General features: G+C 42.3%; 42 protein-coding genes and 1 pseudogene (1 of these 43 running past the window's edge). 13 read left to right on the forward strand and 30 right to left on the reverse strand.

What is annotated here, in order from left to right; all coding sequences use genetic code 11:
* The 6 genes from Q0852_RS05460 to Q0852_RS05485 form a co-directional block, all read right to left on the reverse strand.
* The coding region (locus Q0852_RS05460; protein ID WP_299015588.1) for a PAAR-like domain-containing protein at positions 1 to 179 on the reverse strand (179 nt) is incomplete at its 3' end.
* A 151-nt stretch (positions 180 to 330) separates the two neighbouring features.
* Positions 331 to 1122, reverse strand: coding sequence for a type IVB secretion system protein IcmH/DotU (gene icmH, locus Q0852_RS05465; protein WP_299014990.1), 792 nt, complete (start codon positions 1120 to 1122; stop codon positions 331 to 333).
* Positions 1119 to 2444: a type VI secretion system baseplate subunit TssK gene (gene tssK / locus Q0852_RS05470; RefSeq protein ID WP_299014993.1), complete on the reverse strand. Its 1326-nt coding sequence runs from the start codon at positions 2442 to 2444 to the stop codon at positions 1119 to 1121. The genes icmH and tssK overlap by 4 nt, the downstream gene beginning before the upstream one ends.
* A gap of 11 nt (positions 2445 to 2455) precedes the next feature.
* Positions 2456 to 2956 (reverse strand): type VI secretion system lipoprotein TssJ, encoded by a 501-nt coding sequence (gene tssJ, locus Q0852_RS05475; RefSeq protein WP_299014997.1) that lies wholly within the window; start codon positions 2954 to 2956, stop codon positions 2456 to 2458.
* Positions 2949 to 4400, reverse strand: coding sequence for a type VI secretion system-associated FHA domain protein TagH (gene tagH / locus Q0852_RS05480; protein ID WP_299015000.1), 1452 nt, complete (start codon positions 4398 to 4400; stop codon positions 2949 to 2951). Before tagH ends, tssJ begins: the two co-directional genes overlap by 8 nt.
* A gap of 9 nt (positions 4401 to 4409) precedes the next feature.
* Positions 4410 to 5012: a hypothetical protein gene (locus Q0852_RS05485; protein WP_299015003.1), complete on the reverse strand. Its 603-nt coding sequence runs from the start codon at positions 5010 to 5012 to the stop codon at positions 4410 to 4412.
* A gap of 772 nt (positions 5013 to 5784) precedes the next feature.
* On the opposite strand from Q0852_RS05485, the gene Q0852_RS05490 reads away from it, so the two are divergent.
* The 3 genes from Q0852_RS05490 to Q0852_RS05500 are packed head-to-tail and all read left to right on the forward strand — an operon-like array spanning position 5785 to position 10999.
* Positions 5785 to 7098, forward strand: a complete 1314-nt coding sequence (locus Q0852_RS05490; RefSeq protein ID WP_299015006.1) for a type VI secretion system ImpA family N-terminal domain-containing protein — start codon at positions 5785 to 5787, stop codon at positions 7096 to 7098.
* 20 nt (positions 7099 to 7118) lie between these two features.
* Positions 7119 to 10517, forward strand: a complete 3399-nt coding sequence (tssM, locus tag Q0852_RS05495; RefSeq protein ID WP_299015009.1) for a type VI secretion system membrane subunit TssM — start codon at positions 7119 to 7121, stop codon at positions 10515 to 10517.
* A gap of 14 nt (positions 10518 to 10531) precedes the next feature.
* Positions 10532 to 10999: an Lrp/AsnC family transcriptional regulator gene (locus Q0852_RS05500; protein ID WP_299015011.1), complete on the forward strand. Its 468-nt coding sequence runs from the start codon at positions 10532 to 10534 to the stop codon at positions 10997 to 10999.
* A gap of 29 nt (positions 11000 to 11028) precedes the next feature.
* On the opposite strand, the gene tssG is transcribed toward Q0852_RS05500, so the two are convergent.
* From tssG to Q0852_RS05565, 13 genes are all read right to left on the reverse strand, one after another.
* A complete protein-coding gene (gene tssG, locus Q0852_RS05505; protein WP_299015014.1) occupies positions 11029 to 12027 on the reverse strand; it encodes a type VI secretion system baseplate subunit TssG in 999 nt (332 codons plus the stop codon).
* The gene (tssF, locus tag Q0852_RS05510) at positions 12024 to 13772 is read right to left on the reverse strand and encodes a type VI secretion system baseplate subunit TssF (RefSeq protein ID WP_299015017.1); all 1749 of its coding nucleotides are present in this window, start codon (positions 13770 to 13772) and stop codon (positions 12024 to 12026) included. The genes tssG and tssF overlap by 4 nt, the downstream gene beginning before the upstream one ends.
* A gap of 11 nt (positions 13773 to 13783) precedes the next feature.
* On the reverse strand, positions 13784 to 14194 hold the full coding sequence (gene tssE / locus Q0852_RS05515; RefSeq protein WP_299015020.1) for a type VI secretion system baseplate subunit TssE: 411 nt from the start codon (positions 14192 to 14194) through the stop codon (positions 13784 to 13786).
* 58 nt (positions 14195 to 14252) lie between these two features.
* Complete coding sequence (gene tssC / locus Q0852_RS05520) at positions 14253 to 15731, reverse strand: type VI secretion system contractile sheath large subunit (RefSeq protein WP_299015023.1); 1479 nt, start codon at positions 15729 to 15731, stop codon at positions 14253 to 14255.
* A 9-nt stretch (positions 15732 to 15740) separates the two neighbouring features.
* Positions 15741 to 16247: a type VI secretion system contractile sheath small subunit gene (gene tssB / locus Q0852_RS05525; RefSeq protein WP_299015026.1), complete on the reverse strand. Its 507-nt coding sequence runs from the start codon at positions 16245 to 16247 to the stop codon at positions 15741 to 15743.
* A 26-nt stretch (positions 16248 to 16273) separates the two neighbouring features.
* A complete protein-coding gene (gene tssA / locus Q0852_RS05530) occupies positions 16274 to 17830 on the reverse strand; it encodes a type VI secretion system protein TssA (protein WP_299015591.1) in 1557 nt (518 codons plus the stop codon).
* Between the two features lie 2 nt (positions 17831 to 17832).
* The gene (locus tag Q0852_RS05535) at positions 17833 to 19809 is read right to left on the reverse strand and encodes a protein kinase (protein WP_299015029.1); all 1977 of its coding nucleotides are present in this window, start codon (positions 19807 to 19809) and stop codon (positions 17833 to 17835) included.
* 154 nt (positions 19810 to 19963) lie between these two features.
* Positions 19964 to 20923, reverse strand: a complete 960-nt coding sequence (locus Q0852_RS05540) for a hypothetical protein (RefSeq protein WP_299015031.1) — start codon at positions 20921 to 20923, stop codon at positions 19964 to 19966.
* On the reverse strand, positions 20920 to 21906 hold the full coding sequence (locus Q0852_RS05545) for a DUF2169 domain-containing protein (protein ID WP_299015036.1): 987 nt from the start codon (positions 21904 to 21906) through the stop codon (positions 20920 to 20922). Before Q0852_RS05545 ends, Q0852_RS05540 begins: the two co-directional genes overlap by 4 nt.
* A complete protein-coding gene (locus Q0852_RS05550) occupies positions 21887 to 23212 on the reverse strand; it encodes a hypothetical protein (RefSeq protein ID WP_299015039.1) in 1326 nt (441 codons plus the stop codon). The genes Q0852_RS05545 and Q0852_RS05550 overlap by 20 nt, the downstream gene beginning before the upstream one ends.
* Positions 23213 to 23221: 9 nt before the next feature.
* The gene (locus tag Q0852_RS05555; RefSeq protein ID WP_299015041.1) at positions 23222 to 23710 is read right to left on the reverse strand and encodes a hypothetical protein; all 489 of its coding nucleotides are present in this window, start codon (positions 23708 to 23710) and stop codon (positions 23222 to 23224) included.
* Positions 23710 to 25788 (reverse strand): type VI secretion system tip protein VgrG, encoded by a 2079-nt coding sequence (gene tssI, locus Q0852_RS05560; protein ID WP_299015043.1) that lies wholly within the window; start codon positions 25786 to 25788, stop codon positions 23710 to 23712. The genes Q0852_RS05555 and tssI overlap by 1 nt, the downstream gene beginning before the upstream one ends.
* Positions 25789 to 25855: 67 nt before the next feature.
* The gene (locus Q0852_RS05565) at positions 25856 to 26374 is read right to left on the reverse strand and encodes an Hcp family type VI secretion system effector (protein WP_299015046.1); all 519 of its coding nucleotides are present in this window, start codon (positions 26372 to 26374) and stop codon (positions 25856 to 25858) included.
* Positions 26375 to 26832: 458 nt separating this feature from the next.
* On the opposite strand from Q0852_RS05565, the gene tssH reads away from it, so the two are divergent.
* A complete protein-coding gene (gene tssH / locus Q0852_RS05570) occupies positions 26833 to 29484 on the forward strand; it encodes a type VI secretion system ATPase TssH (RefSeq protein ID WP_299015049.1) in 2652 nt (883 codons plus the stop codon).
* Complete coding sequence (locus Q0852_RS05575; protein WP_299015052.1) at positions 29471 to 31090, forward strand: sigma 54-interacting transcriptional regulator; 1620 nt, start codon at positions 29471 to 29473, stop codon at positions 31088 to 31090. The genes tssH and Q0852_RS05575 overlap by 14 nt, the downstream gene beginning before the upstream one ends.
* A 62-nt stretch (positions 31091 to 31152) precedes the next feature.
* On the opposite strand, the gene Q0852_RS05580 is transcribed toward Q0852_RS05575, so the two are convergent.
* From Q0852_RS05580 to Q0852_RS05590, 3 genes are read right to left on the reverse strand one after another with little or no spacing between them, the layout of a single operon-like run.
* The gene (locus Q0852_RS05580) at positions 31153 to 35946 is read right to left on the reverse strand and encodes an OmpA family protein (protein WP_299015054.1); all 4794 of its coding nucleotides are present in this window, start codon (positions 35944 to 35946) and stop codon (positions 31153 to 31155) included.
* Positions 35939 to 37162, reverse strand: coding sequence for a hypothetical protein (locus tag Q0852_RS05585; protein ID WP_299015057.1), 1224 nt, complete (start codon positions 37160 to 37162; stop codon positions 35939 to 35941). The genes Q0852_RS05580 and Q0852_RS05585 overlap by 8 nt, the downstream gene beginning before the upstream one ends.
* A gap of 27 nt (positions 37163 to 37189) precedes the next feature.
* Positions 37190 to 38857: a hypothetical protein gene (locus Q0852_RS05590; RefSeq protein WP_299015060.1), complete on the reverse strand. Its 1668-nt coding sequence runs from the start codon at positions 38855 to 38857 to the stop codon at positions 37190 to 37192.
* A gap of 916 nt (positions 38858 to 39773) precedes the next feature.
* Here Q0852_RS05590 and Q0852_RS05595 point away from each other — a divergent pair.
* Positions 39774 to 40256: a cupin domain-containing protein gene (locus Q0852_RS05595; RefSeq protein ID WP_299015063.1), complete on the forward strand. Its 483-nt coding sequence runs from the start codon at positions 39774 to 39776 to the stop codon at positions 40254 to 40256.
* Between the two features lie 104 nt (positions 40257 to 40360).
* Positions 40361 to 40531, forward strand: a pseudogene (locus Q0852_RS05600) (IS1595 family transposase); the annotation flags it as partial.
* 45 nt (positions 40532 to 40576) lie between these two features.
* Here Q0852_RS05600 and Q0852_RS05605 read toward each other — a convergent pair.
* Together Q0852_RS05605 and Q0852_RS05610 are read right to left on the reverse strand one after the other, a co-directional pair.
* On the reverse strand, positions 40577 to 41968 hold the full coding sequence (locus tag Q0852_RS05605; RefSeq protein WP_299015067.1) for a sulfurtransferase: 1392 nt from the start codon (positions 41966 to 41968) through the stop codon (positions 40577 to 40579).
* A 337-nt stretch (positions 41969 to 42305) separates the two neighbouring features.
* Positions 42306 to 42647, reverse strand: a complete 342-nt coding sequence (locus Q0852_RS05610; RefSeq protein WP_299015070.1) for an MBL fold metallo-hydrolase — start codon at positions 42645 to 42647, stop codon at positions 42306 to 42308.
* A gap of 658 nt (positions 42648 to 43305) precedes the next feature.
* Here Q0852_RS05610 and Q0852_RS05615 point away from each other — a divergent pair.
* Together Q0852_RS05615 and Q0852_RS05620 are read left to right on the forward strand one after the other, a co-directional pair.
* Positions 43306 to 43779 (forward strand): cell division inhibitor SulA, encoded by a 474-nt coding sequence (locus tag Q0852_RS05615; RefSeq protein WP_299015073.1) that lies wholly within the window; start codon positions 43306 to 43308, stop codon positions 43777 to 43779.
* A 201-nt stretch (positions 43780 to 43980) separates the two neighbouring features.
* Entirely contained in the window at positions 43981 to 45387 is a 1407-nt protein-coding gene (locus Q0852_RS05620; RefSeq protein ID WP_299015076.1) for a basic amino acid/polyamine antiporter, read from the forward strand.
* Positions 45388 to 45450: 63 nt separating this feature from the next.
* On the opposite strand, the gene Q0852_RS05625 is transcribed toward Q0852_RS05620, so the two are convergent.
* Together Q0852_RS05625 and Q0852_RS05630 are read right to left on the reverse strand one after the other, a co-directional pair.
* Entirely contained in the window at positions 45451 to 45858 is a 408-nt protein-coding gene (locus Q0852_RS05625; protein ID WP_299015081.1) for a hypothetical protein, read from the reverse strand.
* Between the two features lie 436 nt (positions 45859 to 46294).
* Positions 46295 to 46465 (reverse strand): hypothetical protein, encoded by a 171-nt coding sequence (locus Q0852_RS05630; protein ID WP_299015084.1) that lies wholly within the window; start codon positions 46463 to 46465, stop codon positions 46295 to 46297.
* A gap of 854 nt (positions 46466 to 47319) precedes the next feature.
* On the opposite strand from Q0852_RS05630, the gene Q0852_RS05635 reads away from it, so the two are divergent.
* Complete coding sequence (locus tag Q0852_RS05635; protein WP_299015087.1) at positions 47320 to 47574, forward strand: hypothetical protein; 255 nt, start codon at positions 47320 to 47322, stop codon at positions 47572 to 47574.
* Between the two features lie 139 nt (positions 47575 to 47713).
* Here Q0852_RS05635 and Q0852_RS05640 read toward each other — a convergent pair whose 3' ends face one another.
* Positions 47714 to 49693 (reverse strand): methyl-accepting chemotaxis protein, encoded by a 1980-nt coding sequence (locus tag Q0852_RS05640; RefSeq protein ID WP_299015090.1) that lies wholly within the window; start codon positions 49691 to 49693, stop codon positions 47714 to 47716.
* Between the two features lie 682 nt (positions 49694 to 50375).
* Here Q0852_RS05640 and Q0852_RS05645 point away from each other — a divergent pair.
* Entirely contained in the window at positions 50376 to 51323 is a 948-nt protein-coding gene (locus Q0852_RS05645; protein WP_299015093.1) for a TerC family protein, read from the forward strand.
* Between the two features lie 116 nt (positions 51324 to 51439).
* On the opposite strand, the gene Q0852_RS05650 is transcribed toward Q0852_RS05645, so the two are convergent.
* Positions 51440 to 53089, reverse strand: coding sequence for a L,D-transpeptidase family protein (locus tag Q0852_RS05650; RefSeq protein ID WP_299015096.1), 1650 nt, complete (start codon positions 53087 to 53089; stop codon positions 51440 to 51442).
* A gap of 555 nt (positions 53090 to 53644) precedes the next feature.
* Here Q0852_RS05650 and Q0852_RS05655 point away from each other — a divergent pair.
* Positions 53645 to 55198, forward strand: a complete 1554-nt coding sequence (locus Q0852_RS05655) for a YjjI family glycine radical enzyme (RefSeq protein WP_299015099.1) — start codon at positions 53645 to 53647, stop codon at positions 55196 to 55198.
* Positions 55146 to 56054 carry a YjjW family glycine radical enzyme activase gene (locus tag Q0852_RS05660; RefSeq protein WP_299015102.1) on the forward strand — a complete coding sequence of 303 codons (909 nt, stop codon included), beginning with the start codon at positions 55146 to 55148 and terminating at the stop codon, positions 56052 to 56054. The genes Q0852_RS05655 and Q0852_RS05660 overlap by 53 nt, the downstream gene beginning before the upstream one ends.
* Positions 56055 to 56084: 30 nt before the next feature.
* On the opposite strand, the gene Q0852_RS05665 is transcribed toward Q0852_RS05660, so the two are convergent.
* Together Q0852_RS05665 and folE are read right to left on the reverse strand one after the other, a co-directional pair.
* On the reverse strand, positions 56085 to 57056 hold the full coding sequence (locus Q0852_RS05665) for a LysR family transcriptional regulator (RefSeq protein WP_299015105.1): 972 nt from the start codon (positions 57054 to 57056) through the stop codon (positions 56085 to 56087).
* Between the two features lie 94 nt (positions 57057 to 57150).
* Positions 57151 to 57671 carry the 3' portion of a GTP cyclohydrolase I FolE gene (folE, locus tag Q0852_RS05670; RefSeq protein ID WP_299015108.1) on the reverse strand. Its footprint extends 133 nt past the window's final position, so only the last 521 of its 654 coding nucleotides appear in the window; its start codon lies beyond the right edge, outside the window; its stop codon occupies positions 57151 to 57153.

Raw genomic sequence — 57671 nt, forward strand, 5'->3', positions numbered from 1 at the left:
ATTGATACGGTGGTGCTACCATCAGCCAAGTCAGCCGACTTAGCATTATTACCGTAAGGAATCGGAACCACTGACTTGCCCACTGTCGTCAGGCAAACATCGGGCAACGTTGCGTTTGCTTCGCCGCCAGAACCTTTGTGAACTACGCTAAGTCCATCCGCACAAACTGTTACACCCATAACCAAGCCATCTAGAAAAACATATATGAAATAATAAGAGAAACCACCTATGGCGATCTCTCTAAATAGCTAGTGAAAACGACAGTTCAGGTGGTCAAGTTCACCAACAGATTAATTTTGGGTAGCATCTCTCAAATACCACCCAAAGAACTTACTGATAGACAGAGAGTAACTGTTGATATTTCAGATCTATCAGAACATAAGTAGCAAAGTACATGACGGCAAATATTGCCGCACTCACGCCCAGTATCAATTTTGGAGGGATAACTCTTTTCAGCGGTTTCTTAAGGTATTTTGCTTTTAAGTTAACAAGAGTTACTTTCTCTTGTTCGGCTAAGCGCTCATCACGGATCAATCGATAAACAGTATTACCAATTTCTGCTAATCGCTCATTCCCTCGTTCTTCACGTCCATATTTACCCTTAAATCCAAGCTGGAGTAGCAAGTATATAAATTCAATTACATGGCGGTATTTTCGTGGATCCGCTTTTAACCTGTCTAAAATGACAAAAAACTTGTCACCACCTGAAGTCTCATTGTGAAACTCCGACAACAAGCTATTTTGGCTCCAATAGCTGTTAGCGCCCCACTCTTGTCGGCATACTGCTTCATCCATAGCGGCACACAGGCAATAGCGAATAACGAGAATAGAGGCTCGATCTACTTCCATTTCATTTAATTTACGTTCACCCTTGCGGATCTCACGCGCTACCTGCTCACGAAATGGCATCGGATCATCAAGCCAAGGAATCGATGACATACATGACAAACTCGCAATCAACCAAGAAAACTGATCCACCAAAGGGTTAACCCCTATATTGGTAATATTCAGTTCACTGACTGCAATATTGCGAGATAAGTCAGGAGCCGGCATCACCTCCATAGGCTTGCCCGGATCCGGTTGAAAGAGTACGACCGTTATATCATCATCGACATAACTCATAGCCTAACCGCCCACAACTGCAGTGATAGATTAGCGAAGTCGCCGGCCACATGTACTGCAATAGCTGCGGAATGATTCAATGCTGCCCACTCTTCGCTACTCTTATCCAGTTCAAAATAGGTGTAACCGGCATGATAAGGAAGTGCGCGCGGTACAACAGGCATAGGTTTAATACTAATGCCCGGAAGCTGAAGGTTAATCAACTCGCGAATGTTGTCGATAGAACCAATCTTAGTTTGGCTCACAAACTGAGTATGAAGAATATCTAGTGTCACATCAGCTTTCACCGCTAAGATAAAGGTTGTCGATTCAACAATACTTCTGTCCGGAATAGCCGCAATACGAATACCGTAGTTTTGCTCTTTCAGCGTTAATGGAATTGCGCGCTGCTCCGACATAACGCTTAGCGTCATCTTCACACTTTCGAGCGTGCGTGATAAACAACTAGTCAAGTCACCATGGTTATACTTGATAAATTCCTGAGGCCGGCGAGTTGTTGAGCAAAGCGTCGACAAGTCACCTTCTGCTTGTAGCAAAACCCGATACAGCGCTTCTGGGTGTACACCTTCTACATTTGAAAAATGCCAAAAAAGCGGTTCATAACGGTTTAGCGCTTGCAGCAACATAAAGTCGGATACAGTCGATACACCTTGCTGATCCACAACACCTAATCGCTGTACGATGGTTTCCGCCCTGTGACGCAACATAGAGGCAAACTCGGTAGTAAACTTCTTAAGCACCGTCGACGCCTGAATATCAATACAGGTTGGGATATAACTTTCATCTAAAACGATACTTCCGTCTGGTTTAACCTCGGAAATTTTTAGAATTGGAATCGATGTGTACGCACTCTTATCTTCATGATCATACATTAAACAGAAATTAAGCTTACCTACATGAATACTTGCCATGTCTTCGCTGTCGTAGCACGAATCCACTGCTTCCTGAGTGTGTATTGAGTAACGGGCATCATCTTTTTCTGTCCCGAATAATTCAAAACGCTCTGAAGGTAACGGACAGCAAAGATATACCACTCTATCTGCAATTGACGGGTCAACGTCTTTTACCTCTGGTAAATCGGCTTGTAAAGGTAAATCAAAAGGAGTCCGATCTTGCAGAACTCCTTCAGCGCGTGTAATACCAATCTTACCGAGCGCCAGTAGCTCCGAGTTAATTTCAATATGCTTTATTCCCCAATGCAGCGGGGAACAATAGGCATTCAACATGCCGCTAAATTTACCTTGTGAACGATCAAGCTGCTGGAAATGCTGCGGTTTCATGAACATTCCATCTTGCCAAACCACTGGGTTATATAATGACATACCTGAATTCCTTAAAAATACGTCTGCTCGATACCACGAGTATTGTCTGTTGTAAGCTCACTGTCTTCGAGTTTCAGCTTTAAGAAGTACTCACTCTTCTCTTCGATGATTTCGACTTTACGCCAAGAGGAGCCGTTAATATTTCGAAACGCAACTGAAAAACCAAGCGCTCGCGTAGCAGGGTCTAACGTTAATGTTTCATGAATTCGATTGCCAGGCTGAGGCTGGTACTCGTATCGCTTAATATATTCGTCGCCGAGTGAAGCCTTGTCGTTCTCAAAGAGTGCAAAAAAATCAAGGCTTCTAAATAACACTGGCGAGCTTAATTCATGGATACGAAGAATTACCGGTGACGATTGACCTCCTTCGCGCACATTGAGTACGTCGGAAGCTTCAATTAGCAACTCGATTGACGCCGTTTCTGGTGTAATTCCTGATGATTCCTTAAATTGTTCCCACATTGCACAACCAGAAAGCAGAGATAACAGGATTACTATCACTAAACTACGCATGTTTCACCTTCAGGTTTTTATTGTACTGCTCTTTGATTTTTCGCTGCATCGTTGCACCAGATACATCAACAAGCTCTTTGTGATGATCGCGATAAAACTGACTGTATGCATTCCAAAGCCTGCCTTTGGTGACAAATAGAGACTCCGAAGCTAACTGCTTGGCAAAACTCAGCGGATTACCAGCATTCAGTGACGTGTGAAGTGCATCATTTAGTGCCTGGTTATAATTCACACGATGTTCGTCCAGTTCATCCAACATCTGCTCGATCAATTCATTTGGAGAAAGCAATTGTTGCTGGTTCAGTGTCAACATTAATTCTGCCAGGTCAGTTGCCAACACTTCTCGATCACCGACTTGTTTCAAATCTTCGACTTCACGGAGTTCTTTTTGCAACTTATCAATGCATAATCGCAAACAAGCCCCCATTTGCTGGAAAAACATTTCATCCCCAGAAACAAGTTCTGAATCACTAATGCCCAGCCCCCGGCAAAATGCCGCAAGTGACGATGACTCATGATAACTTGGTTGACTCTCTGGTATTGTTGGCGGCGCAATCGATTCCTGCCTTACTTCAGGTACCTCCTGTTGTAAAGGCAATGTTTGAGTAACTTCCTCCCAATACTCAGGACGTGATTGCTTCTCCTTTGGTTTCGCGTAACTAGGCTTAACAACCGTTTCTTCTATTTTATTAATAGGTTCTGATTTCTGAATTGGTGCAGATTTTTTATCAAGATGCGGGACGGATGTTAAATCTAAAATTTCCGTTTCAGAGTTCCCAACATCAGCATTCATCCAGTCTTCCGGGATCAGGTTTGGAACATCAAACTCTGAGTGAACACTGAGGCTATCATCTGGGATCTGACGCTGGATTATTGGATCTTCTATAACAGGTTCATTCGGTTGCTCGTCTTGAATCAGGTAGTCGTCATCTCTCTGCATGGTGAAGTTGAGATGTGCAATAGGGTCATGGCTGTCTACTTCTTCACTTCGTGTTTCGATAAAGAGGTCTTCAATCCGGCCTGATTCCTGCTCTTCTACTTCTTCATGCCCTAAGCCTATCAGCGGATCTGTAGTATCTCGCTCTGGAGCTATATCTGCGGCAATATCAAGAGAACTAGAAAGCTGCTCAAACACAACGGTTATTTCATAACGACCAAGCACAACGCTGTCACCATCGTATAATGATACAGGTTGGTTTTTTAGAATTTTGTTACCGTTTATAAGCGTGCCATTAGTACTGACATCACTAAGGTAGTAAGTATCGCCATAAACGCTTATCAAACAGTGAGTACCTGAAATAAATCGATTATGGTCGATCAAATGCACCGAAGAACCGAGATTTCGGCCTATTGAACCACCACTTTCTGGCATTTCAATATGCTTACTTCCCGTGTATTCCTCCGGACATTTTGAGATATGGAGTACAAGTTGGTTAAGTCTCATATTCCACCGTTAAAATAAAAGTGATAGAGATAACTCTATCCCGCCAAGTCCATTATTAATAGCAGGCAGGATATAAGATAGTTGAGGGATAAATTGTAAGTGTGCATCTGGATTGCTCCCCAATTTAATAACAGTTCCAATCGTCGCTACAGCACCTAATTCAAACTGGTCTATATCTTCTAACTGCTCGCCATATTTATAGCCATCACTATCAACCACCCAGCGGTTCGAATACTGGGTATAAGCCCCCGATAAGCCAGCTCCGATGTAAGGTGTAATCCACCCCCAAGAAGCAAGCGCATATTGTGGTACTACACGAAACTCATAACTTGTAACTTCCTGATAGAGGCCATTTTTAGGCGCATCAACAGATTCTGCTAGGTAATTTAAACCAAACCACCAACGCCAGCGATTATTATTCTCATCAATTGGTCGTGTGTGTAATAGGCCATAGCGAGAAGCATTCATTTCCCCGCTTTCACCTTGTTCGTAGTCGATACTATCTATGCTCAACAAACTACTAGAAGCACCATAACGTTCACCTTTTGCCAATACTGGTGACGACAATAAACACATCAATGCGATAAGACCAAATTTGGTTGACTGAGCCATTATATTTCCCTCGAGAGAAAAGATGGAATCTATTTTGTTTACGCGCGAAGATATCAAGCTAACAGCCTTTTTCAAGACACTACACAGCCAAGCTTGAAAATAAGATAAAACGCACCCCGCAACCATCATATCAACTATAAATTTAGGTAAATTACCGCCCACACTCCACCAGAAAACTCATACTATTAATAAATCTACTGATTAAAAAACAAGCCATAAAAATGGCATTTTCCGTACTTATTATTTTTTGACCGCATAAAAGATTGGACCATCATCACATTTCATCAACGCGCACCCACAATTATTATTAATAAGCATATTTATTTTGCTAACCTTGCATTGCAATGCATACAGTGGCTTAGAAATGGCTAGCACTGAACCAAATTCTAGCAATCAAAAACTTTAACGGCCAAACCAAAAAACATAAACACAAACAAAACCACAACAATAACGCAACTTCAAAAAGGGCAGATGACACCTCCTATTTTCCACAGTTAACGTTGTTCACAAAAGAAGATAGAAAACACTGACAATTATTTAAACTGCTAAACACGAAACACATCAAGAGTAAGCACCTAGAAACACTAATTTTTACTAGTCAGTGCAATCAATTTTAATGGATTAGAATGAGGCTATCGACACTGTTTGAAATACAAAAAATTTGGATCTATAAGCAATAACACACCTATAAAACAAAACACAGTTAAAGTTATATTTATTGTAAAAACAACATAAATAAAACATAAAGCTGCTTTTTTTGGGATTAACATCTATGTATTTTGCCGATTTCGCCAGACGCCCCATTAATAATGAAACACCAAATGGAAGCAACCCTAACGACTTAGACGACTTTGTGGAAATCAAACGCCAAATCAATAATATTAATAAAGTTACAGGCCATGTCTCCTGGAAGAAGGTGCAGAGTCTGTCTAAAAACATTTTAATTCAGGAAAGCAAAGATTTCCGCTGTGCATGTTATTACACAGTAGCGGCGACTCATAATGACGGATTGAAAGGCCTGGTTGACGGGCTAAACGCTATACTCGATCTGTGTGTTATCTACTGGCATAGCGCTTATCCAGAACAAAAGAAAGCAAATGCCCGTATAGGGGCAATTGAGTGGATGGTTGAACACGCTGAACGTCATCAACGTCGAATCACTGTACATGAACAAGACCTACCTCTTGTAGAAGCTGGCCACCGTTTAACCCTTCGAATAGAAGAAGAGCTACGCCTTCACTACGATATAAAATCTCCATCATTAGGTGCGCTTAGGCGTATCTTTTCTATGTGGATTGAAGACGTTAAGCATGAAATATCAGAACGTGAAAAAGCAAAAATAGCACCGGAACTTACGAAGGCTGTTGCACCATCGGCGCCTGTAGCAGGCATAAATGTAGAAATTACTCCGCCGAAACTAAATCAAACCATTCAAACTGAACAAGAGAAAAAAACATGGTCCCCAGCCGCAGCTGTTGCCACAATAACAGGAATATTTTTAGCTGCCCTGCTTAGTCATTTTTTCTATCAGGACCATCAGGTACAACAACTCACTCTGCGCATTCAAAATGCATCGATTGCACAGCTGGCTCACCTGACAACAACAGTTGCACAAGAAACAGACAAAACAAAACAAGCAATAAAAGAGCCGTTAATTTCCCGTACAGATATATTGCTTAAAAACTGGGATTTAAACCCAATTATGGTAAGCCAAGTAAATGAGCTGGAAGAGATCACAAACAACGTAAACTCACTATACCCAGACTCTTCAACAGCAAACCAATTACAAAATTCGTTCTCACAACAAAAACAAAACTTAGAGAAAGAGTATCAACAGCTACATAACCAATTTTTACTAGCCAGAACGGTATTTGCGAATGTAAAAGAAAACTCATCAAATGCCGACAGCCAAAAAGCATACGAGTACAGCAACACCCTTTTTCCATTGCTGGGCCGCCTTGAATACACGGAGAATCATAATGCGGAAAATGAACTAACTAAATCTCAACGTTTGCTGAACATATTCCAGCACAAACTCAATCTATTAAAAGATGACATAGACACTGAATCAGATACCACAAGATAAAATTACAAAATCATAACTTTATGTTTAAAAAAAATTTGGCTAGAAACCCTGTATTTTTGTCAACTCTAGTGGCAGGGATAACGCTGGCAGCACTGCTTACCACTTACTATATTTGGTTCACGCAAACCAATCTCTGGTACCTATTAGGTCCAGTCTTTGCTACCGTATGCCTATATGTTGCCTTTAATGTAACACTATGGATTAAAAAACGCCGAAGCTACAAAGCGCAACAACTTGAAACGGAAGAAGAAGCTTTGGCGATGGTCATTCGCCCTCTCCTTGCCAACGCTGGTAAGAAACCTGTCTATCTATTGCTGGGTAATAAAGGGGCCGGAAAAAGTCAATTCCTACAAACCTCTAACGCCATCAAACCAATGGATAAAAGTCGGACAGTTAAAAACGACTTCTTCGAATGGTTTGAATCTGAATCTGCCGTTTACATCAAGCCCGACCAACGCTTAACATTCCAGGAAGTATCAAGTGCCGATGCCATACTTTGGAACACTCTTCTTGAAGAAATCATTCTTAATCGCCCTCGCAAACCATTAGCAGGTTGCATGTTTTTCATCGATTTCGAATTCCTAATCGTTCATGAAAGCGAGCAAGTTGATTACACTCTTACGACACTATTAAAGCGCCTTGAATCTATTGGTGAGGAAACCGCTTCTGCAATCCCTCTTTACCTCATCATAACGAAGCTCGACAAGCTTGAAGGATTTAAAGAATACGTACAGTTTAGTCCTCTAAAATCAAGTGTTGAGTACCTCACAATTCCACTAAAGGATGCGAAAGGTACACTGCTTGAATATTACCGTGATAGCTACCGCAACTTGGTAAAAGTGATGGAAGCCAATGCACTCGACTCATCGTCACACTCAAATGATACTGATGAAAAACAAGCGATTCTTTCTTTTCCCAAGCAGTTTGAATTGTGCCAGGAAGAAATCAATACCGTTATTGAACGTCTAAACGCGATGAATCAAGGCTGCTATCACTTAGATATTCGTGAGATTTTCTTCAGCTCAAGCCTACAAGGAGGTCGTAAATACAACCTGCTGGCAAAGAGTTGCAGTAATTATTTCAATCTACCAATTATTGCATCAGAACATACTCACTTAAGTGAAACACCATATTTCACACGATTCTTAGTCGACTCCCAAATTTTACCTGAGGCCGACTTTGCCGGTGAAAACAAAACGTATCTACGTCGTATTCAGCGTAACAGCCAATTTGCCATCACTTTCGCAGTATTAACCCTCTTCGGCGGCGGTTATTTTTTGCGCCAAGCATTAGATAGCAACCTACGAGTTATAAATCAGTTAATCGAAGTGGAAGACAGAACGAAAGAAGCCAAAAGTTCGCGTTCTTTCGATACTTACCTAACGAATGCAAGTAAATCGGTATCACCCGCTTATCAAGCATGGCTGAGTGGAAATCAAGCCATTGATGAAGAACTGGTAACAATGAAAGTAAGCCGTTTGGAAGCAACAACCAAAATTGCCTACAAAGCACTACTTCATGAAATTTCAACTCAGTTAATGCCTGTTATTGAACAAGGCTATCGTATTCAGCTTACTCAAAGCCAAGATGATGTAACTAAAGCCTTACAACTGCTCAAAGGCTATTTAATGCTTAAAGACCCAAGTAAACGGGATATTCGATTCTTACGTAAGCAGACTTTTAATGTTCTTAGCCAACAAAGTAAACACCCCGAGACGGTGAACAAGGCTATGGAATACTTAGATGCTTACTTACGAACCCCTTTTGCTCCTGTTGCCATCAATATGGATTTAGTACGAGCGACGCGTCGCTCCTTACTAGCTAAATCTAACGTTGATTTGGTATATGCTAAATTATTGCAACAAGCTAGTAATATCGATCTAGGTACCCTGGATATTCAACGTGCGGTTGGTTTTAACTTCAATAACATCTTTAACGAACAACTGAATAATGAACGACTAACTATCGATAAAATTTACACATCGACCGGTTTTAATACATTCTATCGTCCACGAGTGGACCTCATGTCTGAGTATGTTATCGCCGATAACTGGGTGTTAGGGCTATCTAATCATGTTGTCCCAACCAAAGAAGAACAGGAAGTCTTCAAAGATAAAGTACGGAAAAAATACACCGACGATTACATCAGCTATTGGCGTAATGCCCTGAGCGAACTGAAAGTAAAACGCTACAATAACATTGGTGATCTAACAAATGCCATCGATCTGATTTCCGGGCCTTCCTCTCCGATGACTACGGTGCTGAAGCAGGTTTATGCAAACACACAATTCTCACCAACAGGAGATAAAGCAGCGCTGCTTGCAAATAATTCAACCAAGCTACAAGCAGTTCTCGAAACAACTGCTGAGTTGGCAGAAGAAGCCATAAAACCAGATTACTTACTAATGTCACGTGTAGAACAGGCATTCCGTCTTCTTAACCGGTTACAAATAAGTGAAACACCAAACACACCGACCCCTTGGGAAGAAACCATTACGGCATTAAGCCGTGTGCGTACATACATAAAAGACATTGCTGATTCGCCAAATGCGCAAATGGCAGCATTAGCTGCAACGCGCTCTCGTATGAACAGTTCAGAAGCGGATCCACTAATTCGCTTAAAACAAATCGCACAAAAATCACCTGAACCTGTTCGCAGCTGGCTATTGGATGTCGTTAACCAAGCATGGTCAGTTATGATCACGGAAGCATCAAAAGGTATCCAAACTCAATGGTACAGCGAGGTATACAGTAAGTTCAGACAAATAGGCCTAGAAAAGTATCCATTTAATATTACTGCAACTGAAGAAATTTCATTGGAGGACTTTGAGCTACTATTTGCTGCTGGTGGCGTACTTGACATGTTTATTCAGAAAAATTTCTCTCCGTTTTACGACACGAACTTATGGACACCCAAACGTGTAGATGGCGAGATCATGCCTCTGTCATCTGAGTTACTTGTTCAGATGAAAAACTACAATGTGATCCGAGATACCTTAATAAACAAAAGTACAAACCGTTTTTTCATTCCATTCAGCACCAAAGTGCTTGATCTAGATTCAAGTGCAATTCGAGCAACAGTGAAAGTGGCAGATAAAAGCATCAACTACTACCACGGTCCAAGCAAAATCCAAGATCTGCAGTGGCCACCACAAAATGGAAACTTCAATGTCAGCATCACAATTCAAGATGTGACAGATGAAGGAAAACAGCATGTATTAAGTAAAAATGGCCAATGGGCGATATACCGACTGTTCGGAGATTCAACATTAACAAATGCTCATAACGGTAGCTTTGTAAGTGATATTAAAGTCTCTGGTCGTGAATTGAGCCTACGTATTACACCACTAACTCAAAGTAATCCATTTACTTTACCAGAGCTGTATAACTTTACGCTTCCAAAAAACATCGTTCTATAACCACAATAATTACAATGCTAGGGGCCAGCACAGTGTCAAATATGAATTTACAAGGATTGGATAAGTTAGATCGTAAAATTCTTTCAAATCTTCTTTCTAACGGTCGAGAAACAATTGCCAACCTATCACGCAATGTAGGCTTATCACGTACAGCAGTAGCTGAACGTATTAACCGATTAGAAAAAACGGGAGTGATTAAAGGGTACACTGCGCAGATCCGTGTAGAGAATGAAAATAGGAAAGCCGCAAGTTATTTGCTTATTTCTTGTGAAAGGGGCAAAAAAAATGAGGTTAGTGAAGCACTTAAAGAACTTCCAGAAGTACGTTTAACTAGTATCGTAGGCGGAACCTACGACATAATCTCATTAATTGAGGCACCTGATCTTCAATCTATTCATAACCTTTGTAACGAAATCGAGTCATTTAACGGTATCCACTCTCTGAACACGACAGTTGTATTACACCAACCTATCAACCGCTAACGTTGAAAACCGCCCGAAAGGGCGGTCTATTAAGCCCCACCAATAATTTTAATTCTGTTGTCTTTATTAGTTGGCATTCCTAACCACATCGTTTGTCCCAAGCTATTCCCGCTGCCCTGCCCTAGCCTATTGACAGGAATAGTCTCTGTATTAACTGAAAGCTTTAAATCCCAGGCTATAGGATCACGTAAAATAAACCTCATCAACCCAACCAATGTTCGGTGCAATTCGCGACCAGGCAAAAAATCCATGTATGTTTCAAAATTAATATCATCAATACATAAGTTAAATTTCCCAGTTACATCCGGCATACTGTGGCCGAGATGTAAATCATGCCCCAAAACACAATTTATATAATTTAGACGATTTCGCTGAACCGGAGCTATTTCGACTCGTCGGTACACCCACTCTTCAATTCGAACATCATTCAAAGAAAAATAATGCGCAACAATACCTGAAATAAGCTTAGGAGAACGCGTACGAGTAGATAACTGATTCACATACGAAAGCAACTTAGCGCGATCCAGCTCAGCGGCTTGATTTTCATCAATCTCACCAGATAATCCGACCAAGTTAAGCATTCGCCCAGAAAAAGGATCCTTAGCACCACTTTGATATTGAATATGATAGCGATATTTTTTCCAAACTCGATAAAGTAATGAAATATAGCGATTATGGAAAAAATCAAAAAAATCTTTAACAGGATTATCATCAGGATCACGACCTGCTAACTTCTCTGTATAAGATGAAGGCAAAGGTGAAGTAGAACCATGCAAACCTAAAAAATTAACTTCAACGTGTGTATAAGTGCAATTATCACGTTCCATCTGAGTAACATACTCAACATCACTTTTGGGAAAACCAAGCTTAGGCGACACACTAAATTGAATGTATTCATGCGTAAAATAGTTATTTTCTCCTACAGCACAATAATCCAAACCAGGCTGAGCCTGATAATGCTTTTCCAATAGAGAAATCGCTTGAAAAAAGCTGAATTCATGAGGCTTATCAACAATTTCATTGATCATAGAATTGTCTGCTGCCCGATTAAGCTTGACCATTGATAACACTCGCCCGTGTGTTCATCAAACACTTCAAGTTCAGTAAAGGAGTTGATGGTTGAGTACAAGCGAATGAACTCATTAAGTACACTCGCCATTAAATACATATCACCTTCATTTACAAAAAAACTTGAATTAGTCGTCAACCTGAACTGAGTGCCACGTACGGCAACCCCCCGAAACACTCTATCGATTGGTGTCATAGCCGAAGCCTTAATACCATCAAGGCGCTGTAGCGATGCGCGATGTGCTTGCCTATCTACACGGGAATGGAAATCGTAAGTCGACAGTAAAACCTTCAATACGTCAATATTTACGAGAGATAAATAGTTTAGTGACATGTTTGCGATAAGCTGCCACTGCAACTCCCCATTCACTTGAGGGCTAACGGATTGAGTCGGCTTCGTAATATTAGTAAACGTCACATAAGTTGGGGATTTGTGCGTAGGGTACGTAATATCACCAACAGACAAACGTTCAGCCAGATCAGCATTACTACATACCAACTTCATCAATACAGTTTCAGTACCGAGATCTGCGATATCATTATTATGAGTATGGAAGGAAATATAACGTTCTAATCCTCGACCATTCACGCGTTCACTTACTTTCGTCTTGTAAAAATCACACTTATCGCGCTGGTTAACCTGATGTTCGAAAGACTCAAATTCGATGAGCTTCTTACGTTTGCGCTCCTGCTTACTCCAACTATCGACCTCTTCAATAGAATAAACTTCATAATGATCTTGACTGTGGCTCTGAGGACGCACTTTGTATTCATTACGTCGGTGTTCAAGTCGAATTGGGTCCCCATCTTTAGCGAACAAATTCACGGCCGGAGTGCAATGTAAACGCAAATGTTTATCTTTCAGAACCACTTCACCAGGAAGAGCACGATTAAAAACAAATGACATTTTTACTGTCGAACGTTGTGGTATCCCCTTAAGCCACTCAAGTCCTTTCACATCAAAGAACATAAATTTCTCTGGTAGTGAAAAGTACTCTTGCAGCAGACGATATCCCGCAAAAGAGCTTTTGCCATATGGAAGAATTGCTTCATCATCTTGAAAACCAACAGGTACGACTTGCTTAGCTGGAATTCTGTGCTTATATCCCCCCCCAACATCTAACTCGACATAATCGAGATAACGAAATAACCACAGATACAAGGTCCGCGTGATAAACAAATCACCATGAATATGAAAGCGCAACGTATCAAGTTTAATACGCGACAGCTCTAAACCATGCTCAGTTGAAATAGTGACATGCACAGATGAATTAGTTCGGCTATTACTTTGTTCTATTTGACGAATACGAATTGGATGCAAAGCCACATCATAACAGGTACGAAATAGACACTGCGTACCTTCAACCTGCTCACTCGCCATCTCTGTGCCACGTTCCGCGATTGTTTTCTCAGTCACGCTCCCTGAATGCGGCTCTAACTCAGAAATACACATCGACGGAACCGAGCGCATATAATGAGGCCAAAGCAGCGTCATCAAAGATTGAGTAAGCTCAGGTAACTCATCGTCGATTTTTTCTCGTACTCTTCCTGTTAAAAACGCAAAACCTTCAAGCAAACGCTCAACATCAGGATCGAATGTTCCCTCTGATAGGAAATGTGTAAGTTTGGGATGGTACTTGGCAAACTCACTACCGGCTTCTCGCAGATAGGTCAATTCGTCCTGAAAGTATTTACTGCTACTCACAAAAGCTCCTATTAAACATTGAATTGCCCATCAACACCCATGAACACATTGATAGACATTGGCACTTTGCCTCCGTTATGTAAGACTTCGCCACTAATACCAAAGCTAAGTAGTAAAGGGTTATGATGATCTTGTCGATACTGAACTTCAACACCCTGTAGCCTTGGTTCGAATTTCTCTACTGTTGTACGGATATTCTGTTGTAAATGACGGACCAAGTTCGTGTTATTCGCCAAGACATCATTAAAATCTGGAAGCCCATATTCACCATCAATCAAAGCATTTCCAGCATGAGTATTTAACAAATCGGCAAGATGCAAATGAATCGACTCAACCAAATGCTGATGAGAGACAACTTTCTCGTAACAGTTTTTAGGTTCCCCTAACTCAATACGCTCAAGGAGACGATAACCTTTTTCCATACTGAACTCTTAAAAAAAAAAAAGCGATCAGAGTGGCCTGATCGCTCATCATAACAACTTAGTTCTGATCTAGTTTACCTACTAGAGATAGGTCAAAACTGGCCCCCATGTACTTGAAGTGAGGACGGACAGACATCGACACTTTGTACCAACCGGGATCGCCATCAACATCAGATACTTCAATCTTCGCAGCACGTAATGGACGACTACCACGAATTTCTGCAGGTGGGTTCTCTTGGTTAGATACATACTGACGAATCCACTTATTCAGTTCGATTTCTAAATCAGTGCGATCTTTCCATGAGCCGATTTGCTCACGTTGTAGCACTTTAATGTAATGTGCCAATCGGTTGATAATGAACATATAAGGCAATTGAGTGCCTAGTTTGTAGTTCATTTCCGCTTGTTTGCCTTCTGGCGTATTTGGAAACACTTTTGGCTTCTGTACTGAGTTCGCAGAGAAAAATGCTGCGTTATCAGAACCCTTACGCATCGTTAGTGCGATAAAGCCTTCTTCAGCAAGTTCGAACTCACGACGATCAGAAACTAGAATCTCAGTTGGGATCTTTGTTTCAATCTGCCCCATTGATTCATAGTTGTAAACAGGCAAGTCAAATACAGCACCGCCGCTTTGTGGACCGATAATGTTTGGACACCAACGGTACTTCGCGAACGACTCACTAATCTTGGAGGCTAAAGAATAAACAGAGTTACCCCATAGGTAATGATCGTGACTGTCCGTTACCATCTCATTGTAATCAAACGCTTTAATTGGGTTATCTTCAACCGAATATGGATTACGCAGCATAAAGCGAGATGTACATAAACCGACGTAGCGAGCATCTTCATGTTCACGGAATGAACGCCATTTCGTGTACTGAGGCCCTTCAAAAACAGACTTAAGATCTTTTAAGTTTGGTAGATCCTCATAGCTATCTAGACCAAAAAACTTAGAAGATGCAGATGTGATAAATGGTGCGTGAGACATTGCGCCCACGTTCGCCATGTATTCCATCAGTTTAATGTCTGGAGATGATGCTGATAGCTGATAATCACAAATTACTGCACCAACTGGTTTACCACCGAATTGGCCATATTCACGAGTGTAAATTTGCTTATATAAGCCTGATCTCACAACTTCAGGCGCATCTTCGAAATCATCTAGAACTTCATCTTTCTTCGCCGAAAGAAGTTCAATTTGAATATTCTCACGAAACTCTGTGTGGTCAACAAGGTACTTCAAACCACGCCAACTTGATTCGATCGCCTGAATTTCTTCACTATGAAGAATCGCATCAACCTGTTTAGAAAGCTTTTGATCAATTTCAGCAATCATTAGATCAACAAGAGACTGATCAACTTTGCTAGTCACGCTGGTACTTAGTAACTCACCGATGAACGCTTCAACGCCACGTTTCGCAATATCAAAACCTTCGTCACTTGGCTTCAAACGAGTTTCATTAAGAATACTGTCTAAAAGTGAACCCGATTCTGCAAGGGCGGCATCTTGTTCTGGAGCTTGTACTTCTGCAGTCATAGTGTCCTCTTACTCTTCTTTCGCTGTTTCGCCTTCGCCAAGCTTCAGCTCTTCTAGTAATTTCTGACGTGCTTCCTCGTCCTGAAGGACGGCAGCAATTTTCTTACGGAAAGCCGGTACATTACCCAACGGGCTTTTCAGCGCTACAAGTGCTTCACGTAGCTCTAAAAGACTGTTTAGCTCAGGTACATTTTGCGCCACTACTTCTGGCGAGAAATCCTTCATATTTTTAAAAGTTAGATCAACACTAAGTTGTGCACCGTCTTCATCAGTTAAACGATTATCAACGTTTACCTTTACGTTTGGCGCGCAACCTTCTAGCACTTCATTGAAGTTATCTTTATCGATATTAATAGGCGTACGTTCTTCGATAGGGGTATCATCTGTTCGAGCAGTAAAATCCCCAACTACCATCATACTCAACGGCAATTCGACATCATCTTTGACATCGCCTGTAGCAGGTACGTAGCGAATATTGATGCGCTCTTTAGGAGCAACCGAGCCATCACGTGACATAATTAGTTCCTTTTCCAATTGTAGTGCTAGTTATAAATAGAGGTCCACTCTTGATATTTTTCCGGCATTTGGTCCTTATTGGGATATAACGCCGTTAATGTTGCCTCTGCAAGAGAGTCCAACTGTAAACACAAGTGCGGTTCCCAACTGGCAAGATCCATCTCCGCTCGTACCGACCAAATCTTCTCGAGATATGGTAAGCACAAAGGAAAGAGTCCCACACAGTGGTAAGCTTTTATCATTTGTAAATGCAGCATAAATTGCCCGCGACCAGAGCCGTCTTTCTCAAGTCGCTGTGCGATATTTGCTACACATTCCCCTAAGGTTTCGAGAGAGACATCATCCATCGACGATAACTCATCCTCAGTCAAAACCACCGTTTGTAATGGAGTATGACTCGAAGACGAAGAAGATAATCCCGAAGACAACCAATCAAGCGTTGCTTCATCGGCAAAGGGAATAGCATTGCTAAACTGAAGTCGCTCGATTCCAGGCAGTGACTTAGTAAACTGAATCACTTCCTGCTTGACAGCTAAAGCTGCACCTTCCCGGCCGAGATTATTGAGCATCTGAAAAACAAGAAAATGCCCTGTCAGCCAAAATGGCACATCCGTCATGGTACGCTCAAGGCGCTTAATCGTATCCGCATCAGTCTCTTGTTTCGCTTTGTCGCGATAGTTTGCTTGCTGATCATTAGAAACCGCTAAAGCTAATGGCGTACGGTTATCTTGATCGTATCCTGGCAACTCATCGATATCACACCACGTCAAATAGCGGTGAATTCGATACGCCAAAGGTGCACCAATATCAGCATGTAAAATAGCTTCAGCAACATTCTTTAAGCTGCGCTTTGATGCACTTGGTGTTGAAAAATCAGTATCAACATCCAGCTCAGCTCGCACCGGCTTCACAACTGGCGGAGCTGCAGGTGATGGTATAGTTGTTACAGGTTTAGCCGCTTCTACCAAGGTGTTTTCTACAACCTGTGTTTCTGGAGACGGAGTCAGCTCTGACTCTGCAATTGGTTCCCCAACGTGAACCAACGATGCTCTCTCCATTAACGAATTAATTACAGCTCGAATTGCAAAAAAATCGACATCCGCATCAGGAAACGCATCACTATACTGACGCTGGATCTCACCTACCAAATCAGTACATCGAGACAGCTGCTCCCACGAAGTTTGCTCAAGAGCAATCTTCGGTAATGCATTTTCTAGCTGGGTCACAAACCACTCGAGTGCACCATCCCGACCACGTTTGCGCCGTGGGAATAACGCACTACTATAATTGCTAATAGCGTGAATAATTAACGTTAACCCTTGTTCTAAGCCATCAAACTTATCCAGCTCAACCATTGCCCGGCTGATATAGCAGAATGCTTTAAGATCTTTACTGTGTTGTGTCAGAACTTCTGTTGCATGTGTTTGCACTACATTCCAGTCGACAGTTTCACCGAATAAAGAACCAAATTTCTTTATTTCGGCCTCCATCATTTCATAGCAAAACTCGTATCGTGCATCGTCACCTACAGGTTCAGATTCACTAATTGGCACTAAATAGGTTTCGATGCTAATCGTGTTCATCATTACGTCCTTAAGTGACTCTCATAATCTGCCAGCACTTTCTGTACCGATAACGCGCCTTGAGCTGGTGCACCTTTGTGATAACTTTTATCAATGGAGTTTTTTGCCATTTTATTAAGAAGTACTGTCACATCTTCAAAACGCTTAGGTGCACTCTTCTCCAACTCTTCAAGTGCAGCATTTAACTTATCAAGGCCAAATTGCGATTGACCTGTAACCGTACTAAACAGAATGAATTCACTTCGAGCTACAGTCAGTTCTCTATGTTTCGATATCAACAAAACTGTTTCACCATAGAGTTCCATCGCCGCTTCAACGTCTTCAATAGCCTTGGTGTAATAATGCTTCTTCGAATTTTCATCAGCCGTCAATAAGACAGTATCGAGTACTTTCTGCGGCAAAATATGTGTGTAAAAATACGATTGAGCCTGGCTCTGACTCCATGCTCGGTGAAAGAAATCTTGCACTTCCTGCGATTCACCTTTAACAACCCACTCAGCTAAACTGTCAAGACTACGCCCTGTGTAATAAGTTAATTCCTGACTTTGTAACGCCGCAGTGTTTAGTCGGGTCATCAAATCCGTTAACTGTCTATCCGTATATTCAGACAGTCCCCCATTCCGGCGCAGCTCATCACGTAAAGAAACCAGCCTCACTCGAACATTACTAATTGTTTTTGGCAGTGAATTAGCGATGATGCGCTGTTCATCAAGTTCATCTTCACTTTCTTGATAAACATCTCTTAGCCTGTTTTGCTGAACAGCATAAGCTTCTCGATATGGCGCAAGCGTCAACACATCTTTGGAGGTATCTTCCAACGAACTCACAATTTGCCAGGGTGGCTGAGCCAAGAACGCCGCAGTTTGAGCAGGTTTTATTGCAACAGTCACTGTGCCTGCCATGTCGAATCCAAAGTCAGGTTTATTCGCCCGATACAACACAGAACCTGTAACCAAGATAACACTCGCCACTAACACTGCTTCTAAACACTTAAAGTTACCTAAGCGATGCTTGTATGCGCCCCGGCTTTGCGTTAACACCAAGTCGGCATTACGCAAACTATTGAAAATAGGAGCATCGTGACTGGTCTTAAGCGCATTAACATCAATTTTTGCCAATTCCTGAGCAAAAGAAATAGCTGTAAAACCATGCTTGCGCGGCTTAGTTATAACGCTATGTAAAAGCAGCCATACATGCTTAGGAATCGATTCTGGTCGCTTCCGTTGGCTCAGCCTCTCTTTCCAATCACTTTGTTCTGAAAAGCCTAAGAAAAGATGTCCTGTCAGCATTGCCATTGAATAAACGTCATCTTGGGGCTGTGCCTGACCGGATTCCAAGTACATCGGTGAAGCATACGACAAACTGGCCTGAGCATACTGCTGAGATTCATTAATATATTGAGCAGCGCCAAAATCAATTAACTTAACGCTGTCGTCTTCTCCAACCAATACATTTGAAGGCTTGATATCTAAATGGCAAATACCACGAGTATGCATATACTCTAATGCGCCCGCCAATTGGTAAATCAGCCAAGCAATATGATCATGACGGAAGCCTTTATTCGGATAACGGCTTAACTTTTGAGCCAATGATTCGCCCTGAATCCACTCATACATCAAATATGGGCGATCAAATTCAGTCCCCAGCTTGATAAATTCAGAAATACCTGGATGCTGAGATAATTCTAGCCGACTAGCTTCACCTATTAGCATAGAGCGCACAATTTCTGGTGCAGCTTCATTGACGACTTTGCAGCAAATCTGTTTATCTGATTCACCTTTTTTAGCAAGGCGATAGAGTGTTGTTGAGCCGCTTTTAGATTCAATGGTGTCTAAGACATCAAATTGAGAAAAAAGCACAAATTCAAGCTTGGGCTTGTTTTTTTTCGCCACATCCTGTTCGCGCTGTTTTTTCTTTTCAATGGCCTTTACAACTAGACGGTTAATAAACTCGTTAGCTGTACCCTGTTGCTCCGACACTTTATTCTCTTTTTGCCAACTAAACTAATAAGACGGCATCTTAAATATTTCCCCTTGCTTATTTCAATGGCACAAAATAAAACAAACACTATCTCTATTAATTTAGTTAAAATCACTGCACTTTTAATAAAAACAACACCCTCTTTAACTATTATTATTTAAGTGTTCCTCCACAATTTTGAAGTTGTAATAATGATCTTGAATGTAGTTGATCAAAGAGCATTAAACTCCCGGGTTGAGGGTCATCATGCAAATGCGCAAAAGTAGCCACTGTTGCAATTCCCGAAGCCCTACCCAATGTTCCCCACCATTCATTGGTAAGTATGGCATCTTGTGGTTTGGCAAAACATTCACTACGAGCACCAATGGCAAATCCATAATCTTCAATATGACTACGTTCATTGGTCATATCACTATAAATCTGTCCAAACTGCTGGGTATATTTACTGGCCTTTCGAACTAACCTCGTACAGCCCCGTCGATCGTTACTTTCCAAGTCAAAACTAGCAAAAAGAACGCTTGCCTGAGGACGAAGCTTTAAAGTCTCAACGATACTTTTCTTTGTCAGCACCATACCGGCAGCCCCCTCACTAGGAATCACTCCCCAGGGATTGCTTTTACTCATAACACAAGACTGCTCAATCAGATCGTCTATCTGTTCAAACAAGCTATCGACAGCAATACACACAAGTACATCTAACTCCTTCATGGCCTCAATACATTCGCGGACGAACCTGTTTCCACCTTGCTCACTGACCTGTATATTAGAAATTAAATGCGCATACTCACTGCTTTCTAACCACTCTTGTACCATTATCTGAGATACCGATGACGGCAGAGAAAGTAGCAATGGCAATGGTTTTAATGACGATGGCAATTTACTCAACAAGGAGTTAAGCATAATGCTGAGCAACTCATGCGTTTTACCTTGTAAGTCATCCGCGGCTAAAAAGTCAGCCCTCGCAACCGTATACAACTCCCCCGTATTCGGTGATTCATATTGAGTAAAACGCCCTAGATCTGCTTTTGCAACAGCCACGGCTAACTCAATATTCATGCCAGTCGGAACCACAACATCACTTGCCATAATATAACGTCCAAACTGCTGACTCATAACAAAACCTCAACGACAGGAAGAACTTTTGACGACACCAATGTGTGTTCTTGCCCCTGACAAGGAAATGCCGCGGTATAAGTTGCTTCAATACGCATCTTCTCTGTATTAATCCATAACGTATAAAGCTTCATATCAACCGTTCGTTCATCCTCACCAAACCTCGCGACTGCCTGGTATTGCTCACTAGGAATACGGAAAGACAACACATCATCATGTGAAAAACCGCTGACCATGACACGCTCACCGCCATTTAAAAAACTCTTACATTGCTGGTCTTTCGGGGCACATTGGTAGAACTTCACATCAAAATCAAGGGGTAGCAATGGGCGTCGCTCCTCAAACCACGTTTCGTCATACGTTCCGGCATAACTCAATCTTTCAGAAAAAAATGGAGGTAGAGGTCCAAAACCAGCCACTTCAACTTTATCCGTATTCGCCTGCCAATCTTGGCTTGAATAAAAAACTGAAGGGACAGCACAACTCAGCAACTCTTGATTACTTTGCGCAATCCCGCAACCCAGACGATTTCGATGATCTCCACCTAAGGCATGGCAATAATCAACGTCTTGGACAATAAAAGCCTGCGGTGTGGAAACCGTAATACTGCCACCGTGAGATACCCATTGACGCGGACCTATTACGTCCAAGGTCTTATCTATATGTCCATCAATTAAGAGTCGGCACTGATGATGTTTCACTGGGCGGTTAGCATAACTACGTGCCTTACCATAGATAATGACATCGGTATTTCTTTTGAGAACAGGAAAGTCGTGGTCAGCAACCATAGAGGAAAAACCAGGTTCGCCCAGGAAAAGTGGATCGTCATACACTTCCACATCATCAACTTCCACCCATTGTTTTTCCATGAACTGCCACGCACGTTTTAAGCTCAATACCCAAACTTCATGGCCATTCGCATCTCGCTGGAAGCGTCCTTTTATCGATTGATTAGGTCCAGCGTCAATATCCCACAGCTGCATACTGGTTCCTTAGATTAAATCGCTCCGTTGCGACAGGCATGTTTGCCATTTGTTGGATTAATAACTGCTGTTGAATACGTGGCATCATGGCATCCCATGGTACGTATAAACGAGATCGGATACACAGCTGACGCCATAGCCATTCACGTAACATGCTGTTTATTTCAGGACTCTTCAGGGCTCTAAGCGTATTATCGAAATTTAAAGAACGTCCTAAACGAATTGGCTGACTGCGCAGGACCTGCGTTTCTGTTGTCCAGAGACTGAGCGATACAAGGGCATCAGACCATTCAACATCAACCCCTAATTGGCTTGGCCGATATGGAAGTAAATCACCATAAACGACATATAAAGCACTCCACCACAGTTCACCATCGTCCTCGTCCAATGCCTGCATATGTTCGACAGCAGTCGTTACCCAACTTGTGTCCCCCACAAGAGCCAAATGTATAGGTGCTTCCTTTTGTCCAACATCAAACGCCATAAACTCATGAAGTTCGAGCAACTTTGCGTAAGTGGCTACAAGTCCATTTGGTAAGGTCATAAGGTCTGTACCAAAATACTGTCTAAACCATGTATTGCGATCTTCTTTAAGCAACAGACGTTCAAACAAGCTCGCATCCCCTACCTCGTTCTCTTCCAGCCACTCTATGCTTTCATCCACATTCGCTAAAGCCAAAGAAACTTGCAAAGGCTTTGCATCAAGCTTTTTACTACTAGCCCAATACTTTGTAAGTGCAACACTTTGTGTCTGCCTTAAGACAAGGTACTGGAAATAATCGAGACTACCACTAGCCTGACCTTCAATTAATTTCGCAAATAATGAGTCAAGCTCGGTGCTATTGGCATGTAATACCAACATCTTGGCCATTTCCGAAGGAAGTTTAGACAAACAGTCAATGGCAATAAGTAAATGACCTGGATGCTCTTTTTGAAGTTTCGGATTAAACAGAGCCCATACCAATACAGCAGGTGAACTATCCCCCAATTGATAAAGAAGTCCAGGATGAAGGCGATATAGAGCTAGCAGCGCATCGAAAATCCCCTCTAACTGACGCTCTACCAGCAGTAAGTAATCCAATTCAAACGCTGGAAAACCTTCTCGATGAAGACGAAAACACTGCCTCAACATAAACTCTGCCGACTCTTCTGCTAGTGCAACTTTTTCCTGTCCAAATTGAACCCATTTTTCAGGCAGTCCGGAGAGCGATCCAATTTGGAGTTTGACTAATCTCACTGCCTCAGCCAAATCGCTATCAGTCAGAGGTTTCGCGATTTGATCAACTGAAAGTCTTTGTCGAATCATGGTGTACTTCTAATTTATGGCTATTGTTGAACCCTGTATCTTTTGAGCTTTTTCTGCTTGCGATGTAACGTATTTGGCTCGAGTAGTAATACGTCCATCTCGTCCGCTATACCGCGTTTGCGTCTCACCACTTTTCACGATCAATTCCTGCTCTGCCTCTATCACCATCTGTGGAGCACGCAGAACTAACGGCTTGTCGTCATTAAGAAGAGAGAAAAAAACATCCGTTAAAACAGGCAAATTGATGTCACCATTTAAGAATTCAATTCGACAAGTCAACTTGTTCTCAATGGCCATTTCTAACTCTGACTTTCGAAATTGCCGGCCAATCTTTGCGCTGATCGGTCTGCCATAAAGATTCCCTTCAAAATCGACACGTACACTTTCAAGGTTAGTGTTAATAGCAACGACCAGCCCAAAACGGGCAAAGCAAGCCGAAGATTCGGCTTGCTGTGTCGTTTCTATGGTTTCAGTAATAAGTGAATTGGATTGTTTCATTAGTTAATTGCCACTTTGCCACCTTTCACAACTACTTTACTGCCACCTTCAATAGTGATGGAGTCTCCTGATAACTTGATACTACCATCGCTCGACATCACCAATGAGGAACTACCCGTTTTCAATACAATCTTCTCACCGCTCACAACCTGAGTCGCGCCATCAGCTTTAAACGATGTATTGCCTTTTACCGCTACCGTTAAATTACCGCCGACAGTTTGGTTATCATCAGCACTAACATCACTTGAGCGTGAAGCTCCAACAGTCAGGTTGCTGTTTTCACCGATATCTAGATCATCGTTCTTTCCGATCTTGGTGGTACGGTTATCGCCAACATCTAATTTTGTATTATTTTTCACAGATTGCGTTTCATTCGCGTTGTACTTAACCGTTACGTCCTGTTCAACCGTTTCAGAGAACGTGCTGTTAACTTGAGTTGTTTTATGGCCATCAATAGTTTCTTTATGGTCGCCATGTACCTCATTGGTTTGATGCCGGCCAACTTTCAAGAACTCATCTTGACCGATGTCACGAAAGCGATTATTTAGTACCTTCGTTGACATATCCTTTTGGGCGTGAATGTGGATCTCTTCTTGGTTAGCCTCATCCTCAAAGCTCAACTCGTTATAACCGCTGCCTTTGTGTGTTTGAGTACGGAACGTCGTACGTGTTTTATTTTCTGGTAATGAGTACGGTGGATAATGCAAGCCGTTATATACTGCGCCTGTAACTAATGGTTTGTCTGGATCACCTTCAAGGAAAGACACCACCACTTCATGACCAATTCGAGGTAGGTACACTGCACCCCACGTTGGTGCAGCCATCGATTGACTAACACGAATCCAACAGCTGGCATTTTCATCATTTTTACCATAGCGGTCCCAATGGAATTGAACCTTGATGCGTCCCAATTTATCGGTATAAATCTCTTCACCGGCTGGACCAACAACAACGGCAGTTTGTGGGCCATCAACCACTGGTGCAGAAAGCTTGGGAGCCTTGAATTCAACGCTACGAGGTATGCACACAAACTGGTTCTGATATGTCGTTGGCATACCACTCGCTTCTTCTTCATGCACCTGCGGATCATGCCCACTATGAATCACAGACAACATGGTGTAATCACGGTTAATTGAGCTTCGTGGATGCTTATCGATATTAAAGCTATAACCCGAGCTCAAGCGCATTACGCAACTAGCCCCTTCCACTTGATTGTTATCAACTGCATGCTCGTTCATCCATTCACTAGCGCGGATTTGCCCCTGTCCAGGATTGCTGTAACGAGCAGGGAAGTCGAAAAAAGCTAGATCTTGATCGAGCTCACCGTTACTCGTCATCTCTTGAGGAATACGAGGGTACTCATAATTGTAATCAGTCTGAGTTACGCAACCAGTACGGACCCGATTAATTAACTCAAGATCGAAAATATGCTCACGATCCGCGACACCACCGCCGCCCGACTGATAAACAATCGGTCCAGTATATGACGAATTTTGTGGCGTACCCTCCAGCTCAGCAATTGCATCATTACTGTCCACAATCACCATGGTGTGATTCGATTCAGAGTGCTCGAAGTAGTACCATATACCGTGCTCAGCCATAAAGCGTTGAATAAAATGACTATCTGTTTCGCGATATTGCAAAACATACTCTTTGGCAAGATACATACCCGAAAGCTCAAGTCGATAGTCCGTCACCGATGCATCATCAAGTACTTTAGAGATAATATCCGGAACCGACTGCTGCTGAAAAATCCGACAGTCTTGACGCTGGGTAAGAAACCAAAGTTGCGGAACCAATACCACCTGGTAGCGACTGAAACGTCGACCTTGCCCAAGATAACGAACTTCATTCACTACACCGTGAAAATAACGAGCTACACCAATACCTTGCCCATATAAACTTAACAGTGCAGGCTTTCTAATTAGTGCATCAAAAGTAATATCTGCATCAAGTGAAAGTAATGATAGACTCACACTAAACGGCTTAGACAGCTCTTCAGTTACATGGAAGCTTTCAACTCGAAACTTATGCTCCGTCCCAAGTACTTCAAATTTGAACTCTACATCATTAACCATATCTTTTACCTGATGCTAATAAGGAAAAAGGGCCAAAATGGTTGGCCCTTACTATGAATGCGTACAATTAAGCTTCGCGTGGAGCACGCCAGTCATCGTGACCTGCAGTACTACCAGCTCGGTGTGATACATCAATTGCGCGGTATGTGAATTTCAAAACTTCTTCAACAACACGGTCTGAAGTTGATGCATCTTGACAGTGTGCCATACGAGTTTGCATATCAACCAGCAGCGCATCGATTAGTTTAATTGTGTAGTAATGCTCTTGCTTACCAGAAACAGATGTACGGTAGAAGTTAATCTTACACTCAGGAAGTTTCTCACCAGATACTAGCGCGTTAAATAATAGTGGAGAACAGCGATCTTGCTGCTTGGTTACAACAATTGGACGGTGAACACGCTGACCAGTTGGCTGGCCGCTTTGTGGATCGCGAGGAACAGTTAATACATGATCTAGTTCTTGAACTAAGAATTCATCCACGTGAGCTTCCTGCCAAGTGTTACCTACAGATTCTGCAGAGTAAGCGCCTTCTGTAATCAGTTGTTGATTTTCACCTGTAATTGACATATACGCTGGAGTTGGCATTGATATTTCCTTCTTAACAAATTTTCTTTAATTAAATTAACCAAATCGCTTATCACCGCGATACAACACTCATAGCAAACACCGTACCAACTCTTTAAGCCCAATAAATACAATAACTTACAGAAACACCCGAATTATTTACAAAAATATTAGTTATAATTTATTGTGTTATTTTGCAATAAATCAGAAGGCAATCATAATTTATTAGAAGAAACAGTTAAAGTAGATAAATTTGGTATTTACAGAAAAATAAAAGTCAGAAAAACTATTAATTTAGGCATAATGACTAGCAAATAATTCAACCTAACCAATAATCAGCCAGCAAAAATAAAACAATAAAGGAATTACCATCCATTTTATCTAATTTATGGCCTCACCATCAGGCTTTCAAAAAAAAGAGAATCGATTCTTTAGTATACTGGGCTTATTTATTACTCTGCCTAATATCCGTAGATAAAATGATAAACATTAATCTCTCATCTCTAATACAGCGTCTTCACCCACTTGCAAAAGTTGCACTTGAAGATGCAGCGGCCCTTGCGGTTGCTGAGCGAGCTAATGAAGTTCAAATCGAACATTATTTATTAAGCTTACTAGAACGACCAAATAGTGACTTCGATTTACTTCTTGCCCACTTCGATTGCTCTGAGAATCTACTCCGTCAATCAATCAAATCCACTTTAGATACAAGCCCTAAAGGCAATGGCGGAAAGCCTGTATTCTCAGCCCTGTTGATTGAATGGCTACAAGAGAGTTGGCTGGTTTCCTCACTTGACCTTTCTGCAACTCAGATCCGTAGTGGTGCGTTACTACTCACCTTGGTAAGTAACCCTCTACGCTACGGTCAGCATGGATACGCATCTCTCCTTGAATCTATCAATGTTGATACCCTGAAGCGTAACTTTGCGGAATTAACAACCTCATCACTGGAATCGCAAGTAGCCACTTCAGAGCAAACACACGCACGAGAAGAAGGCACCGCATTAAGTAAATTCACCACAGACTTTACTGGCAAAGCACGTAAGGGAGAGATTGATCCGGTATTTTGTCGTGACCAAGAAATCCGACAGATTATCGATATCCTGGCTCGTCGTCGTAAAAACAACCCAATCGCCGTTGGTGAACCTGGTGTTGGTAAAACAGCAGTTGTTGAAGGTCTTGCTCTAAAAATTGTTCAAGGCGAAGTGCCAGACGTCCTAAAAGGCGTTGAACTTTACGGCTTAGATATGGGCTTACTTCAAGCTGGTGCCAGTGTAAAAGGTGAATTCGAAAAACGCCTGAATGCAGTGCTGGACGAAGTGAAAAACTCACCAACACCTATCATCCTGTTTATTGATGAAGCACATACTCTAGTCGGTGGCGGTAACCAAGCCGGTGGCAGTGATGCAGCAAACCTCTTAAAGCCTGCTCTTGCGCGTGGCGAAGTGAAAACCATCGCGGCAACAACCTGGTCTGAATACAAGAAATATTTTGAAAAAGACCCAGCCCTTGCTCGCCGATTCCAGTTGGTGAAGCTCGATGAACCGTCTCCAGAACAAGCTGCTTTAATCATTCGAGGTCTTCGTCCGGCATACGAAAAGTCTCATAAAGTTTATGTTCGTGACGATGCGATTACCGCTGCTGCTGCTCTTTCTGCTCGTTACATCTCAGGCCGACAACTACCTGATAAAGCCATTGATGTACTAGACACGGCCTGTGCACGCGTAAACATCAGCCTAAATGCAGTTCCTTCATCCATTGAAACATTGCAACAAGAAATCGCCGCTTGCCAGCGCGAACTCGAAGCATTAGAACGTGACGCCCTACAACAAACCGGCGACAAGCATAGCCTGGCGACCATTCCAGAACTGAAAACGACAATAGAAGCCAAGCGTATAGAGCTTACAGCACAGGAAGTGCAATGGGAGCATGAAAAAAACCAGATCGAAGAGATGATCGCGCTTCGTAAGCGTCTGCATCAAATCACAACAGAGGCCGAAGAAGAAACAAACGAAGAAGAAAAAACACCATACGCCGATTATAGCGAAGAACAAATCCGCGTAGCCATCCAGAGTTGCCAAGAGCAGCTTGATGACGTACGTGGCAACCAACCTCTGGTTCATTTTGAAGTTGGCCCTGATGAAGTCAGCCAGGTTATTTCCGACTGGACTGGTATTCCTATGGGGAAAATGCTTCAAGATGAAGCCGAGACTACACTAAATTTAAAATCATCCCTGATGGAAACCATCAAAGGTCAGACATTCGCTATTGACGCATTGGCTGAAGGTATTCAAACGGCTAAAGCAGGCCTTGTAAACCCTGATGCACCAACAGGCGTCTTCTTACTTGTTGGCCCAAGCGGTGTCGGTAAAACAGAAACTGCCCGCGCTATTGCGGACCAAATGTTTGGTGGCGAACGCTTCATGACCACCATCAACATGTCTGAGTTCCAGGAGAAGCACACCGTATCTCGCCTGATAGGTTCACCTCCTGGTTACGTTGGTTATGGTGAAGGTGGTATGTTAACGGAAGCTGTTCGTCAGCGCCCTTATTCTGTTGTTCTACTTGATGAAGTAGAAAAAGCGGATCCAGAAGTATTGAATCTGTTCTACCAAGTGTTCGATAAAGGTACGCTGAACGACGGTGAAGGCCGTGCTATCGACTTCAAAAACACTCTAATTATCATGACCAGTAACCTGGCAACGCATGAGATCGAGTCTCTTGTTCACCAATCGAAGGATATTGATGCTGGAGTAATTGCTGAAGCCATCCGCCCAACATTGAACCAACACTTCAAACCCGCACTACTGGCACGCATGAACGTACTAACATATCTTCCACTTACTGATGCAGCGATGACGGACATCATTCGTCACAAGCTAATAAATGTATCGCAACGCCTGCAAAGCCACCACAAACTCGCCTTGAGCTACGATGAGAGTTTGGTTGATTTTGTGTTGGGCAACTGCCGCCTAGCCGAAACAGGTGCACGAAACATCGATACAGTTATCAACCGTCAGTTGTTACCACAGTTGTCTACCCAGCTACTAGTGCATGGCAAGGACGATTCACACTCTCAGATCACTGTTTCTGTTGATGAGCAGGGAACCCTCTCATATGCTTTCAGCTAATCATAGTGATTTAAGTAATGCACTACTTGCGATCAGCCAATCTTTGGCTGATCGCAGCCAATTGGTACAAACACTGGACGCCGTGCTTACTGCGGCGCGCCAGATGACTTTTGCTCGCCATGGCATCATCTACGTTCTGGACCAGACGGGCCAGGCTCTAATCCCTTGCATTGTGCACCACAATGAAAAACCATTGGTGGATCATCCGTGGCCGCCACTACCATTAGATTCTGCAAGTGAGACCGACCCGTTCAGTTACGCTATTCGCAACGGCGAAGTTGTTCTGCTTAATCAGCTCTATCAGTACAATGGCTATGATTGCGAGAAGGTTTATCAATGCGAAAGCGCATTATCACACAAAAGCGAAAATCTTCTCTCATGGCCGTTAATTGATGATAAAGGAAAAACAGTCGGCCTACTGGTTCTCTTTGACCTCAATGTTATTGACGACGAAGCGATTCTGACTGCTTTCTGCCAAATCGCAGCCACCAGTATTCGACAGGCTGTTTGGTTGGAAGAATATGGCCATATGGTCAAAGATCTCAGTGCCAACAACGCTTCTCTTGCTCGGGAAAACCACCAGCTCAAGCAACAAAAGCAAACGCATTACACCGGCCCTATCGCCGAGAGTGAGCCTATGCTGAACGTGCTTAGTCGACTCAACAGAGTACTTTCCTTACCCGTCGACGTATTGCTAAGAGGCGAAACAGGCGCAGGTAAAGAGGTTATCGCCAAGTACATCCATGAGAATTCAAACCGCGCTAATGCACCACTCATTGTTCAAAACTGTGCAGCCATACCAGAGCAACTGCTTGAATCCGAACTGTTTGGTCACAAGAAGGGGTCCTTCACCGGCGCGGACAAAGACAAAATAGGCCTGTTCGAAGCAGCCAACGGCGGCACACTTTTCCTTGATGAAATAGGTGACATGCCTTTGATACTACAATCAAAGCTGTTACGTGTATTGCAGGAGCGTAAAGTGCGTCCAGTCGGCTCAAGCAAGGAAATAGAGGTTAATGTACGAGTGATCGCCGCGACTCACTGTCACCTCAAAGAAAAAATCAAAGCTGGCGAATTTCGGGCAGATTTGTTCTACCGACTTAATGTCTTCCCCATTATGCTTCCACCGTTAAGGGAACGTCAGGCGGATATTTTGCCATTGGCAGAACACTTTATTCAGCAAAGTGCTAAATCTCTAGGGTTAAAGCAAGCACCAGGATTAAGCGCCAAAGTCCGGCAGCAGCTGTTACATTACCCTTATCCGGGCAATGTCCGTGAGCTTAAGAACGTCATCGAACGTGCTGTGCTGCTCTCAGACTTCGAGACCATCACCCAAATTGAACTGGGTGATAGCGAGCCTGTAGATATTACTGAAAATGCACAGGCTATTGTTGAAATCCCTGAACCTGTTACAGCAAAAACAGTAATACCTGAAGATTCGAACAAAGGCTTAAAAGAAGTGGTCGGTGAATACGAGAAAAACGTAATCCTTGACTGCCTCAATGCCTGTAACTGGCAAACAAAACGCGCAGCAGAACAACTTTCATTACCTCTAAGCACGCTTAGCCACAAGATGAAAAAATACGAAATCAGAGCTGCTGATTAAACATTTTTGATTATCTAAAGATAAAACCGCCTTCTGTGTAAGGCGGTTTTTATTTAGAAGGCTTATATATCTGCCCATGCTTCTATCATATCCTCTCTTTCTGAGGTTATGACATTTACGTAGTCGCTATATGCCATCCATTCCATTAACTTGCTTACAGGGTGAAGCATCATTTCCTTATCTTTCACCCTCTTTTTGGAGTTATACAGTTTCGCTTCCGAGTTTGTTTTCAACTGCTCTTTAGCAACCATGATCTCGTCTTCTCGCTCAACTTTATACCAGTTTCTTGGGTAGCTATTCAGACGCCCACGCATTATTATTTCATTTGATTCACAACCAGAAAGACCAGCTCCCTTCGAACCATTAATTACAACATTGAAACTAGCGCCCTCACTAGCATAATTACTAGGTAGGTACAAAGGCCTAAGCCCTTTCACTTTAACGCCAAAGATATTCAAGTAGCTCAGGTCAACCACGTTAGCAAACACATCGGTTTTATCCTCTTCTTTGCCCCATAATTTACCATCAAGCGCCATTTCACTTAATGCTTCACTCTTTAATTCACCAAGCTTATCAGCCAACAAAGCGACAGGCCTTGGTAACTGAACGCCATCATACAGAGTCGGAACAAATTCAAACGTATCATCCTTGCTAACAATCTGTCCCAAACGGTAAAGACAGTGAACATCGGTCATCGGCAAACTCTTTGAAATAAGAGTATGGTTAAGTTGGATCGAAAGACCACCTAACGGTATACAGTTTTCATCAAAGCCAGCATTTTTCAAATTAACTGGATCTTTAGGCTTACTACGTACAACCAGTGTTGCCGACGCTTCTTTGTCCCAGTCAAAGTCTTCTATAACCCCTCTGAGCCTGCTTCCCGATGCAATTAATGCATCATTAGCATCCTGTTTCTCTTGTGATTTCTGAAAAGTAGGTTTGTTCAATCCAGCTTGTCCGAGATAAAAATCAAATTCCGCATCATTAAATACCTCAGGGAATTTGAGTTCTTGTTTAGGAGAAGCCAAACTCAAAAAGCTCTTTTCATAGAATACCCTATCCCCTTTCTGGACCGGTGAGTACGTTTTAAAATCTTTGGTAAATCGATATTCACGAACCGGAGATAATGTCATATTAAAGCGCGGTAAGCGTCTGTCTGAATAAGAACTTTTCACAAGCTCTACGTCTAACTTCGTATCATCAACGCTCGGTACAAGTATCTGTAAATAATATAACAACCACTTAACCTTACCCGATAAAGTTGATTCACTCTTTTCATCAAATAGTGATTTCATTACGGGGTCATCGTAATCTGCCACCGGGCGAATACCCATAATCTGATACATGCCGAAGAAATAACTAGGCTGAATAATCACACCATAGACACTCTCATCCTTAGGGATGTCTTTAAATACTATTGCTTTTTCGGCGTCAGTTAAGTCCTCTTCCGCCAACGGTCCTGCATATTCAATATGTTCAGAGGCAACCCTATTAAATAGCTGCCAGCTCTGATTCGAATTACAAGACATAACTCTTAGTGCAACAGGAAACAGGTTACAACTATCGTCTTTGATTTGTGCTTTTTCTTTATCGACAACAATAACAATACGAATATTGTCGTAAGGCGTTAACTGATGTTGGTTCTTTGCATAATAGTCGTCGAATAACTCCCAGCCATCTAACGATGACTGACTCCCATTCCCTTCTGTTGCATAGGGTTGACGGACTGATACAACTATACGATCTTTTAAAAATACATCTTTGTCCAAGTTGTCAGGAAATGGTTCCGCAACTAGAGACTTAAAGTGCTCATCAGTATCGCTTGCAAGATAATGTACCGGGAAATAACGGCTATTACGTTGAGCTTTGCTATTAAGCAGGGCTTGCTCATCAGAGCCTGTCAACTGTGATATCACCGCCCGCCCTTGTGCTATGAGGCCCTTGAACGAAAAGTCATCCCGCGCCTTAAATCCTCTAGTGTTTAACCAAACCTCGTCAAGATACATAATGCCCAGAGCCGACACTTCTACTTCCCACTCATCACTCAAAAGATATGTCTTAATGTAGCCAACTACATCTATATCTTCGAACTCTTTAGCGGTCTTCATCTGGCCATACGTAGCTGTCAACGTCGCAGGGCCAACATTTTCAGTGTTCTTAGCCAGCCCAGTTTTACTTTTGTTGAAGCGGTAAGTTTGGATCAACCTTAACAGACCATTGATCGCCATTGCTCGCTTCATATATGCCTTTAACATGACTGTTTGTAAATTATGAACTGTCGTCTCAGCTAAAAACTTATTGATCAACACCAAATCCTTATGACGCAGCTTGGTGAGTAATGATTGCGCCTTGTATTGGTTTTTGTCGAGTAACTGAGATGCTGTATCTATCATAGACATAGCTAGGTTAATTCCCTCTTTACCCGCCGCCACGATAGAAACAGGCGGAAAGACCGCAGACGCACCTAATAAGGCTAAATCAACAACAGAGTTAATAGCTGAAACTAAAGCCTCGTCCATCGCCATATCAGACGCGATGGCTTTTTTCGATGCTTTTTCCACCGCCATCAATCCTGAACGACAAGGAGGAAAATCAAACTGAGCACTGAAATTCAGTAATAACTCAACGCGTCTGTTCTTTCGACGATTTTCTATACTGTCATTCTCAACCAGAGGCACCGTCTCACCATAGGCGACAATTTTAATCATCGGCTCCCACAATACTTTTTGGGAGTCTGACAACGATTCGAGAATGCATAATTTAACCGCTTCCGCACGCTTCCGTGAAAGTTCTAGGTTATATTCCCTCGCCCCGATATCACAAGTATGCCCCGAAATCGTAACCTCAATCGGACTGCTAAGCTTTGCTAATTCAACAGCAATTCTCTTATAGGCGTTTTTAACACTTTCGTTAGCAAAATTGGGGGAAGCCTTATCGAAGCCAAACCTGGTTGAGTCTAATCTCAACAAAGTACCATTAATCAGCTCTGCATTTTTTGTCCGATGTTCCCCCTCAGAATCCTTGACCACCATCTCTGCCAGTTGCTTTCTAAGCTCTTCAATCGCATTTTGTTCAGTCTCGGTCAGGCTGCTTCCATTAGATTCAAAAGCCTTTAGCCTGTCTTCTGAGGCAGAGATCACCGTATTGGAGTAATAACTGACATAACTCAACAGATCACTATCGGCAGCCTTTGCTTTAGCCACCTGTTGATCAACCTGATAGATATTAAATAGTGTTTCCGCAATTGAGAGTGGCTTTCCGAGCAAAAATGAGCCAGCTTTACCAATGCCGGCCATGAAGGGCTTGAAACCAAGAGGGAATGTAACGTTTCCGGAACCTTGTTCCAAAAGGCTTCGGGTGTATCTGACATGGGGTGATATAGGATCGCCAGCCAATAAAACTTTTTTCATTTTACTATCAATGAGCTTCGCTTTCTCCGTCAGGCCATTTGCTAGCCCTTTGTCATGCAAATCAGCCAATGTTCCCATGAAAGCCATTGATCCACCAGTTACCCCCGCTACAGCAAGAAGGCTCTGACCAAACTCTTTTAAGCCTTGATCTTGTGAAGAAGTTAAACTTGATGCTGATGCACTAAAAACCTTACTGATAGTTGTCCATGATAAGCCCTTTTCCAGAGCACCAGCCCCGGCTTCTAATAACCCTTTCTGACTTTGTAGCGTATGCCATGCCTGTTCCGGCAGTGTACCGCTTCCTGCTTTATTGTCTTTTGCCAAATTTTCTGGCAGAGCATTTGGCTGAGCACTCAGTTGAGCCACCAGATGCTGATAGTATTCCGGTGCATGGTTAACTAACGCTTCTTCGACACTAACAGGATCACCGTTCACCAGTGTTGTACGACCGAGCGCGGTTTTAATTGGCAAATGAAAAACCCGCTCACAAAGGCTATACGTTAGTGGCAGCCCCTTTATCTCAAATTCATCTCGAACATCTCTCCTGACACTATTTAAATCAACGTTAATACGGCAATACTGTTTAAGATTCTGGCTAGTAAGTACAGCATCTGATTCTATCCAAAACGTCGCCATCTGTTGCTTCATGGGCTGACCGTCAGCCCCTAAAAATTCAACTTCACCGACAAGGGACTGACATTCTTTTTCTGACCCCATGATGTTAAACTCAAGAGGAATATCCGTAATGGTAACAGTTGCTCCTTCAAATTTTGCAGAAGAAAACGTAACCACTATGGTATAAAACTGCGGCACTTCGATAATATTCGCTTGCAGGTGCCGATGCTCGCCTAACCAAGTCTGGTAGTTTTTAAAATAGTCGTCACTATCAGCCAGAGCCTGTGCTTTATTTTTATCCACGGGCAATGGCAACAGATTTGATACATTGACACGAGTAATAGCGTTTTTAAAATATTGCTTATCTGAAACTACACTTTTATCAGAAAGAAAAGAGTTCAAATTCTTTAACCAATTACCTTCATAACTGTCATGGCACATCGGCACCAGATACGAAGGAAAAAATAACATCTTTTGCTGAATTTTCGGCATCTCTTGCTGCGTTTTCGACAAAGAGACATTCTCGTTCTGACTTAACTTGCGAATAACCGGAACACCGGTAAGCGACAGCTCATTACCATCATATTGCTTAGCGCTATTAAAATACGTTAACGCGCCGTTTTTATCGCTATAAGCAATCGGGTATTCTGCTTTTACCTGAACGGAAGCTTGTCCTTTAGTATCAATTCTATGTTGCTTAATTAATTCCGACTCAGGCAAACGCAGGGTTTCAAATGGCAGCGGGAAATGACGCCCAACAGGCTGACCATTACGACCAAACAAGCGTCCCATCAGATATATACGGTCAAGATCCAAACTATTTTTAGCCACGGCCATACTCCTTAAGCTGCTTTAACTGGCGCTGTAGCGACTCCTGATACTGCACTGTTGTCGGTAACGGAGGAAAGAACGGACGCCAGTCACGCTGATTGAACCCTTCGCGAAGGTGAAGCGGCAAATACAGTGAAAAACCGCCAATTAACTCTCCTTGACCTGGTGAGTTTTCTGCCACTTGATAATAATAATTCAGCGCAGATAACGGGCAATCTTCATCGCTCTGGCGATAACGAGTTATCAATCGCATTTCTTCGCTTAGAAACCATTTTCCCTCCTGAATAATCCAACGTTGTGGACTTTGCCCTGCAACCTGAGCAGGAGCATCAATATGGTAATAGTTCATCGGTCCTCGACGATTGGCACAAGTAAAACTACGACGGTCGAGACTATAGCTTTGCCCTGCCTCACACGCTTCGTCATAGTAGTTTTTACGCCCCAAATAGGCCATATCGGATAAACGAAATAAGATCGACGTCCCTTCATCCGGAGTCTTTTCTTTCAACTTACGACTCAACGCCTGAACCAATCTGTCTTGCTCGAGAGATATAAAATACGAGCCCGCATGCTCGCTATAACTCACATCGCCCAGTTCGCTATTCGCTTTCGGCCTAACGTTTTCCAATTGCTTAGTAACGACATCATAGCGCTGCAATTCTGCATTCATAAAATACACACTTCGACTATCTGGCATCCAATGGTAAGACACACAACGACCGGAGCCCAAAGCTGTCACTTCCTGCGTCTTCAAGTCATACAAAGCACAATCATAAGAAAACATGCGTGACCTGTATGTTAAAGTAACATAACGGCCATCAGGTGAACGCATCGGGCGTGACGGGCCATGAACTTCAACCCATCCACCTAGTTCCTTTTGTGTCACTAACAGGCGTACGTCAGTACCATTCATGTTCATGGTATATAAATCGCCATACTTAGGCATTTTCATCGTAAACATAATTTGCGGCTGTTGGTGAACAGCATCCCACTTTTCTCTTGGTGGTTTTTCTGGTACCTGTAAATTGACATACCATTCAGTGATCCGTTGTTTTCTTATTTCACTTCCTGATAGCTCTCTATCCTTAACAATTGCATCAAGTTCTTTTTGATATTCAGGATCCAGCTTGTCTTTTTGCCAGTAGTGCCAACCACCAAATACACAACCTGCCAATAAGGCACCCACAAGCACTTTTGTCATTTTTTTATTTTTCATAGTCGCTGTTTTTATTTATTTGTATGTTTAAGACACCAGCATGTTATGCCACATGCTCATCATATTTTGGTAAGCTTTCTGCTTCTCAATAACATCTTCATCCGGAGCGTAAGATTCCACCACTTCTGATTCTTCTATCGAAAAATCTTCATCACAAACTTGTTCATAAGTCAGGTCCTTAAATACCAATTCGGCACCATCCGGATCTGCGGGATTAACCACTAACAACGTGAATTTACCTTTCCTTGGAATACCCGAAATCAACGCCTGAATAAAGCCGGCATCCTCACTAGGCTCAAACGGCTCTGATATTCGCCACTCACTCTCTGTATCTTCCATAACTGCGTATAACTCAGGCTCCCTTCCCAAGTAATCCCCATTCAATACAGTTTCTAACCTAACCAGAAACCCATCGTTATGGCCGTCCACATAAGTAATCACCGTGTTGGACTGGTCAAAACTACGAACTACCGTGGGTAATTCACTGAGCCACGGCATATCATCGTCTGTCACTGTGTGTATTGCAGCGCTATCAACATCCGAAATATGTTCTTGTACCGAAAAGGCTTTGCTGTCGCTGTAACAACCCAACTCATCCAGTGGTGTACTGACTTTTCCTAACTTCTCTGAATCCGCTTCCAAGGCTTCTATTTGCTCAAACGTCTTCTGTTTGGGAGAAAAGCAGACTTTCAGGCCATTATCACCCTGTTGTACCTCACCCATTATTTTGTAAGGCACCCAAAACTGTGCAAGCGGGAAGCCATCCGGTTCACGTTTCAGAATTTTAGATTGTTCTTTTTCCGCTTCACCTGCTGTAACCTGGCGGTGATATTCCACATCAATATCCTGGTAATACCCTCTATCGGTAATATAAAACTCGCGCCAAAGTTTATTCTTCCAGAACAGGTAAAGGTATCCACCTTTCAGTTCAGCCGCTTTGTTTTTATCTTTACTGCCGTCAAGGTAGGCCAGAGGGCGAACCGGCACCAGCACATTATCCCATTCATCCTTTTCTGTTTCTTTATCAATAGGTTGAATATTTTCGGCAAGCTTAAGCTTTAAGGGTTGTGGAGAGCCATTCATTGGCACAGTTAAATATAGATTTTTGGGTTCGGGTTCCAAATTTTTAAATACTGCCGTACTGCGGTGAGACGTATGCATGTCTTTTCTTGGCCTGGCAATTTTTTCGCTCTGAACCTCGGTCTTTCCAAGCATGAGTGATGCAGCATTGTTCGGCCACTGGCCAGCAAACTCCACAACAATTTTGTACTCGGGTGAAGGTTCTACCGAATCAAAGGTAAGGTTACTAGCCAAAACCACGTCATCAGTAACAGGCTTATAATTGGCTTTAACTGCTTTAGGCGCTTGAGTAGCCTGGACGCGTTCTACACATTTTTTTAATGAGGGATACTGCGATAGCTGTGTATCCGTTAATGAAGAACGTCGCGCAAATGAAGATAGAGCAACCCAATGTCCACGAACAAGTTGCTGTTTAACTCCATTCAACAGGCTGTGAAGATCTTTCTTTGCGGAAAGGGAAAGAGTCTCACTAAGCGGACGAGGTAATTGTCCCAGGACATCTTGTACACGGCGGGCACGAGAAAACTGCCCGAGACACTCATCTGGCGTCAGGATATAGTCGAGCTCTCTGTGTGTAAGTGCTGAGCTCGGTATTAGCTTGCAAAACAATTGCATGAAAGATCTCCACAACCAATTTCAAAATTATGCGGCTGCGGTGATAGTTAAGCTGATAAGGCTTAATAATTACGATTTGGCGGCGCCTATGATACTGATTAATTTGCTCATATTCAATGAGAGATACAGTCTTAAACCTTGCTCACCACTAATAAATGTAACAACTTTCTTTCAATCTTTATATGCAACAAAGACTCTTGTTACGTAATTCTTGATTAACAGCCTTTAACCGTCAATATCACTATCAATTTGAACGATTTGACATATGTTTAAGAGCCTTAGTTTGATATACAATTGATTAATATAAAACCAATATGACCCGGCTTCTTGAAGTACAGTCAACGATAAAACTCGCTGACAGCAAATATTAATTAGGTTTGTAAAATCTCATAACTATGGTATTCCATAAAAAAATGAATAATAAAGAAAAAAAAGTACTTAGGCGACAAGCACTAGAAATTTCAAATCGCACAAGAACTAAATATATTCATTTCTATTCTAAAATTTATACTCACTATCTCCTATCTCGCTCGTAATTAGTACCTAAAAGCCTTTCCGCAAACGGTCAACTTTAAATCCCCACCTCCCTTAAAAGAGGGGGGCTCTTGTTATACTTTTTGAGGCCAATTCTGCACACTTGGTAAGCCCTTACACCCAAACAGCCGTGTATAACGTCTTAGCTGTCATAACTACCTTTAGATAAATACCATCCAAGCTTCATAGGAGCTGTCTGGCGGATTAAGAACATTGCTATTATTGCCTGCATCTTGAAGTCACTTGTGTATATAATTCCCACCCAAGTTTTGTGAGCTTTTCTGTTTGAACTCTATACACATATGGGTTCAATTTTCCATCTCACAGGCAGGTATTTTGCTTTGACCGAATACGCATCATTAAACACAACAGGTACTGACTTATGAAAACAGCCGAAGAATTTATTGAACATCTGGAACTGGAGAAGCATGTCGAAGGGGGCTACTACCGCTCCTCTTTTCACTCCGAGAGTAACTTCGATGAAAAGCGTTCGCTATGGACCAGCATCTACTTCATGCTTAAAACAGGTGAAGTTTCACACTTTCATCGCCTGACTGCTGATGAAATGTGGTACTACCACGCAGGTGAATCACTAACCATTTATATGATCTCTGAGGAAGGTGAACTAACAACGGCACAGCTGGGCCTTGATATTGCCAACGGTGAGCGTCCGCAGTTTCTGGTACCTAAAGGTTGTATCTTTGGTTCAGCAATGAATAAGCCGGGTTTCTCTTTGGTAGGCTGTATGGTGTCACCAGGTTTTACCTTTGAGGACTTTGAATTATTTAGTCAGGAAACCTTACTGGCTGAATACCCCCAACATGAAGAAATTATCCGTCGTTTGAGCCGTAGTGAAAACGAATAAAACGATGGGTTAATTAAGAGCCTTGGCCTCATAAGGTGCGCTCTGCTCCTCCTGCGCACCTGTCCCGCGTAACAGTCGCACTGAAGTTGAAGTGGCATAGTTAATCTTATCATTCAATCAACAACAAGCACCTACCACGCTATCTTGCCGAGTTTTATTTTAAGTTTAATCGATGGTTTAATTTAGAAAAGATGCTCGAACAATTGATCTATTCAAGTATTCAAAAAACACCGATGCCTCAGCGCCTACTTAAGCTAGCTGAGGTTCGGTGGTAATCAGTTTATTTTTAGTTTATTCATTTGTTCTCCTATTTCTATTTTTTAATTTATTCTCGGATCTCCTGTAGCGATAGGTTTTGTAGGATCCTGTATCCATTCATAGAATCCTCCGTCATAGACACTTACATTTTCCCATCCCATCAAATATGCATCAAAAAATGCTAATGCCCCTCTCCAGCCTGTGGCACAGAAAAAAGATGATTCATTTTCAGCTTTGATATCCCATTCTTTCCACATTTTTTGTATTTGGGTATAATCCCTCATTGTTCCATCAGAATCCACAAAACCTTCCGAATGATATCCGTCTGAACCGCCATGCCCGAATACAGATCCCGGTATACGCCCTTTTTCAGTGAAATAAGAATATCCGCCGTTGTTTATCCCTGCATATTCTTCCCATGAAACTACCGCCACTAGTCTTCCATTATGGCCTTTAATTAATTCTTTCGCTTCTTCTAAATTCTTTGTATATTCCGGATGCATCGGTATCTGCCCACCAAAATTATTGTCTGGAATCCATTTATTTTCACCCTGCTCCAGAGATAACCCGGCATCTATCAATCCTTTTATGTTGGAATTTATTATTCTTACATCTTCAACCCCGGCATACATAAGAACATGTGCTAACCTGCCCGATGCCATAGCTTCATCACTGTAGATTATGACCATCTTATCCTTAGTTATACCCGTTTCATTTAATATTTTTTTTATTTTACCATCTGAAACCACATTCCAAAGAGGAAGGCTTTCTATATCGTTTGTATCTATATAAATAGCACCTTTTATATGCCCTTTCTTATATTCTTTTTTTTGCTTATAGTTTACGTTTACAATGATATATTCCCTTCCATCATAATTTTTCACCTCTTTTCCTTCTGTTAAATCTTTAACCCACTGAGGATAGACCAACTTTTCATAATTTTTTAACTTTTCTACCTTCAGGGAGCTGTCCATACTCCACTCTTCCATTCCACCCTGGTAGTTGGCTACATGTTTATATCCAAAGTTTTTTAACACATTATAAAGACTCAGACTTTCTTTTCCATAGTTAGAGTAAACTACTATAGTTTTTTCTGGTGATATCCCATTTTTTCTAAATAATTTTTTCACCTCATTCTCATTTAACCCTTCCAATAGATTAAAAGATAAATTAATTGCCCCGGGAATATGCCCTCCTTTTATATTTTCATCTATAGACCAGCCATTAAACTCCTCATCTGACCTGGTGTCGATTAAAATAAAATTATTGTTTTTGAGATTTAAGCCTATATATTCCTTGGTCACTAAAACCTCTTGCATATCAATAAATTCATTTTTAACATCTGTTTTTAACTCTGTACCTGCATTTTTACTGGAACATCCCATGATATTTAATGAGATAATCGTTATTGCTGTAGATAAAAACAACTTCTGTATTGTTTCATTGAACTTCATATTTCCACCACTTTTATTTTTCGGTTATAAAACAAAGTCTCTGTATGAATATTTTAAAATCATCATAGAATATATAACTTAAAAACTTCCTTCCCTCCCATATATTATCTATACCAGTGATTTCTATTTACTGACAGTAATCGTTATAAAACTCAGATATTTATTACAAATCTTGTTAAATAGCTACTGCTTCTCTTCTATAGTTTTTGTAGGATTATTGGTCATGACTCAAATTCATACTCAACGAAATCTAACTCAATGTCTTTGTTCATACGCTCACTGTGTACTCAACTTCCCCTTGGGAGATAAATCGTTGAATTAGTAGAGCTACCTTCAATCAAAGCGATGGTAAAAAAGTTTGGGTATGAGGATTTGATTCTACAATGCTGTTCGGAACATTGAACAGGACACGCCCCACATTGTCAGCGTTAGCTTTATCGCTTTCGAAAAACGCCAATAAACCATTTACATGGTCAATATCGACGTGAGTCAGCACAACAAAGTCAATAATGTCCCCTTGTTCGAAAATTTTTTCTATCCGCTTAAAGGCTTGTCTACCATCTCTCTTAAGGCCTCCGTCTATCAATATGTGCTTGTTCTGGTTGTGGCTACGAAAAGTCAAAAGAAACGAGTCTGCCTTGGACTCTGTTAAAGTAGTTAGTTCGATGTTGATAGTCATGATCACTGTATAACTTTTTAAATAACTATCAGTAATTTACCATAGTTGCATATTACATGTGTATCTAAAACCAGACCGTGTGTGTTGAAGAGCACACTGTAGACAGATGGAAATCGACCAACGCAGGCCTTCATTTTTTTACAAGCAAGGAACCTTGGGGTCAGGTCTTGATTTTTGCCCGTCGTTAGTTCAAGTATTACAAAAATCGCGTATTCAAATCCGGGTAAGGAGCGGTGCTGACACGTTTTGGGGCAGAACCATGCCATGAAGCGCGGTCTACTACCCTCCCGCTAGATATAGTTGTTGTCCATTCGGTATCCAACATCCTCTACACACCTGGCCAATGTAGCCACATTGAGACCATCGGAACAAAGCCTGCCACTCAGCCTTGTCACGTGAAGTAGTTCAAATTTCAAGGCTCTCATTTTCTGGTTGTATGAAGCGGAAAGTTGGACAACTCATTTAGCCCCAATCCTCCCTCACTAAAAAAATAACCTTATAAACAACAAGATAATCAAAAAAAAAGAATCTCATTTAGCCGGACAAAATCCCAAATGAGACTGGAACTGACAAAAATAAAGCTTGCATGAGAGCCTAATTATAACTACTGTACGGATATACAGTATGTATATTTAACCACTAGTAAGGATGGCGAGCGATGGCAGTACTATTTGACAACCTACAATCAGTTTCTGTTTCTCAGGCATACAAATCCACGTTTTCAACTCATACTGCTTCGCCATCTTATAGCCAGCCTGTGAAATGCCCTATTGAAGTTAACTTCTCTGATGAACAGCAAGCGCAGCTAGCTTATTTCCTTCGCATTCTTAAACAAGCTAACCAACAAAGTCGTTGGATTATGTTTATTGGTAATGATGCATTAATCGACAAGAACCTACTTCAAAGTGCCGGAATCGATCTGAACAAGGTACTGGTTTTGAAAAACAAGAAAGGACTTTCTGCTCCACGCTTGATGGAATTGGCATTGAATTCTGGCAACTGTAGTGCCGTAATTGCCAGTGGTGATATTGAGTGCTTTACCAACAAAAGTATCCGCGAAGCCGCTAATAATGGGGCTTCTTACGCTTTTGTGATCAACCGCGAAGCAAAGCAAAATATTACACTTCATTAATATCTGTTAACCACTTAACAAAACTCACTAAATGCTTGCCACCAAAGTAATTTTTGGTGGCTTTTTTGATCGCAGCCACAGAACAGTCGAATTATCTGTTTTTTGCGGATAACACATCACAATTTCCGTGCAAATTTGATTGAAACTACCATAAAATAGCCAAGAACCAAGCATTACTAGACATAAAACCGGAAAATGAACATGGAAAAGAAACTGGGATTAGGTTCGTTAACTGCACTAGTTATCGGTTCGATGATAGGTGCAGGAGTCTTCAGCCTTCCCCAAAATATGGCCTCGGTCGCCAGCCCTGCGGCCGTCATGATAGGTTGGACAATCACGGGCATCGGGATGATTTTTCTAGCTCTCGCCTTCCAACATCTGTCCCAATTAAAACCTGAAATCGAAAGTGGCGTTTTCGGTTATGCACAAGCCGGCTTTGGTGACTTTGTAGGATTCTGCTCAGCATGGGGATACTGGCTAAGTGCCATGTTAGCCAATGTTTCCTACCTTGTTATTGTATTCAGCACGCTGGGCATGTTTGTAGACCAGCCCGATATGGTTATCTTCGGTGCAGGGAATACCTGGTACGCTGTCGCGGGAGCATCCGTTCTCCTCTGGATGGTACACTCACTCGTACTACGAGGAGTCCAAACTGCCGCAGTGATCAATATGATCACTACCATTGCCAAACTCATTCCCCTCTTCCTCTTTATTCTGTGTGCATTCATAGCTTTCCACTGGGACACTTTTGTATTTGACTTCACTGGCCTGCACTTTGGCAAAGAGCATGATCTCATCACCCAGGTGAAAGGCACCATGCTAATCACTGTATGGGTTTTCATTGGTATTGAAGGGGCCGTCGTCGTCTCAAGCCGCGCGAAAAGCCGTAAAGATATTGGACGCGCAACCATTCTTGGTTTATTAACTGCGCTTACTATATATGTCCTGGTTACCCTGCTTTCTATGGGTGTGATCAGTACTGAAAAACTAGCCACTTTCCAAAACCCATCAATGGCAAGAGTTCTTACTGAAATTCTAGGGCCATGGGGTGCTGTTATTATCGGTTGTGGGCTATTAATTTCAGTGAGCGGTGCATTCCTTAGCTGGACAGTACTGGCTTCTGAAGCACCTTATCTTGCCGCCAGAGATCACATGTTCCCTAAAAGCTTCGCTAAGCAAAATGAAGCTGGTAGCCCAGTAAAGGCACTAACTCTGACTAACACCTGCGTTCAGGTATCACTGGTCTTTGTTGTCTTTGCCGGTAGCACATATGACACTCTGCTCGCTATTGCCTCTGAAATGATCCTTGTTCCTTACTTCCTTGTCGGTGCGTATACACTAAAACTGGCTATAGAGAAAGGTAACCGTGGAGCTCTGTTCTGGGTGGGATTAGGTGCTAGCCTGTACGGACTTTGGCTTTTATATGCCTCAGGTCTAAACTACTTGCTGCTCTCCGCACTGCTGTATGTTCCAGGCCTGTATTTTTATGTTCAGGCCAAGCGTGAACAAAATGCCCAGGCCTTCATCGGAACAGAAAAAGCGGCTGCCAGTGTACTTACCGCAGCGGCATTTCTTGCAGCAGGTATGCTGTGGAAAGGCATGTTCTAATATCTATCGGAGTCAAAAAAAGCCAGCAGTGCTGGCTTTTTTTATATCGTCGGCTAAATCCAGTTAATGTGCTTCAATCATATGAACATTTAGCGTTTCACCATTGTCAGCCGCTATCGTAATCCTGCACCCAGCCTTTTGCTCTATCTGATCCAGCTGATCCTCATCCAGCGCATATGGCAAAGCAATCACCAACTCCAAGATTTTCTCTGCCCGAGCCAGACGTAATAAACGGATCAAATTACTAGAATCACTAACATTGGTCGAAAGCACTTTAAGCGCCTGCATCTGCAACTTCTCAGATTCAGTTAAACCGCTTGGTAATGAAGATGTCCATGAAACTTCAAAAGCCGGAATCAACGCTTTCAGTGCATCAAAGAAAGTCATTCTATGTTTACAAGATGCTGAAAGAAACGATGTGTAATCAAATACGACATTACTGTTATTTGAGATATCAACTGATGTTTCCATAATCATCCTTAAAAGAAACATAACAACTGTTGCTTAAAAGCAGTATACCGATTGCATATACATCTACTCTTTCTTCACTATACGATTTACTTGCTCTAGAGGAATTCCCAATTGTGCGAATTTTGCACTTGATCCTGCTTTTTGAGGCTAAAAACCAAACTCAAAATATCTGATACACAATTGATTAACATCAAAGGCACCATTAAAAAACATACGTTACCTTGTGGAAATATTGAGCGATTTCATTGATTTCTTACGAAGATATAGCACGTTCGATCAAAACAGTTACGCAAAGCAAATAATAAAAAGCGCCTCAGAATCACAGACGCTTTTCTCAATGTGAAAATAAATGTGGAAAAAAGACCCAATGAAACAAAAACTATCTTTCAAACGGTATTCCACAAAGGAATTTACCACTTCAATAGTTTTACTCTCATCAATCAAGAAAACCATGTGATGTAGAACTAATCAGGCTTTCGCCTTTGCTTAGGTGGGTCGCAATCTCCTGCTGTTCCCACTGAGCATCCAATAGTGCCAACTCTTTTTTCATTTCTGATAATTCACGTTCCATGTAGGCAATGTTTCGTATTAGCATTTTCCTTTCCATGTTTTTATCCTTAAACACTAATTACACAAACTCAAATAAATAATATCAGATCACGAACAGCAGAAATGCCTCTTTTTTTTCATATTCTTTTTTTGCTTAAGCGATTAACACTCTGTTCAACTGGTGTTAAGCATCCAAAGTGCCACCACAGCAAAAAGTTACTCTTCTTTTGATTAACTATACTCCCGAAGCAAATGACAGCCCTTAAAGAATCGACCTATCGCAACAATTGGTAAATTATTAATAACAATATCTGCACTTTATTTACAAAACAAATAAAATTATCAATAAATAAATTCACATGAACTGACTTTTGTGTGACAGAGAATGGCTAAAGTGCTGAATTTTCTAAATTATAAAATCTTGTTTTTAGTAGGTGTTTTTATTTCTTCTAGTGCATGGCCTCAAGAGGAGAGAAATTATCATATTGCTTATACCCCAACTGGTACCCGCTCAGTTATACAGATAATGATATCCACAAAGGCCTCAGCGCAGACCTTGTCAAAAAGATTCAAATTCATTCAGGTCTCAATTTTGTATGACATAGTACTAATTCATGGTCAGAATCATATTCTGAGATCCTAAAAGGTGGTTTTGACATCATCTTTGACATTCAGTCAACGGAAAACGCAGAAAGTATTTAGTTTTCCAAATATCATCTATAAAAGTGAGCTAGTTTTCGTCACGAATAAGCAAGAACGCTATATTACCGACCCTCAGCCTTCGTAAATAATAACAGGCTTGGTTTAATTGATGGATATGGCCCATCAGATACGCTGAATATTCAAAACGCCTCCTATTTTCACAGCCTGAAATCAGGCCTGATCGCATTATACAATAATGAAATTGATGCCATGGTTGACTCATCTGAAGTGATGCAATATATACTGATGAAAGATTTTCCTACTTTCAGCATCAATTCCGGCACAGGTGTATTTTGGGAATTGCGTAACAGTGACAGCCTAGGACGCTGGGGAGGCGAAGAGTTTATGATTATCTGCTTCAACACTGCATTGTATGATGCCGTAAAAATTGCTGAACGACTTTACAAAGCGAAACTCTCTGGCAGAAACCGCTGTATTCCAAATACAGCTTCCTGTGAAAGTTAATTGGAATACCGAAAAAGCTCACACACTGCTATTTATTTATAAAGATAATTATTTACAGGGCCACTCATTTAGCTCCCTAATGCCCATTATCAAACACCGCAGTGCGTAAGCTTTATCATCATATGAATTTTAGCTAGCGTTACACTTTAAAGCTATTCATTGCCAGCTGCAGCTCTTTATTGTTTGTATTCAGTTGCTGAGTTTCAGTCACCGCTGCCATCATCTGGGTTCCGGTTTCATCCGCCATTTCATTCACCCGACTAACATTACGCCCAATCTCCTGAACCACCTCTGTCTGCTCCGCTGTCGCACAAGCTATCTGTTCCGCCTGAGCTTGCACCTCGGAGATAGCATGCATGATCTTATCCAAAGCATCACCAACATGGCTGGCTTCATCCATTGTTTTCTCTGCCTGACGGCGGTTGTTCCCCATCACAGACGTTACATTGTGGGTATTCGTTTGAAGTTGTTCAATAATCCGCTGAATATTGACCGTTGATTCCTGAGTTTTACTGGCAAGGCTTCTGACTTCATCCGCAACCACAGCAAAACCACGGCCATATTCACCTGCCCGTGCAGCTTCTATCGCCGCATTTAATGCCAGCAAATTGGTTTGTTCAGCAATATCACTGATCACACCCAAAACCTGACCAATCTGCTCGGCATCCTGACGAAGATTCAACACTAACTCTTCAGCACTGAAGATCTCGTGGGTCAGTATCTCAACATTTTTTATTGCCGAGTGAACAGTCTCATTACTTTTTGAAACAAGCGTTTCAGCTTCCTGAGTCATCATTCGAGTCTGCTCAGCGTTGGTCGATATCTCATTTACCGCATGACCCATTTCCGTTGCAGCTGTAGCAATTTGATCTAATTCACCCTTCTGAACCTGTACAGCCTTGTTTGTCGCAACGATGGTTTTCTCCATTCCCTGACTATTCACTTCAACCTTTCCGGCCAGCTTACGGCTTTGAATAATCAACCCCTGTATTTTGCAGGCAAAATCGTTAAAGGCCATCGCAACCTGGCCAATTTCGTCTTTCCTGTCGAAGATTAACCGCTGTGTCAGATCACCATCACCATGAGCAATATCTCGCATTGCTCCAGCAGCCTGATTCAGTGGCGCTAATGCTTTCATACAAAACAGACCCAGTGTAGTTGCCATCACAACCGTTCCCAGCAGAGCCAACAGCATCGCCCTATGGCTAGCTTCTTCGACTGGTTTATCAACCATTGTCATAGGCACCATCAGTGCCAGCTTCCAACTGAGTTTCGGATAATCCAACACGATGTCATGCATTGCCACCATCTGACGGTTACCTTGCCAGGTAACTTCAGCAAACGAAGTCGCGTTTTTCTGGCTAGCATTATTCAGGCTGGAGAATCCCAAATTATTGTAATCCAATTTACCCAAGGTTAAACCGTTAAGATCATCAGGCTTCATGCCAGAAAATAAAATCACTTCCCCCTTATCGTTAAACAAAAATGCTGTACCTTGCCCCATATACCGGGCTTCATCTAATAAAGCTTTTTGAAGTGCTGTTATTTTAACATCAGCACCACCAATATATTCCAATCGCCCTGATTCATCATAGACAGGAATGTAAAATGCACCATTCATGTTTCCATTTCGTACATCAATAGCTGTCGTAAACCAGGCTTTATTTTCTGATAGTGTTGTTCTCCACCAAGGACGCTGCTTTAAATTTATAGCAGGATCGTAATACCGCCCAGACGCATCAAAATATTCACCGGTATTCTCTAATGCCACAAATAAACTAAATAAGTTTTCATCCGTTTCATTCATCCGGTGTATATAGGATAATACGTTTTCATATTTTTCCTGCGGTAAATCATCGCTTAACTCGCCTCGCATTTTAACAAACGAGCGCACATCAGAACTCATCAAGAAAGTAGTTGCAAGCGACTGATACTTATGAATATAACCTTTTGCAAACTCAGCCTTTTCACTGACTTGCGTTGCCAGACCACTCCTTACATTCGTTTGTGTTAAGTCTGAAATTCTTCTTACTGCGAGCCAGGTACCGACAGAAGCGATGAGAAGAACTAAAAGTGAAACACCCGTAATTATCTTTTTTACGAGGGATACTTTTTCCATTACTAACCCCTAATATATAATTAATTTTATACCCAAGTGACCTCAAAATGCTGGATTCAGAGTGAGCTCAGCTTACTCAATTCAAGGGAAATGAGTGCAGGAATGAACTCCCTTTCACACTCAGGTTTGATGAATATTATTCATCCGTTGCGCGATATTTCGTAATTTCCAGTATTAGTTACGATAATGATGAGACTTAAGAAACTATTACTTTTTACAATATGTCGAGCGGTATCATAGTAACAGCGTTCAAATATCTTCCATATTACTGTCCTCTCTCTTATTTGAACTAATATGGGAATTATTATGATCTTCATCACGACTCAGGAAGTATTTTATTAAAGCATGTTCCTTTCTGAAAAATTGCGCTCTTCCATTATCAAAACGGAGCACCATCTTTAATGACTAAACCTGATTAACACGATAATTTTTTTTCATTGGCATTCACCACCAATCAGCTTTAAGATCTAACTCGTTTGGGGAGTAGTCACCATTTGTTCGCCTGTCGTCATCTCGAAGCCTCATGCTTCCGGTAGTCGAGGATGGATTTGCAGTAAACTTAACGGCACCATTCTGACGAGACCAACGCCATTGTTTTGCACTTCGGTGTAGTTGTAATAATGTGCGAAAGGTCGTAACTCCCTCTGTTCCTCCTTTCGCGTATCTTTGAAAGGAGAAAACCATGAGCCTTTTGAGCTATGAAGGGTTCGCTGTTCTTACCGTTTTCATGCTAGCGCTGGATTTATACCAAACCCGTGGTGGCGTCACCATTAAGAAAGCGGCATTATGGAGTTTATTCTGGGTGTTTCTGGCCCTACTCTTTAACGGCTTCATTTACCTTTACTGGCAGCAAATAGCGCCGGAAAGCAGTTACAGCAATAGTGAAGCTGCAACGGCCTTTCTTACTGGTTATTTGTTGGAAAAATCGTTAAGTGTCGACAACCTGTTTATATTTGCGCTGATATTCAGTCAGTTTGCCGTACCAGAATCATTACGTCCACGGGTTCTGATGCTAGGTGTATTAGGTGCACTGATCCTACGTGGAATAATGATTGCTATTGGCGCCGAACTCTTAACTCAGTTCCACTGGGTACTGTACGTGTTTGCCACCTTCTTGCTCTACACAGGCTTTAAGCTCTGGCAGGAAGACGATGAGAAATCAGAAGACTTTTCCAAATCTTTACCGGTCCGCCTGATAAAGAAATGTTTCCGCGTAAGCGAGTCTTACCAAGGACATAGGCTACTGTACAAAGATCGTCTCGGCTGGATTGCGACACCTATGATGATTGTGATTGCGGTTATTGCGCTAACGGATGTGATGTTTGCGCTGGATTCGATTCCGGCCATCTTTGCTGTCACTAAAGAGCCGTTCCTGATTTTCACCGCTAACGTGTTTGCTCTACTCGGCCTACGTTCTTTGTATTTTGTTCTGGAAGGTATGCTCACGCGTTTCTGTTACCTACGCCCGGCACTGGCTTTCATACTCAGTTTCATCGGCATCAAAATGCTACTGATGGAAACACAATGGGCAATTCCGACCCCTGTATCATTGGGCGTGATTGTCATTACAATAACGTCGGCGATTGCAGGCTCGCTATGGAAAAATAAAGTTATTACGTCAGCTTCTTAAATAGACAGTAAACAACAAGAAAAATGCCAGCCCTCCGTGGCTAACAATGCTGAGGACTGGCAGAGGCAAACTGTTTCCTTAAAATTATAACTAACTCAACGTCTTCGGGTATGTTGCTAGTATCTGAAATCTTTCAATGTCACAAACTCCGATTTAACAGGCTTTTTGCCCGGCCTGTCGTATCCATAAATATCTTCACGTAGTTGCAATTGGTCGTTTTCATCCACCCATGCAGTCAAATACATGAACTCTACATCCATCCTCCGGGCCAGGCTCACTGTATCGGGCTCTTCATCAAGAACCATTTTATCAAATGCCTCCTGGCTTGAACGTCTCTGATAAGCAAGGATGAATTTCGCCAACTCTTCAGCCCTCTCCACCCTAACGCAACCAGAACTCAAATTGCGCTTATTCCTGCTAAACAAGCTTCGCGCTGGCGTATCGTGGAGATATATTGCATAGTCATTAGGCATCAGGAATTTCACCCGGCCTAATGCATTACTTGGTCCCGGCCCCTGCTGAAATTCATAAGGAAAAGTTTTCGGATTGACCATACTCCACTCAATCTGCTCGGGCAGAATCTCACTGCGATCGACCCAGCTTTTAACAATTTTCATGTTTTTCTGTGCCAAATACTTGGGTGATTTTTTTACCTTAGGGATGACATCTTTTTGTTTGATCGTCATCGGGATATTCCAGGTCGGATTAACCACCATAGTATTCAGTGAAGATGAAAACAAATTGGTTGGCCTGCTTGCTCGTCCCACTATCACTTTTGACTCAAAAAGAAGCTGATCCTGACGAGTTATTTTCAACATGTAATCGGGAATATTAACCTGAATGACAGGCCGTTTCCCTCCATTAGAACCAAATCGACTCCGTTGCAGGTTAAGTGCTATCACCCTGGCAACTTCTGTATATGGCAGAGCTAGTTGCGCCGCAGTTGTCGGACCAATTGAGCCATCTACAGATAAACCATTACGGCGCTGAAAATCCTTAATTGCAACGTTTACTGCGCCTGAATTTTCGATGACGGGTTGTTGCCTTAACCACTCATAGTCACCTCTGGCTAGATCACCGTACTGAAAAAGTACATCAAGTAACGCATGACCGTTTGCTATTTCTTGATTTCGCCGAATAACTTGCTTACGACTCACAAGTGAAAAACTATGCGGTGGCAACTGCTTAAACTTATCAGCAACAGCTATAGAATTCTCTAGGCGCTTTACCTTTGGCCGTAAACTCAATAATTCATCATGCAGGTTTTGCGGTGATATAAGCTGTTTAAAATCCAAGTAAGATTGTTGAGGAATATGTAATTTATGATTTTTGAAAAGACGGCTGGGTCTTTCTTGAACTTGTTGAATTATTGCCTTGTAGACTAATAAGGAATCCGTCGCTAACAAATCAAATCCACGCTGGTCCTTCTTTTTAGAAAGCCAATCAAGTTCAACCAACCGCAGCTCAAGGCCAGGAACCAATTCAGCGTAAGCTAAAGATTTAAGCTGAAGGATTAATTCATTCCGCAATGACTCATCCGACCAGATCGGAGAGAAATCATTAGATTGATATATTTTTTCAAGCTCATTTGAAAAGCATACCTTATTGCTTGAATAAGAACATAACTGACGCTGACTTCTTGGCTCATAGTCGTTCAGTGCTTGCCATCCGAGGCGAGGTTCAGCAACAGAGATCACTGGAAAAACAGCTAACAAATAGAGCAACCTTTTACAGCTTTTATTTATAACTCGGACAATATCAATCATTATAAAACGATCCTGAATTTCGGGTGACTTTGTATTATTGCTCTCAATCCATGATTGTTTTTGATCAAAACAATCCAGTCAAATATTTTCACTTCCTCAATCAATAAGACTGTTCTTTATATATTTAGTCAATAATATGACTATATGACTATATGACTATATGACTATATGACTATATGACTATATGACAAACTATTATTATAAACAATTTTAATAACCAATTTAAATGTTTAATTATCAATAACTTAAAAATCCGCTATTCATTATCTTTACTATCATTATTTTGTGAATAATGAATCAGACTACAGCGGGTTGCAGAATAGCACTCATGCTCAACAATAAATATATTTCATCCAATTAATTAAGTGAACTGAGACTCAAAACCGATGAAATCTTTATGTCTTTGAGTGAATATTTTCCTGATTGTTATTAGGCAGAGTGTGAATCACATCATCGGATTTCCACTACAGAAATATACCCTTTCATCGATTTCACTTCCGGAAATGGATAGGGGTAGATATGGTTAAGCCCATACAATAATAGTGGGTATAAACCATGACCTTGCAGGCAAAATTTCACCAGATCATTACTGATCCAGCGCTATCTCCAAAGCAAAAATCTAACTTCCTAGCACTTGAAGCCGATGCCAGCCTTCCCTATCTCAATGTTTCAAAAGCCGTAAAAGATGCCATGAAGCAAGGTGTTATCTGTGACATGTTTGAAGGTAATGCACCGTTTAAGCCTCGCTACGTCTTACCCGATTACGCTAAATTCCTTAAGCAAGGCTCTGACTACCTGGAGCTTGAACCGCCTCAGGATCTGGATGAAGCCATCAACGCCCTGACGATTCTTTATCATCATGTACCTTCTGTAACCAATATTCCGGTTTATCTTGGTCAGCTCGACGACATCCTGATGCCATATGCCGAAGGACTGGATGAAGAGGCTATTTACCGAAAATTGAAGCTATTCTGGATCATGCTGGATCGCACTCTGCCGGATGCCTTCATGCATACCAATATCGGCCCTGCGGATAATATTATCTGCCGTACAATTTTGCGTATTGATGCCGAACTTAAGCAGGTTGCTCCGAACCTGACCTTTATGTATGACCCTGCTATAACACCGGATGATCTGCTACGTATTGCATCCAAAAACATCTGTGAAACCAGCAAACCACATATTGCCAACTACCCGCTTCATGTAAAAGCTTATGACAGCAAAGGCTTTGGTATCGTCAGCTGCTATAACTCACTTCCGCTGGCCGGTGGTGCCAATACGCTGGTTCGGATGAACCTTAAAGAAGCGGCCCGTAATGCAGAGTGTCGTGATGATTTCCTTAATCATATCCTGCCACATTACAGCGCGCTGATGTATGAACTGATTGAAGCCCGCTCCGCTTTCCTTCATCAAGACTCACATTTTTTCAACAGCTTCCTGGTAGAGGAAGGATTGATTGAAGAGTCTCGCTTTGCGCCGATGTTCGGTATATATGGCATGGCTGAAACCGTCAATATCCTGATGGAAAAAGAAGGCATTCAGGCAAACTATGGCCATGATGACGCAGCGAACCAACTTGGTTATCAGATCTCGGCAACGCTTGATAAAATCGTGAAATCGACCCCGGTCAGTTATGGCTATAACGATCGAGCACTACTTCATGCTCAAGGTGGTATCAGCCTGGATAATGATGTGACGCCGGGCGTACGTATTCCTTATAGCACAGAGCCGGATCCGGTTAGCCATATACAGGCACAAGCTGAACACCATCAATACTACAGCTCTGGTATCAGTGACATTCTCACTATTGATGAGACAGTTAAAGAAAATCCGGAAGCCATGTACCAACTCTGCAAAGGTGCACTGGCACTGGGAATGCGAGAGTTTACCGCCAATGTTAACTCGAATGATCTGATCCGTGTCACTGGCTATATGATCAAGCTGTCTGACATCGAGAAATTCAAAGAACAGGGTTCACGTACTAATACCACCTGGCTAGGAAATGAAGCCATAGCCAACACCGGAATCCGTAACCGCACGCCGAGAGTGATCAGTCATGAACAAATCCCTTATTACGCTAACAGCAGCGGCAACGGCAACGGTAAGTAAAATTCTCAACTTTTCTTGCGTCGACGGGCCTGGCAACAGGCTCGTCATCTTTTTGCAAGGGTGTAACTTTCGCTGCCAGAACTGTCACAATCCTCATACCATCGGGATTTGCAACCATTGCGGTGATTGTGCAAATCACTGTCCTGCCGATGCTCTTTCAATGAGACAAGCCGATTCAGGTAAATCTCAGGTTATCTGGAATCCGGAACTTTGTACGCACTGCGATACCTGTCTGGCCGTATGCCCGACACAATCAAATCCGAAAACGCGGCGATACTCGGTTGAGGAAATGCTGGCTATTGTAAGAAAAAATAACATGTTTATTACCGGGATTACAGTTACCGGCGGAGAAGCGACACTACAGTTGAAGTTCATCATAGCGCTGTTTAGCAGGATTAAAGCTGATCCGAGGTTGAATCATTTGACCTGCATGATCGACAGTAACGGAAGCCTGAGCGAAACTGGATGGCTGAAAGTTATACCTGTACTGGATGGCGCAATGATTGATTTGAAAGCCTGGCAGGAAGAAACTCATCTGTGGCTGACAGGCCGCGATAATCACAGGGTGTTCCAAACATTACATTTACTCGCTAGCCACAAAAAGTTACATGAAGTCCGTTTGCTGCATATACCGACAATTACAGATTTTCAGGGTGAAATTGATGATCTGGCACATTACCTATTGCAGCTGCCAGCCAGTACCCGAATCAGGCTTAATGCCTTCCAGCACCACGGGGTTACCGGAGAGGCATTAAACTGGCCTATTTGTACAAAAGAAGAGATTGAATCGTTGGCGCAACAACTGGAAAAATACGGTGTGAATAATGTTGTGCGCCCGGCGGTACTGTCTAGTTAATGGCCTAAATAGCCATATCGGAGTCGAGTTTTACACCTCAATACTCGGCTCTAGCTCCTCTCCCTTCCCTTTAGTGGTAACCGCTTCCCTGCAAACACCTACAATTTGCTCATAGAGCCAGCGGTGAGCTGGGTCATTCATGCTTGGTTGATGCCAAACCAGGCTATAAGAGACCTGACCATAATTAAACGGCAGCGGTTTGGTGATCAGCCCTTTTGCCTGCATAGCAGTTTGAGCCCACTTTTTCGAGCAGGTGAAAAGTAAATCGCTGTTATGACACATCAAAGCCGCACTACCAAAATCAGCTACAGAGATGGCAATTCGGCGCTTGCGATGCTGCTGTGCCAGCTCCATTTCAAAAAATGGTACCCTTAAGTCCTGATCCATAATGCCGATATGACCATAGCTCAGATAATCATCCAGAATCAGGTCTTTCTCCGCCAAGGGGTGAGCCGGATTCATCATGCAGACCATTTCATCATCAATAAGGGTTTCCCAGACCAGGTTATTCTGGCATGCAGGTGGCTGACTTCGGTCATGAGGCAGCAGGATAAAATCCAGCTGACCTTTACTCAGGCCATCAAACCCCACACTGTCACGGGACCAGATTTCCAGCCGAAGGTGTGGTGCCTGATCTAAGACACTGGCGCTCAGCCTGGCAGCTAGCAGCTCAAAGGTACTTTCCCGCATTGCCAGGGAGAATCGTCCCTCATAGCTTGCAGGATCAAAGACTTCCTGAGTCAGCATCTGATTCATTTCATTTATCATCTGATGCACTGTCGGCCCCAGACGCCTTGCCAGCGGTGTGGCGACTAACTGGTTGCCATGGCGATAGAACAACTCGTCATTCAGGTTTTCACGCAGCTGTGTCAGGGTCTTGCTTACCGAGGATGGGCTCTGGCACAAGCGTTTGGCACTGGCCGTTACGCTCAGAGTATCTAACATGACATGGAGCGTGACCAGGTGCTTCATGCTGACTCGGGATAGTTTAATCAAATCCATAGATAAATAAATTTCAAAAACAAAAAAGCCAGTCGGATCAACCAACTGGCATTTTTAAAAGTTCAAATTATACGACTTAAAAGCAACGGTACGCTTAACGCAGACCGTTCAGAAATTCCGCACGTGTAGCAGGGTTACGCTTGAATATTCCCCCTAACGCCGTTGTCGTCGTTGTGCTTGTCGCATCCATCACACCACGAGCTTTCACACAGTAGTGAGTAGCATCCATTGTTACCGCAACGTCTTCACTCTCAAGCAGCGTCTGCAACGCAACCAGGATCTGCTGAGTCATACGCTCCTGTACCTGAGGTCGCTGGGCAAAAAAACGTACAATACGGTTGATTTTTGATAAGCCAATAATTTTGCCTCGCGGAATATAAGCAACCGTTGCTTTGCCATCAATTGTTACCAAGTGGTGTTCACAGGTACTGGTCAGAGTAATGTCTTTAACGCGAACCATCTCATCACAGTTCATTTTATTTTCAATCACTGTGATTTTCGGGAAATTAGCATAATCGAGGCCCGAAAAAACTTCATCCACATACATTTTCGCAATACGATGCGGGGTTTCTATCAGGCTATCATCGGATAAGTCCAATGAAAGAAGCTCCAATA

Origin of the sequence: uncultured Photobacterium sp. (genome assembly GCF_947502415.1) — a bacterium.
Classification (GTDB): Bacteria; Pseudomonadota; Gammaproteobacteria; order Enterobacterales; family Vibrionaceae; genus Photobacterium.

Coding starts and splice junctions, on each gene's coding strand:
- icmH (WP_299014990.1), bottom strand. CDS start 1,122: ATGAGTTATGTCGATGATGATATAACGGTCGTACTCTTTCAACCGGAT.
- tssK (WP_299014993.1), bottom strand. CDS start 2,444: ATGTCATTATATAACCCAGTGGTTTGGCAAGATGGAATGTTCATGAAA.
- tssJ (WP_299014997.1), bottom strand. CDS start 2,956: ATGCGTAGTTTAGTGATAGTAATCCTGTTATCTCTGCTTTCTGGTTGT.
- tagH (WP_299015000.1), bottom strand. CDS start 4,400: ATGAGACTTAACCAACTTGTACTCCATATCTCAAAATGTCCGGAGGAA.
- Q0852_RS05485 (WP_299015003.1), bottom strand. CDS start 5,012: ATGGCTCAGTCAACCAAATTTGGTCTTATCGCATTGATGTGTTTATTG.
- Q0852_RS05490 (WP_299015006.1), top strand. CDS start 5,785: ATGTATTTTGCCGATTTCGCCAGACGCCCCATTAATAATGAAACACCA.
- tssM (WP_299015009.1), top strand. CDS start 7,119: ATGTTTAAAAAAAATTTGGCTAGAAACCCTGTATTTTTGTCAACTCTA.
- Q0852_RS05500 (WP_299015011.1), top strand. CDS start 10,532: ATGCTAGGGGCCAGCACAGTGTCAAATATGAATTTACAAGGATTGGAT.
- tssG (WP_299015014.1), bottom strand. CDS start 12,027: ATGATCAATGAAATTGTTGATAAGCCTCATGAATTCAGCTTTTTTCAA.
- tssE (WP_299015020.1), bottom strand. CDS start 14,194: ATGGAAAAAGGTTATCGTCTCCTTGAGCGTATTGAGTTAGGGGAACCT.
- tssC (WP_299015023.1), bottom strand. CDS start 15,731: ATGACTGCAGAAGTACAAGCTCCAGAACAAGATGCCGCCCTTGCAGAA.
- tssB (WP_299015026.1), bottom strand. CDS start 16,247: ATGTCACGTGATGGCTCGGTTGCTCCTAAAGAGCGCATCAATATTCGC.
- tssA (WP_299015591.1), bottom strand. CDS start 17,830: ATGAACACGATTAGCATCGAAACCTATTTAGTGCCAATTAGTGAATCT.
- Q0852_RS05540 (WP_299015031.1), bottom strand. CDS start 20,923: ATGAGTCAGCAGTTTGGACGTTATATTATGGCAAGTGATGTTGTGGTT.
- Q0852_RS05545 (WP_299015036.1), bottom strand. CDS start 21,906: ATGCAGCTGTGGGATATTGACGCTGGACCTAATCAATCGATAAAAGGA.
- Q0852_RS05550 (WP_299015039.1), bottom strand. CDS start 23,212: ATGATTCGACAAAGACTTTCAGTTGATCAAATCGCGAAACCTCTGACT.
- Q0852_RS05555 (WP_299015041.1), bottom strand. CDS start 23,710: ATGAAACAATCCAATTCACTTATTACTGAAACCATAGAAACGACACAG.
- tssI (WP_299015043.1), bottom strand. CDS start 25,788: ATGGTTAATGATGTAGAGTTCAAATTTGAAGTACTTGGGACGGAGCAT.
- Q0852_RS05565 (WP_299015046.1), bottom strand. CDS start 26,374: ATGCCAACTCCAGCGTATATGTCAATTACAGGTGAAAATCAACAACTG.
- tssH (WP_299015049.1), top strand. CDS start 26,833: ATGATAAACATTAATCTCTCATCTCTAATACAGCGTCTTCACCCACTT.
- Q0852_RS05575 (WP_299015052.1), top strand. CDS start 29,471: ATGCTTTCAGCTAATCATAGTGATTTAAGTAATGCACTACTTGCGATC.
- Q0852_RS05585 (WP_299015057.1), bottom strand. CDS start 37,162: ATGAAAAATAAAAAAATGACAAAAGTGCTTGTGGGTGCCTTATTGGCA.
- Q0852_RS05590 (WP_299015060.1), bottom strand. CDS start 38,857: ATGCAATTGTTTTGCAAGCTAATACCGAGCTCAGCACTTACACACAGA.
- Q0852_RS05595 (WP_299015063.1), top strand. CDS start 39,774: ATGAAAACAGCCGAAGAATTTATTGAACATCTGGAACTGGAGAAGCAT.
- Q0852_RS05605 (WP_299015067.1), bottom strand. CDS start 41,968: ATGAAGTTCAATGAAACAATACAGAAGTTGTTTTTATCTACAGCAATA.
- Q0852_RS05610 (WP_299015070.1), bottom strand. CDS start 42,647: ATGACTATCAACATCGAACTAACTACTTTAACAGAGTCCAAGGCAGAC.
- Q0852_RS05615 (WP_299015073.1), top strand. CDS start 43,306: ATGGCAGTACTATTTGACAACCTACAATCAGTTTCTGTTTCTCAGGCA.
- Q0852_RS05620 (WP_299015076.1), top strand. CDS start 43,981: ATGGAAAAGAAACTGGGATTAGGTTCGTTAACTGCACTAGTTATCGGT.
- Q0852_RS05625 (WP_299015081.1), bottom strand. CDS start 45,858: ATGGAAACATCAGTTGATATCTCAAATAACAGTAATGTCGTATTTGAT.
- Q0852_RS05630 (WP_299015084.1), bottom strand. CDS start 46,465: ATGGAAAGGAAAATGCTAATACGAAACATTGCCTACATGGAACGTGAA.
- Q0852_RS05635 (WP_299015087.1), top strand. CDS start 47,320: ATGGTTGACTCATCTGAAGTGATGCAATATATACTGATGAAAGATTTT.
- Q0852_RS05640 (WP_299015090.1), bottom strand. CDS start 49,693: ATGGAAAAAGTATCCCTCGTAAAAAAGATAATTACGGGTGTTTCACTT.
- Q0852_RS05645 (WP_299015093.1), top strand. CDS start 50,376: ATGAGCCTTTTGAGCTATGAAGGGTTCGCTGTTCTTACCGTTTTCATG.
- Q0852_RS05650 (WP_299015096.1), bottom strand. CDS start 53,089: ATGATTGATATTGTCCGAGTTATAAATAAAAGCTGTAAAAGGTTGCTC.
- Q0852_RS05655 (WP_299015099.1), top strand. CDS start 53,645: ATGACCTTGCAGGCAAAATTTCACCAGATCATTACTGATCCAGCGCTA.
- Q0852_RS05660 (WP_299015102.1), top strand. CDS start 55,146: ATGAACAAATCCCTTATTACGCTAACAGCAGCGGCAACGGCAACGGTA.
- Q0852_RS05665 (WP_299015105.1), bottom strand. CDS start 57,056: ATGGATTTGATTAAACTATCCCGAGTCAGCATGAAGCACCTGGTCACG.